This window comes from Nonomuraea sp. CA-218870 (genome assembly GCF_050936535.1).
In the GTDB taxonomy this organism is placed as follows: domain Bacteria; phylum Actinomycetota; class Actinomycetes; order Streptosporangiales; family Streptosporangiaceae; genus Nonomuraea; species Nonomuraea corallina.
The window spans coordinates 167,357-222,299 of record NZ_JBNJMN010000001.1; the positions used below are offsets into that span (position 1 = coordinate 167,357).

General features: G+C 72.6%; 51 protein-coding genes. 24 read left to right on the forward strand and 27 right to left on the reverse strand.

The window, feature by feature from the left end:
* Positions 1–65 precede the first annotated feature (65 nt).
* The 3 genes from ACQEUU_RS00820 to ACQEUU_RS00830 are packed head-to-tail and all read left to right on the forward strand — an operon-like array spanning position 66 to position 3,501.
* A complete protein-coding gene (locus ACQEUU_RS00820; protein ID WP_433058821.1) occupies positions 66–1,016 on the forward strand; it encodes a D-2-hydroxyacid dehydrogenase in 951 nt (316 codons plus the stop codon).
* A 2-nt stretch (positions 1,017–1,018) separates the two neighbouring features.
* Complete coding sequence (locus tag ACQEUU_RS00825; protein ID WP_433058824.1) at positions 1,019–2,002, forward strand: alpha/beta fold hydrolase; 984 nt, start codon at positions 1,019–1,021, stop codon at positions 2,000–2,002.
* Positions 1,999–3,501 carry a class I adenylate-forming enzyme family protein gene (locus tag ACQEUU_RS00830; RefSeq protein ID WP_433071689.1) on the forward strand — a complete coding sequence of 501 codons (1,503 nt, stop codon included), beginning with the start codon at positions 1,999–2,001 and terminating at the stop codon, positions 3,499–3,501. The genes ACQEUU_RS00825 and ACQEUU_RS00830 overlap by 4 nt, the downstream gene beginning before the upstream one ends.
* Before the next feature lie 40 nt (positions 3,502–3,541).
* Here ACQEUU_RS00830 and ACQEUU_RS00835 read toward each other — a convergent pair whose 3' ends face one another.
* The 8 genes from ACQEUU_RS00835 to ACQEUU_RS00870 form a co-directional block, all read right to left on the reverse strand.
* A complete protein-coding gene (locus tag ACQEUU_RS00835; RefSeq protein ID WP_433058826.1) occupies positions 3,542–4,762 on the reverse strand; it encodes an acetyl-CoA C-acetyltransferase in 1,221 nt (406 codons plus the stop codon).
* Complete coding sequence (locus ACQEUU_RS00840; protein ID WP_433058829.1) at positions 4,759–5,904, reverse strand: acyl-CoA dehydrogenase family protein; 1,146 nt, start codon at positions 5,902–5,904, stop codon at positions 4,759–4,761. The genes ACQEUU_RS00835 and ACQEUU_RS00840 overlap by 4 nt, the downstream gene beginning before the upstream one ends.
* Before the next feature lie 21 nt (positions 5,905–5,925).
* On the reverse strand, positions 5,926–6,645 hold the full coding sequence (locus ACQEUU_RS00845) for an ABC transporter ATP-binding protein (protein ID WP_433058832.1): 720 nt from the start codon (positions 6,643–6,645) through the stop codon (positions 5,926–5,928).
* On the reverse strand, positions 6,642–8,477 hold the full coding sequence (locus ACQEUU_RS00850) for a branched-chain amino acid ABC transporter ATP-binding protein/permease (protein ID WP_433071691.1): 1,836 nt from the start codon (positions 8,475–8,477) through the stop codon (positions 6,642–6,644). The genes ACQEUU_RS00845 and ACQEUU_RS00850 overlap by 4 nt, the downstream gene beginning before the upstream one ends.
* Positions 8,478–8,482: 5 nt before the next feature.
* Positions 8,483–9,340: a branched-chain amino acid ABC transporter permease gene (locus ACQEUU_RS00855; protein WP_433058835.1), complete on the reverse strand. Its 858-nt coding sequence runs from the start codon at positions 9,338–9,340 to the stop codon at positions 8,483–8,485.
* Positions 9,337–10,542 carry an ABC transporter substrate-binding protein gene (locus ACQEUU_RS00860; RefSeq protein ID WP_433058838.1) on the reverse strand — a complete coding sequence of 402 codons (1,206 nt, stop codon included), beginning with the start codon at positions 10,540–10,542 and terminating at the stop codon, positions 9,337–9,339. The genes ACQEUU_RS00855 and ACQEUU_RS00860 overlap by 4 nt, the downstream gene beginning before the upstream one ends.
* Before the next feature lie 109 nt (positions 10,543–10,651).
* A complete protein-coding gene (locus tag ACQEUU_RS00865; protein WP_433058841.1) occupies positions 10,652–12,229 on the reverse strand; it encodes a FadD3 family acyl-CoA ligase in 1,578 nt (525 codons plus the stop codon).
* Between the two features lie 20 nt (positions 12,230–12,249).
* Positions 12,250–13,062 (reverse strand): enoyl-CoA hydratase-related protein, encoded by an 813-nt coding sequence (locus tag ACQEUU_RS00870; RefSeq protein ID WP_433058843.1) that lies wholly within the window; start codon positions 13,060–13,062, stop codon positions 12,250–12,252.
* A gap of 94 nt (positions 13,063–13,156) precedes the next feature.
* Between ACQEUU_RS00870 and ACQEUU_RS00875 the strand changes: the two genes are divergently transcribed.
* A complete protein-coding gene (locus ACQEUU_RS00875; RefSeq protein WP_433058846.1) occupies positions 13,157–14,719 on the forward strand; it encodes a class I adenylate-forming enzyme family protein in 1,563 nt (520 codons plus the stop codon).
* A 102-nt stretch (positions 14,720–14,821) separates the two neighbouring features.
* The gene (locus ACQEUU_RS00880) at positions 14,822–15,610 is read left to right on the forward strand and encodes a FadR/GntR family transcriptional regulator (protein WP_433058849.1); all 789 of its coding nucleotides are present in this window, start codon (positions 14,822–14,824) and stop codon (positions 15,608–15,610) included.
* Between the two features lie 54 nt (positions 15,611–15,664).
* On the opposite strand, the gene ACQEUU_RS00885 is transcribed toward ACQEUU_RS00880, so the two are convergent.
* The 4 genes from ACQEUU_RS00885 to ACQEUU_RS00900 form a co-directional block, all read right to left on the reverse strand.
* The gene (locus ACQEUU_RS00885) at positions 15,665–16,708 is read right to left on the reverse strand and encodes an ABC transporter substrate-binding protein (RefSeq protein ID WP_433058852.1); all 1,044 of its coding nucleotides are present in this window, start codon (positions 16,706–16,708) and stop codon (positions 15,665–15,667) included.
* Between the two features lie 35 nt (positions 16,709–16,743).
* The gene (locus ACQEUU_RS00890) at positions 16,744–17,604 is read right to left on the reverse strand and encodes an ABC transporter permease (RefSeq protein WP_433058855.1); all 861 of its coding nucleotides are present in this window, start codon (positions 17,602–17,604) and stop codon (positions 16,744–16,746) included.
* Positions 17,601–18,380 (reverse strand): ABC transporter ATP-binding protein, encoded by a 780-nt coding sequence (locus ACQEUU_RS00895; RefSeq protein ID WP_433058858.1) that lies wholly within the window; start codon positions 18,378–18,380, stop codon positions 17,601–17,603. Before ACQEUU_RS00895 ends, ACQEUU_RS00890 begins: the two co-directional genes overlap by 4 nt.
* Positions 18,381–18,525: 145 nt before the next feature.
* Positions 18,526–19,242 carry an enoyl-CoA hydratase/isomerase family protein gene (locus ACQEUU_RS00900; protein WP_433058861.1) on the reverse strand — a complete coding sequence of 239 codons (717 nt, stop codon included), beginning with the start codon at positions 19,240–19,242 and terminating at the stop codon, positions 18,526–18,528.
* Between the two features lie 49 nt (positions 19,243–19,291).
* Here ACQEUU_RS00900 and ACQEUU_RS00905 point away from each other — a divergent pair, with 49 nt between their 5' ends.
* Positions 19,292–19,699 carry a nuclear transport factor 2 family protein gene (locus ACQEUU_RS00905; RefSeq protein WP_433058864.1) on the forward strand — a complete coding sequence of 136 codons (408 nt, stop codon included), beginning with the start codon at positions 19,292–19,294 and terminating at the stop codon, positions 19,697–19,699.
* Positions 19,700–19,751: 52 nt separating this feature from the next.
* Complete coding sequence (locus tag ACQEUU_RS00910; protein ID WP_433058867.1) at positions 19,752–21,284, forward strand: AMP-binding protein; 1,533 nt, start codon at positions 19,752–19,754, stop codon at positions 21,282–21,284.
* 65 nt (positions 21,285–21,349) lie between these two features.
* On the opposite strand, the gene ACQEUU_RS00915 is transcribed toward ACQEUU_RS00910, so the two are convergent.
* Positions 21,350–24,250 carry a hypothetical protein gene (locus ACQEUU_RS00915; protein WP_433058869.1) on the reverse strand — a complete coding sequence of 967 codons (2,901 nt, stop codon included), beginning with the start codon at positions 24,248–24,250 and terminating at the stop codon, positions 21,350–21,352.
* Between the two features lie 158 nt (positions 24,251–24,408).
* Positions 24,409–25,164 (reverse strand): enoyl-CoA hydratase-related protein, encoded by a 756-nt coding sequence (locus tag ACQEUU_RS00920; RefSeq protein WP_433058872.1) that lies wholly within the window; start codon positions 25,162–25,164, stop codon positions 24,409–24,411.
* Between the two features lie 93 nt (positions 25,165–25,257).
* Between ACQEUU_RS00920 and ACQEUU_RS00925 the strand changes: the two genes are divergently transcribed.
* From ACQEUU_RS00925 to ACQEUU_RS00935, 3 genes are read left to right on the forward strand one after another with little or no spacing between them, the layout of a single operon-like run.
* Complete coding sequence (locus tag ACQEUU_RS00925) at positions 25,258–26,280, forward strand: acyl-CoA dehydrogenase family protein (protein WP_433058875.1); 1,023 nt, start codon at positions 25,258–25,260, stop codon at positions 26,278–26,280.
* Positions 26,281–26,282: 2 nt separating this feature from the next.
* Positions 26,283–27,407 (forward strand): acyl-CoA dehydrogenase family protein, encoded by a 1,125-nt coding sequence (locus ACQEUU_RS00930; protein WP_433058877.1) that lies wholly within the window; start codon positions 26,283–26,285, stop codon positions 27,405–27,407.
* A gap of 46 nt (positions 27,408–27,453) precedes the next feature.
* Positions 27,454–28,191 (forward strand): VOC family protein, encoded by a 738-nt coding sequence (locus ACQEUU_RS00935; protein ID WP_433058880.1) that lies wholly within the window; start codon positions 27,454–27,456, stop codon positions 28,189–28,191.
* A gap of 17 nt (positions 28,192–28,208) precedes the next feature.
* On the opposite strand, the gene ACQEUU_RS00940 is transcribed toward ACQEUU_RS00935, so the two are convergent.
* Both ACQEUU_RS00940 and ACQEUU_RS00945 read right to left on the reverse strand, forming a co-directional pair.
* Complete coding sequence (locus ACQEUU_RS00940; protein WP_433058882.1) at positions 28,209–29,492, reverse strand: acyl-CoA dehydrogenase family protein; 1,284 nt, start codon at positions 29,490–29,492, stop codon at positions 28,209–28,211.
* Positions 29,489–30,277: an enoyl-CoA hydratase/isomerase family protein gene (locus ACQEUU_RS00945; RefSeq protein ID WP_433058885.1), complete on the reverse strand. Its 789-nt coding sequence runs from the start codon at positions 30,275–30,277 to the stop codon at positions 29,489–29,491. The genes ACQEUU_RS00940 and ACQEUU_RS00945 overlap by 4 nt, the downstream gene beginning before the upstream one ends.
* A 74-nt stretch (positions 30,278–30,351) precedes the next feature.
* Between ACQEUU_RS00945 and ACQEUU_RS00950 the strand changes: the two genes are divergently transcribed.
* The 6 genes from ACQEUU_RS00950 to ACQEUU_RS00975 are packed head-to-tail and all read left to right on the forward strand — an operon-like array spanning position 30,352 to position 36,131.
* Positions 30,352–31,626, forward strand: a complete 1,275-nt coding sequence (locus ACQEUU_RS00950) for a hypothetical protein (RefSeq protein WP_433058887.1) — start codon at positions 30,352–30,354, stop codon at positions 31,624–31,626.
* Complete coding sequence (locus ACQEUU_RS00955) at positions 31,623–32,861, forward strand: CaiB/BaiF CoA transferase family protein (protein WP_433058890.1); 1,239 nt, start codon at positions 31,623–31,625, stop codon at positions 32,859–32,861. The genes ACQEUU_RS00950 and ACQEUU_RS00955 overlap by 4 nt, the downstream gene beginning before the upstream one ends.
* Positions 32,858–34,063, forward strand: coding sequence for an acyl-CoA dehydrogenase family protein (locus ACQEUU_RS00960; RefSeq protein ID WP_433058893.1), 1,206 nt, complete (start codon positions 32,858–32,860; stop codon positions 34,061–34,063). Before ACQEUU_RS00955 ends, ACQEUU_RS00960 begins: the two co-directional genes overlap by 4 nt.
* 19 nt (positions 34,064–34,082) lie before the next feature.
* Positions 34,083–34,874, forward strand: coding sequence for an enoyl-CoA hydratase/isomerase family protein (locus ACQEUU_RS00965; RefSeq protein WP_433058896.1), 792 nt, complete (start codon positions 34,083–34,085; stop codon positions 34,872–34,874).
* A 43-nt stretch (positions 34,875–34,917) separates the two neighbouring features.
* The gene (gene fabG / locus ACQEUU_RS00970; RefSeq protein WP_433058899.1) at positions 34,918–35,673 is read left to right on the forward strand and encodes a 3-oxoacyl-ACP reductase FabG; all 756 of its coding nucleotides are present in this window, start codon (positions 34,918–34,920) and stop codon (positions 35,671–35,673) included.
* The gene (locus ACQEUU_RS00975) at positions 35,673–36,131 is read left to right on the forward strand and encodes a MaoC family dehydratase (RefSeq protein WP_433058906.1); all 459 of its coding nucleotides are present in this window, start codon (positions 35,673–35,675) and stop codon (positions 36,129–36,131) included. Before fabG ends, ACQEUU_RS00975 begins: the two co-directional genes overlap by 1 nt.
* A gap of 75 nt (positions 36,132–36,206) precedes the next feature.
* Here the strand turns inward: ACQEUU_RS00975 and ACQEUU_RS00980 are convergent, their stop codons facing one another.
* Positions 36,207–37,403: an acyl-CoA dehydrogenase family protein gene (locus tag ACQEUU_RS00980; protein WP_433058908.1), complete on the reverse strand. Its 1,197-nt coding sequence runs from the start codon at positions 37,401–37,403 to the stop codon at positions 36,207–36,209.
* A gap of 135 nt (positions 37,404–37,538) precedes the next feature.
* Between ACQEUU_RS00980 and ACQEUU_RS00985 the strand changes: the two genes are divergently transcribed.
* From ACQEUU_RS00985 to ACQEUU_RS00995, 3 genes are all read left to right on the forward strand, one after another.
* Positions 37,539–38,492 carry a MaoC family dehydratase gene (locus ACQEUU_RS00985; RefSeq protein ID WP_433058911.1) on the forward strand — a complete coding sequence of 318 codons (954 nt, stop codon included), beginning with the start codon at positions 37,539–37,541 and terminating at the stop codon, positions 38,490–38,492.
* Between the two features lie 37 nt (positions 38,493–38,529).
* On the forward strand, positions 38,530–39,276 hold the full coding sequence (locus ACQEUU_RS00990) for a GntR family transcriptional regulator (RefSeq protein WP_433058914.1): 747 nt from the start codon (positions 38,530–38,532) through the stop codon (positions 39,274–39,276).
* A gap of 110 nt (positions 39,277–39,386) precedes the next feature.
* A complete protein-coding gene (locus ACQEUU_RS00995) occupies positions 39,387–39,872 on the forward strand; it encodes a general stress protein (protein ID WP_433058917.1) in 486 nt (161 codons plus the stop codon).
* 101 nt (positions 39,873–39,973) lie between these two features.
* Here the strand turns inward: ACQEUU_RS00995 and ACQEUU_RS01000 are convergent, their stop codons facing one another.
* The 4 genes from ACQEUU_RS01000 to pflB form a co-directional block, all read right to left on the reverse strand.
* Positions 39,974–40,168 (reverse strand): CsbD family protein, encoded by a 195-nt coding sequence (locus tag ACQEUU_RS01000; protein ID WP_433058920.1) that lies wholly within the window; start codon positions 40,166–40,168, stop codon positions 39,974–39,976.
* Positions 40,169–40,305: 137 nt separating this feature from the next.
* On the reverse strand, positions 40,306–40,845 hold the full coding sequence (locus ACQEUU_RS01005) for a hypothetical protein (RefSeq protein WP_433058922.1): 540 nt from the start codon (positions 40,843–40,845) through the stop codon (positions 40,306–40,308).
* Positions 40,846–40,991: 146 nt separating this feature from the next.
* Positions 40,992–41,717 (reverse strand): pyruvate formate-lyase-activating protein, encoded by a 726-nt coding sequence (gene pflA, locus ACQEUU_RS01010; RefSeq protein WP_433058925.1) that lies wholly within the window; start codon positions 41,715–41,717, stop codon positions 40,992–40,994.
* Positions 41,717–43,954 (reverse strand): formate C-acetyltransferase, encoded by a 2,238-nt coding sequence (gene pflB / locus ACQEUU_RS01015; protein ID WP_433058928.1) that lies wholly within the window; start codon positions 43,952–43,954, stop codon positions 41,717–41,719. Before pflB ends, pflA begins: the two co-directional genes overlap by 1 nt.
* Positions 43,955–44,079: 125 nt before the next feature.
* Between pflB and ACQEUU_RS01020 the strand changes: the two genes are divergently transcribed.
* The 4 genes from ACQEUU_RS01020 (at position 44,080) to ACQEUU_RS01035 (ending at position 48,025) form a co-directional block, all read left to right on the forward strand.
* Complete coding sequence (locus ACQEUU_RS01020) at positions 44,080–44,433, forward strand: DUF488 domain-containing protein (protein WP_433058931.1); 354 nt, start codon at positions 44,080–44,082, stop codon at positions 44,431–44,433.
* 105 nt (positions 44,434–44,538) lie between these two features.
* A complete protein-coding gene (locus ACQEUU_RS01025; RefSeq protein WP_433058934.1) occupies positions 44,539–46,143 on the forward strand; it encodes a protein kinase domain-containing protein in 1,605 nt (534 codons plus the stop codon).
* A gap of 85 nt (positions 46,144–46,228) precedes the next feature.
* On the forward strand, positions 46,229–47,482 hold the full coding sequence (locus ACQEUU_RS01030) for a peptidase C39 family protein (protein WP_433058936.1): 1,254 nt from the start codon (positions 46,229–46,231) through the stop codon (positions 47,480–47,482).
* 282 nt (positions 47,483–47,764) lie between these two features.
* A complete protein-coding gene (locus ACQEUU_RS01035) occupies positions 47,765–48,025 on the forward strand; it encodes a hypothetical protein (protein WP_433058939.1) in 261 nt (86 codons plus the stop codon).
* Between the two features lie 54 nt (positions 48,026–48,079).
* Here the strand turns inward: ACQEUU_RS01035 and ACQEUU_RS01040 are convergent, their stop codons facing one another.
* From ACQEUU_RS01040 to ACQEUU_RS01060, 5 genes are all read right to left on the reverse strand, one after another.
* Positions 48,080–49,330: an NAD(P)/FAD-dependent oxidoreductase gene (locus tag ACQEUU_RS01040; RefSeq protein WP_433058942.1), complete on the reverse strand. Its 1,251-nt coding sequence runs from the start codon at positions 49,328–49,330 to the stop codon at positions 48,080–48,082.
* Positions 49,331–49,442: 112 nt separating this feature from the next.
* Complete coding sequence (locus ACQEUU_RS01045) at positions 49,443–50,966, reverse strand: PucR family transcriptional regulator (protein WP_433058945.1); 1,524 nt, start codon at positions 50,964–50,966, stop codon at positions 49,443–49,445.
* Between the two features lie 79 nt (positions 50,967–51,045).
* The gene (locus ACQEUU_RS01050) at positions 51,046–52,212 is read right to left on the reverse strand and encodes an AI-2E family transporter (protein WP_433058947.1); all 1,167 of its coding nucleotides are present in this window, start codon (positions 52,210–52,212) and stop codon (positions 51,046–51,048) included.
* Between the two features lie 147 nt (positions 52,213–52,359).
* Positions 52,360–52,515, reverse strand: coding sequence for a hypothetical protein (locus tag ACQEUU_RS01055; protein WP_433058950.1), 156 nt, complete (start codon positions 52,513–52,515; stop codon positions 52,360–52,362).
* A gap of 48 nt (positions 52,516–52,563) precedes the next feature.
* Positions 52,564–53,109 (reverse strand): hypothetical protein, encoded by a 546-nt coding sequence (locus tag ACQEUU_RS01060; RefSeq protein WP_433058952.1) that lies wholly within the window; start codon positions 53,107–53,109, stop codon positions 52,564–52,566.
* Positions 53,110–53,168: 59 nt separating this feature from the next.
* On the opposite strand from ACQEUU_RS01060, the gene ACQEUU_RS01065 reads away from it, so the two are divergent.
* The gene (locus ACQEUU_RS01065) at positions 53,169–54,125 is read left to right on the forward strand and encodes an NAD-dependent epimerase/dehydratase family protein (protein ID WP_433058955.1); all 957 of its coding nucleotides are present in this window, start codon (positions 53,169–53,171) and stop codon (positions 54,123–54,125) included.
* Here the strand turns inward: ACQEUU_RS01065 and ACQEUU_RS01070 are convergent.
* Complete coding sequence (locus ACQEUU_RS01070; RefSeq protein ID WP_270154369.1) at positions 54,112–54,912, reverse strand: IclR family transcriptional regulator domain-containing protein; 801 nt, start codon at positions 54,910–54,912, stop codon at positions 54,112–54,114. The genes ACQEUU_RS01065 and ACQEUU_RS01070 overlap by 14 nt on opposite strands.
* Positions 54,913–54,943 lie beyond the last annotated feature (31 nt).

Consider the following 54,943-nt stretch of genomic DNA (forward strand, 5'->3'; position numbering starts at 1 on the left):
CCGGCCCTCTTCCGAGGGTCGGGCCTTTTCTTTTATTATAGCTATGATTCAACTTTAGGAGCGGTATGGGCAGGATCGGCACGGTGCACTGTTACGGCGGGTTCGCCATCGACGCCGTGTCGCAGGCGGAGGCCGTGCTCGGGGACCGAGAGGTCGTGACCTGCCCGACGCCGGAGAGCTTCCTCGCCGAGCTGCACCGCGTGGAAGCCGTGCTGGGCCTCGGCATGCGGGTGCCCGACTGGTCCGCCGCCCCCCGGCTGCGGCTGATCCACCTCGTCGGCTCGGGCGCCGACAGCATCCTCCCCGCGCACGGGCTGTCGCCGGACGTGCGGGTGGCGGGCGCCCGCGGGCTGTCCGCGCCGGCCATGGCGGAGTTCGCCGTCGCCATGCTCCTCGCGCTGGCCAAGCGGCTGCCCGAGGTGCTGGCCAGCCAGCGGGCGCGGGTGTGGGAACGGCACCGTCCCGTCGTCCTGTCCGGGGGGACCCTCCTGGTGGCGGGGGCGGGGCCGGTCGGCCGAGAGATCGCCCGCCGCGCCGGGGCGCTGGGCATGACCGTGATCGGGGTGCGCGGCGACCCCGTGCCGGTGCCCGAGTTCGACGAGACGCATCCCGCCGCGCGCTTCGCCGAGCTGGCCGCGCGGGCCGACGCCATCGTGCTGGCGGTGCCCGCGACCCCGCGGACCCGCCACCTGCTGGACGGCGGGGTGCTGGACCGGTGCCGGCCGTCCTGCCTCATCGTCAACGTCTCGCGCGGCGAGGTGGTGGACGAGCACGCGCTGGCCGACCGGCTGCGGGCCGGCTCGATCGGCGGCGCCGCGCTCGACGTGTTCCAGAAGGAGCCGCTGCCCGAGGACAGCCCGCTGTGGGACGCGCCCGGCGCCATCCTCACCCCGCACGTGGCGTGGAGCTCGCCCGGCTACAGCAGGAAGGTGGTCGAGCTGTTCGCGCACAACCTGGAGCGGGTCGAGCGCGCCGAACCGGTGGTCAACCCGATCGACCTGACACGCGGCTACTGACCATGGTCCCCTCCTGGTTCAGCGACGCGCTCGCACGCCCCGCCGACACCGGCGAGGTGACCGTCGACGGGGTGCCGATCCGCTACCGCGCCTGGGGCCCCGCCGACCGGCCTGGCCTCGTCTTCGTGCACGGCGGCGCCGCCCACGGCCGGTGGTGGGACCACATCGCGCCGCACTACGCCGACCACCACCGGATCGTCGCCCCGGACCTGGCCGGACACGGCGACAGCGGCCACGCCCCGCGCTACGGCCACGCCTCCTGGGCCGGGCAGGTGCTCGCGGTCGCGGCCGACGCCGGTCTGGACGGGCCGCCGGTGCTGGTCGGGCACAGCATGGGCGGGCTGGTCTGCCTGCGCGCGGCTCTCTCGTACGGGGAGCGGCTGGCCGGGGTGGTGTGCGTCGACTCGATCCTGCGCGACGAGGCGGACACCCCGGCGCACGTGCGGCGGCGGCAGCGGGCGCTGAGCCGCCCGCGCCTCTACCCGACCAGGGAGGAGGCGGTGGCCCGCTTCCACCCGATCCCCGAGGTGGGGCGGGCGCACCGGTTCATCGTCGAGCATCTCGCCGAGACCTCGGTCCGGGCCGTCGAGGGCGGCTGGACCTGGAAGTTCGACCCTCTTCTGTTCGGCCAGGCGGAGCTGGCGATGGCCGACCTGGTCCCGCCCGCCTGCCCGGTCGCGCTCGTGCGGGCCCGTGACGGGCTGCCGCCGCCGGAGATGACGGCCGCCATGCACCGGCGGCTGGGCTCCTCGCTGCCCGTCGTCGAGATCGCCGACTGCGGCCACCACGTCATGCTCGACCAGCCGCTGGCGTTCATGGCCGCGCTGGACGGGGTGCTCGCCGAGTGGGGCCTGGCGCTGAGAGGACGGGCCGCGACACCAAGGACCACGACCTCAAGGACCACGGCCTCAAGGACCACGGCCTCAAGGACCACGGCCTCAAGGACCACGGCCTCAAGGACCACGACCTCAAGGACCACGACATGACGGATCTCGGCCTGCCGGAGCGGCTGCGTGCGGTCCTGGGCGTCGACCCAGCCGCGCGGGCGCTGGAACTGGACGGCCGGTGGTGCTCCTGGGGAGACCTGGCCGAGGGCGTCCGCGCGCTGGACGAGCGGCTGCGGGCCATCGGCGCGCCCGAGGGCGCGCGGGTGGGCGTGGTGATGCGCAACCGCCCGGGGGTCGTCGGCGCGGTGATCGGGGCGCTGGCCGGGCGGTACGGCATCGTGTCGCTCAGCCACCTGCGGCCGGCCGAGGCGCTGGCCCGGGACGTCCGCGAGCTGGATCTGGTCGCCGTGGTCGCCGACCCGGCCGACTGGGAGGCGGAGAGCCTGCGGGCGGCCGCCCGCTCGGCCGGCGTGCTCGGGCTGTCCGTCCCCGCGTACGAGCCGGCCGCGTACACCGTGGTCACCGCGTGCGCGCTGGACCCCGGCGTGGTCGCGGCGCGGGCGCAGCCGGGGGTGGCGGTGAGCATGCTGACGAGCGGCACCACCGGCCCGCCCAAGCGCGTCCCGATCGGCTACCGCAACCTGGCGGCCGGCTTCGCGGGCGCCGCCCACTACGAGTCGGGCGAGCCGTGGCGGCCCCGGCTCCGCTCCGGGGTGGCCGTCCTGGTCGCGCCCATCCTGCACACCAGCGGGCTGTTCCGCCTCCTGCTCAACCTGCTCGAAGGGCGGAGCGTGGCGATGCTGGAGCGGTTCACGGTGGACGGCCTGGTGCGGCTCGTCACCGCGTACGACGCGCGGGTGCTCGCGCTCACGCCCACCTCGCTGCGGATGGTGCTGGACGCCGGGGTGGACCCGGAGGTGTTCGCCGGGGTCCGCGCCGTCGTGTGCGGCACCGCGCCGCTCCGGCCGGAGCTGGCGCGCCGGTTCGAGGCCGCCTACGACGTCGCCGTCCTGGTCGTGTACGGGGCGACCGAGTTCGCCGGCGGGGTCGCCGGCTGGACCATGAAGGACTGGGAGCGTCACCGCGACGACAAGCCCGGCAGCGTGGGCCGGGTGCACCCCGGGGTGGAGGTGCGGGTGCGCGACCCCGAGACCGGCGAGCCGCTGCCGCCCGGCCAGGTCGGCCGGCTGGACGTGCGCACCCCGCAGTCGCCGGACCCCGGCCGCTGGCAGGAGACCACCGACCTGGCCCGGGTCGACGAGGACGGCTTCCTGTGGATCCTCGGCCGGACCGACGACGTGATCATCCGGGGCGGGTTCAAGGTGTCGACCGGCGCGGTGGCCGAGGTGCTGAAAGGCCACCCCTCGGTACGTGACGCCGCCGTGGTCGGCCTGCCCGACGTCCGCCTGGGCGAGGTGCCGGTCGCGGCCGTCGAGATGGCCGACGGCGCCGCCTTCGACCCGGCCGAACTGGAGCGGTGGGCGCGCGGCAGGCTCACGCCCTACCAGGTGCCGGTCCGGTTCACGGCGGTGGAGGCGCTGCCCCGTACGCCGTCGCTGAAGGTGAGCCAGGAACGGCTGAAGGCGATGCTCACGTGAGAAGCGGGGGCGGCCGGGAGGCCCCGGCCGCCCGCCCCGGTCAGGTGATCCGCTCGAAGACGGCGGCGATGCCCTGGCCGCCGCCGACGCACAGGGTGGCCAGGCCGTAGCGCTGTTCGCGGCGGTGCAGTTCGCGGGCGAGGGCGCCGACCATGCGGGTGCCGGTGGCGCCCACCGGGTGGCCGAGTGAGATGCCCGAGCCGCGCGGGTTCGTGCGCTCCAGGTCCTTCTCGCCGAACCGCCACTCGCGCATGACCGCGATCGCCTGGGCGGCGAACGCCTCGTTGAGCTCGATGAGGTCCAGGTCGGAAAATCGCAGCCCGGCCCGGTCGAGCGCGATCCTGGTGGCCGGGACCGGCCCGATGCCCATCCGGTGCGGCTCGACCGCGCCGATCCCCGACGACACCAGCCGCACCAGCGGCCGCAGGCCGAGCGCCTCGGCCCGCTCCGCGGTGGTGACGACGCAGAGCGCGGCGGCGTCGTTCTGGCCGCTGGCGTTGCCGGCGGTGACCGTCGCCTCCGGGTCCGCGGCGGCGCGGATGGGGCGCAGCCGGGCCAGCGACTCCAGCGTGGTGTCGGCGCGCGGGTGCTCGTCGCGGTCCACGGTCGCCTCGCCGCCCTTGACCGGGACGGTCACCGGGATGATCTCCTCGGCGCTGCGGCCGTCGCGCTGCGCCTCGACGGCCCGCTGGTGCGACAGCAGGGCGAGCGCGTCCTGCTCCTCGCGCGGGATCGCGTACTCGCGGCGCAGGTTCTCCGCCGTCTCCAGCATGCCGCCGGGGACCGGATGGTGGCGGCCGCCCGCGGTGACCCGGCCGCGTTCCAGGCTGTCGTGCAGTACGGCCCCGCCCTGCCGGGCGCCCCACCGCAGGTCGAAGGAGAAGTGGGCGGCGTTGCTCATGCTCTCGACGCCGCCGGCCACGACCACGTCGGCGTTGCCCGTGCCGACCTCCCTGGCCGCGTACAGGATCGCCTGCAGGCCCGAGCCGCAGCGCCGGTCGACGGTGAGGCCGGGCACGGTGACGGGCAGCCCGGCGTCCAGCGCGACCACCCGGCCGATGGCCGGGGCCTCGCTGGTCGGGTAGCAGTGGCCGAGCACGACGTCGTCGATCGCCTCGGGCTGGACGCCGGTGCGGGCGAGCAGCCCGCGCAGCGCCTGGGCGCCCAGCTCGGGGGCGGTGAGCGCCTTGAGCGAGCCGCCGTAGCGGCCGATCGGCGTGCGCACCGGCTCGCAGATCACGGCGTCACGGGAGCTCGTCATCGGGCCACCACCTCGCGCATCAGGTTCCTGGCAATGATCAGTTTCTGCACCTCGCTGGTCCCCTCGTAGATGCGGTAGAGCCGGGCGTCGCGATAGAAACGCTCGACCGGCACGCCGTGCATGTAACCGCTGCCGCCGTGGATCTGGACGGCGCGGTCGGCGACCCGGCCGGCCATCTCGCTGCAGAACAGCTTCGCACTGGACGGCCCGATCCGCCGGTCGGTGCCGTCGTCGTAGGCGCGGGCGGCCGAGAGCACGAGCGCGCGGCCCGCCATCAGCTCGGTCTGCGAATCCGCGATCATCGCCTGGACCTGCTGGAAGGTGCCGATGACGGTGCCGCCCTGCTTGGCCGAGGCGGCGTAACGGACGCTCTCGTCGACCAGCCGCTGCGCCAGGCCGACGCAGCAGGCGGCGATGTGCAGCCGGCCCTTGGCCAGCGAGCGCATGGCGGCGGCGAACCCCTCGTTCTCCACCTCGCCGATCAGCCGGGAGGCGGGCACCCGGACGCCGTCGAAGTGGATCTCGCTGGTGTGGGAGCCGCGCTGCCCCATCTTCTTGTCCCTCGGGCCAACGGTGACGCCCGGCGTGGCGGTGTCCACGGCGAAGACCGAGATGCCCTTCGGGCCGGCCTCGCCGGTACGGGCGAACACGATGAGCAGGTCCGACCGGTCCGCGTTGGTGATGAAGCGCTTGTGGCCGTCGATGACGTAGTCGTCCCCGTCGCGCACGGCGCGGGTGCGCAGGCCGCTCGGGTCGGACCCGGCCTCCGGCTCGGTCAGCGCGAACGACGCCACGCACTCCCCCGCCGCCATCCGGGGCAGGAACGCGGCCTTCTGCCGCTCGGTGCCGAAGTTGACCAGCACCTGGCCGGCGATGCCGTTGTTGGTGCCGAACATCGAGCGGAACGACGGGGTCGTGTAGCCCAGCTCCATGGCCAGGCGGGCGTCCTGCTCGGCGTCGCAGCCCAGGCCGCCGTACTCCTCCGGGATCGTGTAGCCGAACAGGCCCATCCCGGCGGCGGCCGAGCGGACCCTCTCGGGGATCTCGTCGGTCTCCTCGACGACCTCCTCCGCGGGCACCACGACGTCGCGGACGAAACTCCGTACGGTGCTCAGAACGGCGGCGAAGTCCCCGCTGTCCATGTGTCGACTTCCTCTCTCACGTCACCTGCCCATGCAGGCGTCCTTGATCCGTTCCAGGTCGTCGATCTCGGCCACCGGCGAGCTCACCACGACCTTGCCGACGTCGATCACCGTCACGTGGTCGGCGACCTCGACGGCGGCCTCGACCGCCTGCTCGACCAGCACGATCGCCAGGCCCGACGCCTTCAGCTCGGAAACCCTGGCCATCACCTCGCCCACCACCGACGGCGCCAGCCCGCCCGACGGCTCGTCGAGCATGAGCAGGCGCGGCCTGGCCATCAGGGCCTGCCCGATGGCCACCATCTGCTGCTGCCCGCCGGACAGCGAGCCCGCCGGGGAGTCGCGTTTGTCGCGCAGGATCGGGAAGAGCTCGTGGATCCGGGCCACCTCGCCCTCCAGCGCCCGGCGCCGCAGGCCGAGGCTGTAGCCGCCGAGGAGCAGGTTCTCCTGCACGGTCTGCTCCCGGAAGACCCGCTTGCCCTCCTGGACGTAGCTGATCCCGAGCTTGACCCGGGCGTGGGCGGAGATCCGGTCCAGCGGGCGGCCGTCGTAGACGAGTTCGCCCCCGTGCAGCGGGTTGAGCCCGGCCACGGCGCGCAGCGTGGTGGTCTTGCCGGAGCCGTTGCGGCCGAGCAGCGCGGTGACCTGTCCCGGCCTGGCCTCGAACGAGACGTCCCAGACCGCGCGCAGGTCGCCGTAGCCGGTGGCGAGGTTCGCCACGGTCAGCAGGGCGTCGCTCATACGCCTTCCTCCCTGGTCACCGCGCCGGCCTTGCCGCCGGTCGTGCCGGCTCCCGGCTCGTCGTTCACGCCGAGGTACTCGTCGCGGACCCGCGGGTCGGCCTCGATCTCGGCGGGGGTGCCGGAGGCGAGCACGGAGCCACGGGCCAGCACCACGATCTCGTCGGCCAGCGACAGCACCAGGCCGAAGTTGTGCTCGACCAGGATGACCGTGCAGCCGGCGTCGCGGATCCGGCGGATGAGCGCGGCGAGCGTCTCGACCTCGGTCTCGTCCAGTCCGGAGGCCACCTCGTCGAGCAGCAGCACCTTCGGCTCGGCGACCAGCGCCCGGGCGACCTCCAGCAGCCTGCGCATGCCGAGCGGCAGCGTGACCGCCTCGGTGTCGGCCAGGTGGGTCAGCCCGACGAGCGCGAGCGCCTCGGCGGCCCGGTCGCGGTCGCGCCGCTGGACGCGCCGGAAGCGCCGGCTGCGCAGGATCGCCCCGCCGAAGGAGGCGGGGTCGGCGGCGTAGCGGCCCGAGGCCACCACGTCCCTGACGGTGATGCCGGGCGGGATCAGCGGCGTCTGGAACGTCCGCGCCACGCCCAGCCGGGCGATGCGGTGCGTCGCGGCCTTGCCGATCTCCTTGCCGTCCAGCGTGATGGTGCCGGCGTCCCTGCGGTAGTAGCCGCAGACGAGGTTGAGCAGCGTGGTCTTGCCGGAGCCGTTGGGGCCGATCAGCGCGGTGACGCGGCCGGGCTCGGCGCGCAGCGCCGCGCCGGCGAGCGCCTGGTTGCCGCCGAAGGCCTTGGTCACGCCGCTGACCTCCAGCGTGCCCCCGGTGATGCGGCCGATCTCCGTCCGGGCCCCGGCGCCGTCCCCTCCTGTCACGCCGGCGGCCCGGTCGAGCCTGGCGACCAGCTTGCGGGCCGCGCCCGCCAGGCCGCCGCTCATCAGCACGCCGCCGATCAGCAGGAACAGGCCGAAGAAGACCAGCGAGTACTCCTGGAAGCTGGTCGACTGCGAGGTGCCGTACTCGACGACGCCCGCGCCGATCAGCGCCCCGTACACGCTGACCGAGCCGCCCAGGATGGAGGCGGCCAGGGCGCCGGTCGCGACGTGGAAGGTGAAGGCGTCCAGCGACACGAACAGGTCCAGGTTGGCGAAGAGCGCCCCCGCGAGGCCGGCCGGGATGGCGCCGATCGCGTACCCGGCGAGCTTGGTGCGGAAGACGGACATGCCGACCGAGGACGCCAGCACCGGGCTCTGCTTGAGCACCTGGAAGGCGATGCCGTGCCGGGACGCCACGATGTTGCGGAAGGCGGCGAACCACAGGATGGCGACCGCGACCACGCAGAAGTAGAAGTCCTCCGGCGCGAGCTGGTAGCCGAACAGCGTCGCGGCGGGGATGCCCGACAGGCCGTGCGCGCCACCGGTGTGCTCCTCCAGGATCGTCACCACGTCGGGGACGAGCAGCACCAGGAAGAACGACGTCATGGCCAGCGACCAGGAGCCCAGCCGCAGCCCGGGGATGCCGGTGAGGATGCCCACGACCAGCGCCGCCAGCCCGGCAGCGACCAGGTGGACCAGCAGGTCGGTGGTCCCGGCCTTGGACAGGATGGCCGCCGTGTAGGCGCCCGCGGCGTACATGGCCACCTGCCCGATGGCGAGCTGGCCCGCGTACCCGAGCGAGAGGTTCAGGCCGCTGACGATGAGCGCCATGATGAGCGTCAGCTCCACCTGCCGGGTCAGCCCGTAGCCCGCGCCCAGGAAGGGCAGCGCCAGCAGCAGGATCCCCAGCAGCGCCGGGTACGCCCACGACGGCACCGCCCGGAGGGCGGTCCACGCCTTCATCGTCGTCACACCATCCGTTCCTGGACCTTGCCGAACAGCCCGGTGGGCCGGATCATCAGCACCAGCAGGAGGATCGCGAAGACGCTCAGGTTGCTGAACTCCGAGCCGAGGTAGCGGGCCGCGTGCTCCTCCACCAGTCCGACGGTGAAGCCGCCGGCCAGGCCGCCGTAGAAGCTGCCGAAGCCGCCGATGGCCAGCGCCACGAAGCCCTTCAGCGCCAGCGCGGAGCCGAGCGTCGCGACCGCGAACGTCTTGGGGCCGATGAAGAAGCCCATCAGCCCGGCGAGCAGCCCGGTGACCGCGAACGCGGCGAAGGCGAGCATGCGCACGTTGACCCCGCGCAGCACCGCCGCCTCCGCGTCCTGCGACATGGCCACGACGGCCAGGCCGTTGAGCCGCCTGCGGGTGTAGAGGTGGATGCCGACCACGAGCAGCACGGCCATGACGATCAGGCCGATCTCGAAGGTGTAGACCCGGCCGCCGGCGAGGGTGATCGCCTCCTTGGAGCCGATGAACGGCACCTCCAGCGGCTGCGTGCCCCAGATGAGCTGGGCCAGGCCCGTCAGGACCGTGCCGAACCCGAGCGTGGTGATCAGCTGGGTCTGGTGGTCCGCGACGGGCCTGACCGCGACGCGCTCCTCGATCGCGGCGATGGCCATGACCACGACCATCGCCAGGACGATGACGGCGACCGCTGGGAGCCCGAACGTGACGTGGCCGGCGTAGGCGACGAAAGCGCCGATCATCATCAGCTGGGCCTGCGCGAAGTTGAACGACCGCGAGGCCACGAAGACGATGTTGTAACCGATGGCCACGAGCGCGTACACGGCTCCCAGCGACAGCCCTGCGTAGATCAGCGTCACTTGGACGCGCCCATCTGGCCGTTGACAATCGGGGCGGGCGGCACGAACGTGTGGGTGCCGCGCGGCAGCTTGGGCTCGTGCGAGTCCGCCGAGTACGGGTAGCTGCCGTAGACGGCGGTGCCCGCGTTGCCGTTGACCTTCGGGTCCTCCAGCGCCTTGGCGATGGCCGCGGCGTCGGTGCTGCCGGCGCTCTTGGCCCCGGCGGCGATGAGCAGGACTCCGTCGTAGCCCAGGACGTTGACCATCGCGCCCTTGATGCCGCCGAGCGCCTTCATCTTCTCGACCGCCTTGTTCGTGGCCTCCGCCGCCGGGTCGTAGACCGTGGCCGCGTTCACCTCGATCCTGAGGTTCTTGACCTCGGGCAGGCCGAGCAGGCCGTCCGGCGGCTCCTGGGTGACCAGGGGGGTGGAGGCGACCGACGTCTCGCCCAGCATCGGGACGTCCCAGCCCAGCTTGGTCATGCCCTTGAGCACGTAGCCGGTGGGGGCGCCGTAGGCGTTGAAGACGACCACGTCGGGGTCGGCGTCGCGGAGCGCGGAGATCTGGGCGGTCATGTCGAGCGCGGCGGAGTCGTACTCGACGTTGCCCGCGACCTCGTAGCCGTTCTCCTTGAACACGGTCTCGGCCAGCTCACCGAACGTCTTGGCGTACGGGGAGTTGCCGTGCAGGATGCCGATCTTCTTGTAGCCCTCGGCCTCGAACACGGGCAGGTAGTCCTCGACGACCACGCGGGGGGAGGCGGCCAGGTTGAAGGCCAGCGGGTGCTGCTTGGGGTCGGCCGTCTCGTCGAGGTTGGCGGAGTTCATGAACAGGATCTTGTTCTGGTTCAGGATCGGCGCGACCGCCGAGCTGACCTGGGTGCCCGCCGTGACGATGTAGGCGTCCGGCTTCTCCTTGGCGAGCTGGGCCCGCAGGCCGGACACCGCCTTGGTCGGGTTGGCGTTGTCCGGCGACTCGATCAGCTTGATCTGCCGCCCGTTGACCCCGCCGGCCTCGTTGACCGTCTCGACCCCGGCCTTGACCGAGTTCACGCCGGTGATGAGCTGGTCGGTGACCGGGCCGGCGTCGCTGCCGGCGCTCACCATGATCACGTACGGGGCGTCAGCCGCCCCTGCTGTCCCGGCGTCCTCGGCGGCGCCACACGCCGGGAGCGCGAGCAGGGCGACCGCCAGCGCCGCCCACCTCGCCCGTCGGCCTTTCATTGCATCAATCCAATCTTATCTATGATTGAATCCTAGTAAGAGAAGGCTGGCACAAGGGTCTCTCCTTGGCAATGGGCAACGGGAAATCGTGAGGTCACGTTGACCAAGGTCAGAGCGCGGCGCGCAGGTCACGCCTGAGCACCTTGCCGCTGGCGTTGCGGGGCAGCTCGTCGACGAACTCGACCGTACGGGGGACCTTGAAGTTGGCCAGCCGCTCCCGCACCCACGCGATGATCTCCTCGCCGGTGGCCTCGGCGCCGTGGCGGCGCACCACATACGCTCTGGCCACCTCGCCGAGCCGGACGTCCGGCACGCCGATCACCGCCACCTCCGAGACGGCCGGATGGCGGGCGAGCGCCTGCTCGACCTCGGCGGGCGAGACGTTGAACCCGCCGACGAAGAAGAGGTCCTTGATCCGGTCGGTGATCTTGAGGTTGCCGTCGGCGTCCAGCGTGCCGACGTCGCCCGAGTGCAGCCAGCCGCCGGGGTCGATCGCCTGCGCCGTGGCGTCCGGGTCCTCCCAGTAGCCCGGCGTGACATTGGCGCCGCGGATCAGCACCTCGCCTGGCTCGCCCGGCGGCAGGTCACGCCCCTCCGCGTCCACGACCCGCAGCTCGATGCCGGGCAGCGCGCGTCCGTTGGTGCGGGCGATCACGCCGGCGGAGTCGCCCTGACGGCACATGGTCGCGGTGCCGAAGCACTCGGTCATCCCGTAGGCGGTGATGAAGTGCTCGAACGGCAGCTCGGAACGGGCCCGCTCGACCAGCGCCACCGGCACCACCGCCGCGCCCGTGGCGGCCACGCGCAGCGACCCGAGATCGCGCGAAGCACGCTCCGGGCTCTCCAGCAGCGCGTAGTAGACGGTGGGCGGCCCGTTCATGACCGAGACGCGGACGGACTCGATGATCCGCAGCACCTCCGCCGGGTCGAACACGGGCAGCGGCACGATCGTCAGCCCGTTCATCAGGCTCGTGATCATGCCGGCCTTGTTGCCGCCGGTGTGGAAGAACGGCAGCGACACCAGGTAGCGGTCGCCGGGCCGCAGCCCCCAGATCCGGCCGTACGACGCGTACAGGTCCAGGCAGGCGCCGTGCGGGATGGTCACGCCCTTGGCCCGCCCGGTGGTGCCGGAGGTGAAGATGATCTCGCTCAGGTCGTCCGGGTCCACCGCCAGCGCGGTCTTCCTGGCGGTCTCTTCGCTCACCGCCGCGCCCCCGGCCAGGAAGTCCGCCCAGCCCAGCCCGTCGCCGCCGTCCAGCATGTCGACGACCGCGAGGCCGTCGAGCGCGGGCTCGTCCTCGTCGCGCTCTCGTAGCGCTGCCGCGTAGTCGTAGCCGAGGAAGCCGTTGTCCAGGAAGACGGCCGTGGCCCTGACCCGGCCCAGGATCTCGCGGGCCTCCCGGCCGCGGTAGCGGGTGTTGAGCGGGACCACGGTGGCGCCGGCGCAGTGCAGGCCCAGCGAGGCGACCACCCAGCGGTGGGTGTTGGGCGCCCAGATGCCCACCCGGTCGCCGGGCCTGACGCCGAGCGCGATGGCGCCGCGCGCCACCTCCAGCGCTCTGGCGAGCAGCTCCCGGTACGTCAGCTCGGTCCCGCCGTCGACCACCGCCTGCCGGTCGGCGAACCTCTCGGCCCCGGCCATCAGCATGCGCGGCACGGTACGCTCCATCGACCCCTCGGTCTTCATCGACCCCTCCTCCACGGCGGTCACCTCCCGGTGAACTTCGGCTCGCGCTTGTCCACGAAGGCGCCCAGGCCCTCGCGGAAGTCCTGGCTGCGGGAGGAGATCTCCAGCGCGAACGCCTCGGCGGGCAGCTGCTCGGCCAGCGCGGCGTCGGCGGCCTGGTTGATCAGGGCCTTGGTCAGGCCCAGCGCCACCGTCGGCCCCGCCGCCAGCCGCGCGGCGAGCTCACCCGCCACCTCGCCCGCCAGGCCCGGCTCGACGACCTCGTGCACGATCCCCCACGCGCTCGCCGTCGCGGCGTCGAGCCGCTCGCCGAGCATGAGCAGGCGGCGGGCGCGCAGCGGGCCGACCGCGCGGGCGGTCAGCCAGGTGGCGCCGCTGTCGGGCGTCATCCCCCGGGTGATGAACGGCTGCCAGAAGGTGGCCGTGGTGTCGGCGACCACGAAGTCGGCGGCCAGCGCGAGCTGGAACCCGATCCCGACCGCGTACCCGGTGACCGCGCACACCACCGGCACCTGCAGCCCGCACAGCTGCGGGATCAGCCGGTGCGCCTGGGACGGCAGCCGCCGCTGGATCGCGCCGGGGCGCGGCCTGCCGCCGGAGCCCGCGTTGCGCGCCACGATGTCGAAGCCGCTGCAGAAGTCGCGGCCCTCGCCCGACAGGAGGACGGCGCGTACCCGCTCGTCGTTCTGGGCCAGCTCCAGGGCGTCGATGACGCCGCGCATGGAGCGGTCGTTGAGCGCGTTGCGCCGGCGCGGATCGTCCAGGCGCAGGGAGAGCACACCCTCCGACAGTCCCGTGACCAGGCCTTCGACGGCCGGATACTCGCTATGCATACAAGCATTATAAAGATGCACTCTTAGGCCCCGTCAGCCCTACCTGTAGATGTTACTATCTTTGTAATGATTGCGTTTCATGGAGAGGACGCAGATGAGCACGAGCGTTCCACGGGGGGACGGGCAGGCCGCCGGGCCGGCCGGGCGATCGCTGACGGAGCTCCTCGATGAGCTGCCCGCGCTCGACGAGGCCACCGTCGTGCATTCGACCAGCAGCACCATGACCCTGGCCGAGCTGCGCGCCGCCGTGTCCCGGGTCGCCGACGAGCTGGTACGCGCCGGCGTGCGGCCCGGCCATCCGGTCGGGGCGCTCGTCGGGTCGGGCGCCTCGGGCGTGGTCGCGATGTTCGCGGCCTGGCGGGCCGGGGCCGTCTACATGCCGGTCAACCACCGCATGACGGGCCACGAGGTGACGGCCCTCATCGACGACACCCCCGTCTGCCTGATCCTGGGCACCGCCGCCGACCTCGACGGGCGCGACGGCGGCATCGGCGTCGTGGAGTTCGACGAGACCACCTGGAACGCCCGCACCCGCAGGCCCGTGGCGGCCGACGCGACCACCTACGACGGCGACATCGCCCTGGTGCTGCGCACGTCGGGCACGACGGGCAAGCCCAAGGCGGTCCTGCTGCGCCACGACGGCACGCTGGACGCGCTCGACGCGAGCCTGCGCAAGCTGCGCCGGCGCGACAGCGGGCCCCGCGAGCCGCGGGCGAGGCTCCGGGTCAACCTGATCCCGCTCTCCCTGGCGCTGTGGGCCGGGATCTTCAACACGCTCTTCTCGTTCCGCGCCGGGTTCGGCGTGGTGCTGCTCGACCGGTTCACGCCGGAGGAGTTCGCCCGCGCGGTGCGCGAGCACGGGCTGACGTCCACGGTGCTCGCCCCCGCCATGATCACGATGCTGACCGACGACGACGGGCTCGACAGCCTGGAGCCGCTGCAGATCGTGCGCTCCATCACCGCGCCGCTCTCCCCGGCCGTCGCCCAGCGCTTCCACGACCGCTACGGCGTCCTCGTGCTGAACTCGTACGGGCAGACCGAGCTGGGCGGCGAGGTCGTCGGCTGGACGATCGAGGACATCCGGAACTACGGCACCGAGAAGCTCGGCGCGGCCGGCCGCCCCTACGACGACGTGGACGTGCGCATCCTCGACGAGCACGACCGCGACCTGCCCCCGGGCGAGCCGGGCCACATCCACATCCGCTCGCCGTACCGCATGCGCGGGTACGCGGTGGCGGGCGACGAGGACGCCGACCGGATGCTCGACGGCTTCCTGCGCACCGGCGACGTGGGCCGGCTCGACGCCGACGGGTTCCTGTGGATCGAGGGCCGGGTCAGCGACATGATCAACCGGGGCGGCCTCAAGATCTTCCCCGACGAGGTGGAGGAGGTGCTGCGTCGCCATCCGGGGGTGCGCGACGCGGCCGTCGCGGGCGTGCCCGACCGACGCCTCGGCGAGGTGCCCTGCGCGTGGATCGTCCCCGCCGACGGCACGATGGACGCCGAGGCGCTGGCCGCCTGGTGCCGCGAGCATCTGGCCCCGTACAAGGTGCCGGTGTCGTTCGTCGCCATCGAGGCCATGCCGCGCAACGACGTGGGCAAGGTGCTGCGCCGTGAGTTGCGGGTCGGGACGCCGCCTCGGGAAGTTATGCTGTGATCCCAATGATTGTATGATTGACAACGGCGTGTCACGCGGCGTTGCGAGCGCCGGTCCGGCGCTCGGTCCGTTCCCTGTAACCATAGGAGAGAAGAGGCACGCGTGCGACAGCTACGACAGCCGCGTCTCGCCGAGATCGTCGCCGCGAAGCTGCGCGACGACATCCTCTCGGGCCGGCTCACCGAGGGGGACAGCCTGCCGAGGCAGGAGCACCTCTTCACGGAGTTCCGCGTGAGCCTGCCGGCCGTGCGCGAGGCGATGCGCATCCTGGAGACCGAGGGCCTGGTGTCCGTGCGCCGCGGCAACGTCGGCGGCGCGGTCGTCCACCTGCCCACGCCGCAGCGCATCGCCCGCACGATCAGCATGGTGCTCCAGACCCGCCGCACCACCCTGTCCGACGTGAGCGGCGCGCTGCTCAGCCTGGAACCGACCTGCGTGGCGCTCTGCGCCGCGCGCCCCGACCGGGCCGAGACCACCGTGCCCGAGCTGCGCAAGGTCCTGGCCGAGCAGCATGAGGCGTTCGACGACCCGGAGCAGTTCCCCCGGCTGGCCCGTCGCTTCCACGAGAAGATCGTCGAGACCTGCGGCAACGAGACCATGATCGTCATCATCGGCTCGCTGGAGCTGATCTGGACCGCTCACGAGTCCACGGTCTGGGGCGACGTCCAGATGGGCGACGACACCGACTCCCCGATGGCGCGCAAGTCGCTCCGGGCGGCCCTGCGCGACCACGAGAGGATCGTCGACGCCATCGAGGCGGGCGACGGGGCGCGCGCCGTCAAGCTGGCGACCGCCCACCTCGACGCCACCCGCAGCTCCAGCCTCGGCGCCGCGCAGAACGACCTGGTCAACACCGACCTGCTCGACAACATCGACTACGGCACGCGCTGACCTCACACGAGAACGGCCGCCGGTCCTCCCGGCGGCCGTTCTCGCGTTCGCGCCTCAGCCCTGACCGAGCGCCTCCACCCGGAGCGTGTCGTCCACGAGCTCGGCCGGCGGGATGACCTCGGTGTAGGTGAGCGTCCCCTTCACCTTCATGAACATGTTCTGCATCTCCGTCAGCGTCTGCTCGTTGATGGCGAGGGTGCTGTCGAAGGCGTACAGGCCGCCGCCGCTGATCGTGTTCTCCGGCACCTTCATGAAGTCGGCCAGCATCTTGACGATCTCGGCGTCCTTGCGCCAGTCACCCTCGAACCGCTTGACCGCGCAGGCGTTCGCCTTGAGGAAGCTCACTCCCGCCTCCCGGTCGGCCTTGAGCAGCTTCGGGCCGTACATGATGCCGGCCGTGGTGCTGCTCCCGTACGCCTTCTTCGAGTCGACCAGCGGGTGGGCCACGTCCTGGTCGACGGCCTTCTGCGTCTCGGGCGCGAACAGCAGCGCGGCCTCCACGCCGCCGTTCTTGAGCGCGGGCACCATGTCGGAGCCGCCGAGCGGGACCAGCTCCACGTCGGAGAAGGTCAGCCCACCGGCCTCCAGCGACTTGCCCAGCAGGTAGGAGGTCGCCGAGCCGACGGTGCCGAGCAGGGCCACCCGCTTGCCCTTCAGCTCCTCCACCGACTTGATCGACTTGGTGGCGAACAGGCCGCTCGGCGCGGCCTCGCCCTCCGGCGTGTTCACCGAGCCCAGCGAGGCCACCATCTTGAGCTCGGCGCCCTTGGCCACCTGGTTGAACATGCCGGCCGACGGCGAGCCGACGTAGACGTCGAGCTTGTCGGTGGCCAGGAAGGCGATGGCGTCGGCCGGGTTCTTGATGGGCTCGAACTCGATCGTCAGGCCCGCGTCGCGGTAACACCCGAGGGCGTCGGCGACGAACGCCGGGCCGAGTGAGGTGCCGGAGATGTAGCCGACTTTGAGCGTGCGGGTGGTGTCAGTGGCGGACGTGCCGCTCTCCTCCTCCTCGGCGCCGCAGGCGGTCAGCGCGAGGGCGAGGACGGGGAGGGCGAGCGCGGCCATGACGCGCCTGCTCAACGAGAGCCGTGCGGTCACGGGTCGTTCCTTTCGATCGGCCGGTGCGGGGGAGATCACCGGTTCCAGGGGGTGAGCAGCCATTCGACGCCCCGCAGCACCAGGCCGAAGACCACGCCGATCAGCGAGATCGACACGATGCCCACGTACATGTGCTCAGGGACGCCGAGGTTCCACGAGTTCCACACGAGGAAACCCAGGCCCGCGTCGGCGGCGACGAACTCGGCGCCGACGATGACGATGACGGCCAGGCCGGACGCGATCCGCATCCCGGTGAGGGTCTGCGGCAGCGCGGCCGGCAACGTGATGTGGCGGAGGGTGGCCCAGCGCGAGGCGCCGGCCGAGCGGCCCACGTCGTGGTAGCGGGACGAGACCCCGCCGACCGCGTCGATGGTGTTGATCAGTACGACGAAGAAGCAGGTCAGCGCGACCAGCAGGATCTTGCTCGTCTCGCCGAGGCCGAAGATGAGCAGCAGCAGCGGCAGGATCGCCAGCTTCGGCACCGTGTAGAGCGCGGAGATCGTGGGTTCGAGCGCCACCCGGACCAGCCGGATCGAGCCGATCACCATGCCGAGCGCGACCGCGCTGAGCGTGCCGAGAAGGTAGCCCGAGACGATGCGGCCCAGGCTGGCCAGCACCGACTCCTGGTAGACGCCGTTGGCCACGAGGTCGGCCCAGGAGGCGGCGATCTCGGTGGGCGGGGGGAAGTAGTTGCTCTCCAGCACCCCGGCGCCGGCCAGGATCTGCCACAGCCCGAGGAGCGCGACCGGCACCAGGACCGCCAGGCCGCGCTCGAGGAGAGTGCGGCGCCGGGCGTACCCGCGGGGGTCGAGCTCGGCCGGCCCGGGGGCGATCGTCCGCCAGTCGCCGGCGTCCTGCGCGGCGGCGGAATCGTGTTCGCGGGTGACGGGGCTCATGCGGGCTGGAGTTCCCTTCGCAGTCGGTGCCAGATCTCGTCGCGCAGAAGGGCGAAGTCGGGCGAGGCGCGGATCTCGTCGGGGTCGCGCGGCCGGGCGAAGGGCACGTCGATCACCGTGGCGATGCGGCCGGGCCGCGCGCTCATCACCGCGATCCGGTCGCCGAGCAGCAGCGCCTCGTCGATCGAGTGGGTGACGAAGACGACCGTGTTCTGGTTCGCCTGCCACAGCTCCAGCAGCTTCTCCTGCAACAGCAGGCGGAGCTGCGCGTCGAGCGCGGCCAGCGGCTCGTCCATGAGCAGCGTCTCGGGCTCCACGGCGAGGGCCCTGGCGATGGCGACGCGCTGCTTCATGCCGCCGGAGACGGTGTCCGGGTAGGCGTTCTCGAAGCCGGACAGGTCGAGCTGGGCGAGCCAGTGATCGGCGATCTCCTTGGCCCGGGCCCGCCGGACCCCCGCCTGCAGCAGCGGGAAGATGACGTTCTCCCTGATCGTCTTCCACGGGAAGACGGAGTAGTCCTGGAAGACCACCGCCGACAGCGACCGCGACGGGTCGTCGTGCCGTATTTTGATCGTGCCGCTGGACGGCCGCTCCAGCCCCGCCATCACCCGCAGCAGGGTCGTCTTGCCGCATCCCGAAGGGCCGAGCAGGCACAGGAACTCGCCGTCGTGCACGTCCAGCTCGATCTCGTCGAGGGCGCGGACGGAACCGGAGGCACCGGAGAAGACCTTGCCGAGCTGCCGCACGGCGATCTTCACGGGCTGTGGAGGCGGCATGGTGAACGCCTTTCCCGAGCACTGCGTCGTAGCTGATCTAAAGATCAATCATTAATAAGATACGGAACGAGACAGGAAGCGACAAGGCCGTTGCCGCAGTTAAGGCCAAGCCGTAATCTTCCGGGCTCACGGGCGACGCGGGGCCTCATCCGTTCAGGACCTCGTCCGACACCTTCGACTCGATCCCGTACGCGTCCGCGAGCGTGCCGCGCACGCCCGCGCCCACGGCGCGCTTAATCCCGCGCACCGCGACCGCCGGGTGGCCGGCGATGAGCTCGGCCAGGTCGAGCGTCCGGTCCAGCGCGGCCCCCTCGGGCACCACCTCGCCGACGAACCCCCACTCCCGCATCCGATCCGCGCCGAACCGCTCGCCGGTGAGCATCACCTGCATCGCCGCCGGATAGCCGATCTGCCGGGGCAGCCTGGCCACCGACCCGCCGCTCGCGATGAACCCGTGCCGGACCTCCGGCAGCGCGAACAGCGCCGACTCCCCGGCGATCCGGATGTCCGCGGCGCCGGCCAGCTCCATCCCGGCGCCGAAGCAGACGCCCTCGATCGCGGCCAGCACCGGGACCTCCAGCACCACGTCCCGCAGCAGCGCGTGGTGCACGTCGGCCCACACGTCAGCGGCCGGCTCTCCCCCGCGGATCGCGGCGGCCACGTCACCGGAGAACGTCGCCAGGTCGGCGCCGGAGGAGAAGTCGCTCCCCCCGGTCACCACGACGGCCCCGGTCCCGGCGGGCACCGACCGCCACGCGGCGGCCAGCGCGCGGAAGCCCGCGAGGTCCAGCGCGTTGCGGCGGGCGGGGCGGTCGAGCGTGACGAGGCGGACGCGCGGCCGGGGCTCGGACACGTGGATCATGGACACTCTCCTCTTATGATTTACATCATTGAAATGATAAGGTTCGGCAATGGTCGACACCAGCCACGCCGAGGACGAGGTCCTCATCCGCTCCCTCATCGGGCTCGCCGCCCACCTCGCCGACGAGGGCGAGCCGGACGACTACCGCGTGCTCTACACCGCCGACGCCACCTGGAGCTTCGGCGGCAGCACCCAGCACGGCGCGGACGAGATCGTCGCCGCCACCCGGCAGCGCCGCGCCGAAGGCGTCAGCGGGCCCGGCACGGCCACCCGCCACCTGGTGGTCCCGCTGCACGTGACCGTCACCGGCGACACCGCCAACGCCGTCTCCTACTTCCTGTTCTTCGGCGACACCACCGGCACCCCGGTCGTCCGGGTCTTCGGCGTCTACACCGACGAGCTCGTCCGGACCCCCGAAGGCTGGCGGATCCGCAGCCGGACCAGCCGAGCGGGATGACCTTTGTGGGGGTTTCGGTAATGATGTCCTCTACGCGAGAGGACCGCTCAGCATGACCACGACGATCGAGACGCTGCTGGCAGCCGCGGCCGAGGACGCCGCGCACGTTCCCGCGCTGCTGTGTGAGGGCGAGTCGGTGACCTACGCCGAGCTGCACGCGCGCGTGCGCGAGGGCGCCGCCGCCTGGCGGGCCCACGGCCTGCGCCCCGGCGACCGGGTCGCCTGCTGGGCCGCGAACACGATCGACTGCACCGTCGCCATGCTCTCCGCCATCGTGGCCGGAGGCGTCCTGGTCCCGCTCAACCCGCGCTACACGGTCTCCGAGGTGGCCGCGATCCTGCCCCGGGTCTCCCCCCGCTTCCTGGTCGCCCCCGGCCTGCTCGCGGGACGGCGGCTGGCCGCCGAGGCGCTGCCGGTCGCGGGCGACGCCCGGGTGGTCGCCCTCGGCCCCGAGGCGCCCGGCGGCGCGGTGAGCTGGGACGAGTTCCTGGCCGGCGCCGCCCAGGAGCAGGACGGGACGCCGGGGGAGATCATCGCCATCCAGTTCACCTCCGGCACCACCGGGAAGCCCAAGGGCGCGGTGCTCCGGCAGGCGCCGATGCTCACCACCGCCCGCACCTGGGCCGAGGTCGTGGGACTCGGCCGCGGCGACGTCTACCCGGTGACCTATCCGCTCGCCCACATCGGCGGGTTCAAGACCGGCCTCCTGTCCCCCTTCCAGGCGCGGGCCACCGCGGCGCTGATCCCCGTGGTGTCGGCCGAGTCCATCGCCGAGATCGTCCGCACGCTGCCGGTCGCCGTGCTCAACGCCCCGCCCGCCGCGCAGCAGTACGTCGTCGCGGCCCGCCGCAACGGCGGGATCCCCGGCGAGCTGTCCATCCGCGTGGCGGTCATCGGGTCCGCGATCGTCCCGCCCGCTCTCGTACGGGACCTCAAACAGGAGCTCGGGGTCGGCGACGTCGTCATCGGCTACGGGCTGACCGAGGCGACAGGCGTCTGCACCATGACCCGCCGCGGCGACCCGCTCGACCTGGTGTGCGACACGATCGGCCGGCCCATCGACGGCGTCCGGGCGCGGATCTGGGCGCCCGGCGCGACCGGCGCGCCGGTGGTGGGCGAGATCGAGGTGACCGGCTCCAACGTCATGGCCGGCTACCTCGACGACCCCGAGGCCACGGCCGAGGTGATGCGCGACGGCTGGCTCCGTACGGGCGACCTGGGCTGGATCGGCGACGACGGCTACGTGCGGATCGCCGGCCGGGCCAGGGACATGGTCATCGTGGGCGGGTTCAACGTCTACCCGGCGGAGGTCGAGCACGTCCTCGCCGACCATCCCGCGGTCGCGGACGCGGCGGTGGTCGGCGTGCCGGACGACCGGCTCGGCGAGGTGACCGCGGCCTTCGTGGTCGCCTCGGGAGAGCTGGACGAGAGCGAGCTCCTCACCTGGTGCCGGGAGCGGCTGGCCAACTTCAAGGTGCCCAGGCGCGTCTGGATCCTCGACGAGCTGCCGCGCGGCGCGGTCGGCAAGATAGCCAAACCGCGCCTCCAGGAGCTCGCCGTGGACCTGCTCCGCGAGCCGGGCTGACCGGGTACGTCGACGTCCGGGCCGGGCGATCACCCCGGCCTGGACGCGACCCGGTCACTGATCGGCTACGACGGCTGACCCTGGACCTGGGCCTTCTCGACGAGGGCCCTCAGGCGCGCCGCCTCGTCGGAGTCGCCGATCCGGCCCAGCTCGAACCCCTTGGCGAGCGACGTGAGGCGCCAGGCGGGAAGCACCGCCGCCGCACGGCACAGCCCTCCGACCGTGGTGCGGTCCACGCTGAGGACTTTCTTCCCTGACCCCGCCGGCGGAGGCGGCATGGCCGGGCCCTTGTCGAGGGCCACGTCGAGGGTCCTTCCCTTGAGCAGCGAGAACAGCTCGCCGGCGAGATAGCGCTGGGTCTCGATCGTGACGCCGCCCGTCCGCTTCGCGAAGAACTCGCCGAGCAGCGGCACCAGGCCGTCTTTGTGGAAACCCACGTTCTGGACCGCGAACACGCAGTACGAGGCCGCGATGTTGGTGCGGTACCGGTTGACGCCCGCGTCACTTCTGACCCCGTCCAGAGCCGTCAGATGCTCCCGCACCGCCTCCAGCGTCAGCCGGTCGAGATCGACCGGCCTCTGACTCGGCTTGTCCGCGCCGGGAGGCGTGCTGGTGGCCAGGTGGCCGAACGCGTAGAAGCACTCGACCATCGTCTCCTTGGGCTCGTGGCCGGGGTTGATGCGGACGTACCACGCCTCCTGCTGCTTCTCCGGAGGCGCCCCCCACGGCCCCGGGATCCTGCCGACGTACGACGTCCGCAGGAACGAGAAGCTGTCGCGCCAGTCGATCAGGGCGAGCTTGCCGAAGAGGGTGTCGACCTTGCCGGTGGACGTCGCGCGCAGGAGCAGGGGGATCCCTTCCACGTAGGTGGTCCCCTGACTCTGGTCCATCCGGTCGATCGGCCAGCAGAACTCGTCCACGAACTTCGCGTTCCCGGCGGCGCTCTCCACCAGTGCCAGCTCGTCACGGTGCCCGTGCCTGAGCATGTGGATCACGAGCTGTCCCTCGTCGTGCCTGGCGAGATCGAGTGCGATGCCCTGCAGCAGCGCCTCGGCCCGCGCGTACACGGATTCGAGGTTGCCCTGCTTCGACAGCAGCGTGAGATCACCGGCGGCCACCTTGCCGGTGCCGAACGAGGCGTACTTCTGGTAGCTCTTGCACAGGAAGACCTCCAGCCTGCCGGCGGCGATGTCCTCCTTCAGTCCGTCGAGGATGACGTCGAGCCGGCCCCTGCCGCCGGTCGACCTGGGCGCGAGCTGGATGGTGGTGTCGATGATCAGCACGCACGGCTTCGCGTCCCCCTTCCGCGCCGTCAGGGCCTCGCGCACCGCGGCCACGAGCACGTCCGGCGACGGCGCGGAGTACGGCGCGCTCGGGTTCAGCGTCGCGACCAGGACGTCCTGGTGCGGCGTCAGCGTGTCGCCCACTCTGAGTCTTCTGAGGAGTTCGCCGGTCTCGAAGTAGTCGATCTGCTCGGTGGAGCGCGAGACCTGCTCGTGCCCCCGCCAGGACAGCGCGATCCACAGCGCCGTCCCGAGCGCTTCCATGCCGCTGGTCGTGAGGTAGCTGGTCAGCTGGACCTGCCCCTGCTCGACCGGCGTCGCGATGCTCGGCGCGCGTTCCAGCAGGACCTGCCGCACCACGTGCCGGTAGTCGGGCTCATAGTAGTTCTGGGCCACGGCGACCACGATGGCGATCTCGTCCATCATGAGGTCGACCGCGCGCAGCGCCACCGTGGGGTTGTGCTGGTTCGCCACGAGGATGTCGAGGAGCCGGCCCAGCGAGCGCAGCGCGTTGGCGGTCAGCGCGTCGGCGCGCTTCGGGCCGAACTCGTCGGTCAGGCCCAGGACGAGGTGCTCGACCATGGCGCACACCGGAGCCGGCTCGGTCTTCTGGCGCGCCATCTCCTGTAGGCGGGCGAACGGGCTGCCGGTGATGAGTGCCACGAGATCGGCCCAGGTGTCGACGGTGGGGTCGGCCGGGGGATCCTGCTTGCCCGTGTCCATGAGCTCGTAGAGCTGGTAGGCCGACGGCGTCGCGCCGAGCTCCTGGAGGATCGACTTCCAGGCGATGTCCGCGAAGGCGGAGGTGCCGCTCAGCACGCTGACGCCCGTCCGTCCTGCGACCGGTTTGATCCTGAGCCCGGCCACCACCTTCGGGTCCACCATCATCGCCAGCTTCTCCAGCACGCGCGGGCTGTTGACGAGGATGCCGTCCGGGTCCGGCAGGACGTTGCCCAGTCGGGTCAGGAACTTCTGCAGGGTGTCGACGTAGTTCGTGCGCCAGTAACTGGCCGCGAGCTCGTTCTGGGCCGACAGGCCCTGCTCCTTGTCGCGCTGGGTCTTCGCCGCCCGGAAGCCGATCTGCTCGACGAGGTGCTCCTGCTTCGTGCCCTTCACCGTCGGTGCGAGCTCGGCGCGGCGCTCCTGTGAGTACGTCGTCGGCCTGCCGTTGATGGAGTCGACGAGCTCCGCCGCCTTCCGGAGATGGCCCATCGATGAGGCGTCGTGCTCGTCGGCGATGCGATCCGCGAGCCTGGCCAGGTCGGCATCGGCGAGGTCGAGCGCCTCCAGCGTCAGCGGGTCGTGGCCCCCCGGGGTCGTCTCGGGGAGCGCGTCGAGCTCCTTCGGCCGCAGGACGTCGAGGTAGTGCGCCACGTCCTCGTGCTGCGGGGCCGGCTTCTGCGCGGGTGTGCGCACCGTCGGGTGGGCCAGGCGGGTCGCCGCGGTCGCCTTCATGAAGCCGTGGGCGACCTCGCCCATCAGTTGGGCCGCGATGAGCCGGGACTTCTCGCTGCGTTCGGCCGCCGAGCGCTCGGCCAGCTTCTCGGCGATGAGCTTCACGGATCCGAGCGCCGCGGGCGCCTTCATCCCCGCCAGCGCCTTCGCCACCGCCTTGGCCGTGGTCTGGTCGGGCTTCGCGACGAACTCCTGCCAACCCGCGGGCAGCACAGGCTCGCTCGACATTACCGACATGCTTCCTCCCCTTGTCCCATGCGCTGGGACGGACAGATGACGGTGGGCCCCCACCCGATGCTCGATGCCAGGCCGACCCGCGTCAATCCGTTCGGCCACAGATTGTGGAACGTGACAACGCCTGTCCGCCCTTCGCCCGCGGCCCGGGGTCAGCGGCGGCGGACCCGGTCGCGGAGAGCCTCGACGGCCGCGGTGAACGCCGGTTGGCGCATGGACCAGTCCTGGGCGAGCTGTTCGACGTCGGCGGCCATCCGGGGGTCGGTCAGCGAGCGGCTGAGGCGCATGGTGGCCTTCGCGCGGCGCACCGCGTCCGGGGAGCGCCCCGCCACCCGGGCCGCCATGCGGCGCGCCACGTCCATCAGCTCGCCGTCCTCGACGCAGCGCCAGATCAGGCCGCGCCGTTCCGCCTCCTCAGCCGTCAGCGCGTCGCCGAAGAGCACCATCGCCGCCGCGCCCTGCCGCCCGACGCGCTGCTCCATCCGCCACAGGTGGCCGCCGCCCGGGTGGATGGCCAGGTCGAGGAAGCGCGGGTCGAACGTGGCGCTCCTGGCCGCCACCACCACGTCGCACGCCAGCGCGAAGCTCACGCCCGCTCCGATCATCGGGGCGTGCACCGCGGCCAGCACGGGCATCGGCAGCGCGGCCAGCGCGTCGAACCCGCGGTAGACGGCGGTCGGGTCGTCCGCGGGCGTGAGGAGCGCGTCCATGTCGCCGCCCGAGGAGAAGACCGGCCCGTTGGCCCGGAGCACGACGGCCCGCACGTCCCCGCCGAGCCCCGCGCACGCCTCGGCGAGCTGCCGGACCAGCACCGGGTTCAGGCTGTTGCGCCGCCGGACGTCGTCCAGGGTGATCCACGCGACGTGGTCCTCCACCTCGACGACCACGGCACTCCGGTCATCTGCCATCGCTTCCTCCTTCGTTCGTTGCCGCACGGGCGGCCGGGTCCTATAATGACCTCTATCCTTTATAAGATAAAAAAGATAGACCCTCGGAGTGGCATGGAGATCGAGCTCACCGCCGAGCAGCGGGCCTTCCGCGAGTCCTGCGGCAAGCTGGCCGCCGACCTGGCGTCCCGCTGGCACCGCGGCCGCGGCCCGCACGACGTCGGCCCGTCCGCGCCCGACGAGACCTCCTGGTCCCGCGTCGCCGAGGCCGGCTGGCTCGCCATGCGGCTGCGCGAGGAGAACGGCGGGGCCGAGGCTGGCGCCGTCGACATGATGATCCTGGCCGAGCAGCTCGGCTACCACGCTGTCGCCGCGCCCGTCCTGGGCACCGTCATCGCGGCCGAACAGCTCCAGTCCTGGGGCGCGCCGTCCGCGCTGCTGGAGGAGATCGCCGAAGGCGCCCGCCGCCTCGCCCCCGCACTCACCCCTGATCTGACGACCCTCGCGGCCGGCCCCGCCGGGGCTCTCGCGTGGGATGCCGCCGGGGCCGAGTTCGCGGTGGTTCCGGCCGAGGGGATGGCGTACGCGCTCGGGGAGCCCGTACCGTTCGCTGATCAGACGCGCGCCGTACGCCCTCTGGGTGAGCCCGCGCGGACCCTGCCCGAGCTGACGCCGCCGGACGGCGAGACGGCCGCGCGGACCTCCGCGTTCACGCTCAGCCTGCTGGTGGCCGACCTGCTCGGCACCATGCGGGCCGCGCTCGACGCGGCGCTCGACCACGCGCGGACCCGCGTGCAGTTCGGCGCGCCCGTCGGCTCGTTCCAGGCCGTGCAGCAGATCCTCGCCGACAGCCACGTGCTCACCGAGGCGTCCATGAGCGCGTGCTGGTACGCCGCCTGGGCCGTCGACGCGCTGCCCGGCGAGGAGGCGCTGCGCGCCGCCCGGGTCGCCAAGGCGTACGCCTCCCGCTCGGCCGTCGAGGTGTGCGAGAACGCCATCCAGGTCTTCGGCGGCATCGGCATGACCTGGGAGGCCCCCGCGCACATCTGGCTGCGCCGCGCCCACGGCGCCCGCGCCGCGTTCGGCGACGAGCACCACCACGAAGCCGTCATCGCCACCGAGTTCTCCGGGAGCTGACCGTGGACTACTCCGACGACCCCGAGGTGGCCGCGTTCCGCGCCGGTCTGCGCGCCTGGCTCCGCGACCACCTCGACGAGCACCGCGACGCCACCGGCTACGAGTCGGCCGAATCCGTCGAAAGCACCCTGCGCTGGCACCGCGCCCTGGCCGCCGCCGGCTACGTGGGCCTGTCCCTGCCCGCCGCCTACGGCGGTCACGGGCTGCCCGACCTGTACGAGGCGGTGCTCAACGACGAACTGGCCACGGCCGGCGCGCCCCCGCCCCCGCCCATCGGCCACATCGCGCACGCCGTCGCCGACTTCGCGAGCGAGGAGCTGAAATCCCGGGTCCTGCCCGGCCTGCTCGGCTGCACCGAAGTCTGGTGCCAGGGCTTCAGCGAGCCCGGCGCCGGCTCCGACCTCGCCTCGCTGACCACAGCCGCCGTCCCCGGCGACGACAGGTTCGTCGTCGACGGCCAGAAGATCTGGACCAGCGGGGCCATGTGGTCACGCTGGTGCCTGCTGCTCGCCCGTACCGAACGCGACCAGCCCCGCCACCGCGGCCTGTCCATGCTCGTCGTCGACATGGAGTCGCCCGGCGTCGACCGGCGCGAGATCGTCCTGGCCAGCGGCAGCCGCGAGTTCGCCGAGGTGTTCTTCGACGGCGTCGAGGTGCCCGCGGCCAACCTGGTCGGCGAGCGCGGCCAGGGCTGGCGGATCGCCATGCACATGCTCTCGTACGAGCGAGGCCCCGCCGACATGGGCTGGGTCGGGCGGCTCGGCCGGGTGCTGGCCGCCGCCCGCGACGACGTCCGCTCCGGCCGCGTCCCCGCCGACGAGCCGCTGCGCCGCCGTCTCGCCGCCGCGTCGGTCGACCTCCAGGTCATGCAGTGGCACGTGGCCCGCTCCCTGGCGAACCGCGACCCCGGCGGATCGGCGGGCTCGGTGGACAAGCTGCTGACCATCCGCGTCGAGCAGAACCTCCACCACGTGGTGGGCGACCTGGCCGGCCCGTCGTTCGTCCTCGGCGACCCCGCCCCGTACGGCGACTACCTGTGGTCCCGCGCCCAGTCGATCTACGGCGGCACCCAGCAGATCCAGCGTCAGATCGTCGCCCAGCGCGTCCTCGGCCTCCCGCGAGGCTGAGAAGCCGGGCTCGGCTCACCCCCCGGGCCGCCCTATGATCGACGGCATGGCGCTGAGACCCGTGCAGGCGAACATCAAGGCTCAGGACGACTCGGCGCTCGGACGGTTCTGGGCGCGGGCGCTCGGCTGGGACGTCTCCAGCGAGGCGCCCGGCGTGACCAACCTCGAACCCCCGGGTTTCCGCCGGCCGGACGCCGCCGCCTTCTCCATCGACCTCGTCGGCGTCCCGGACCCCGAAACGGTGAAGTACCGCGTGCACCTCGACCTCGCCACCACCTCCGCCGCCCATCAGGCGGAGCTGGTCGCGCGGCTGAAGGAGCTCGGCGCGACGCCCGCCGACGTGGGCCAGGGCGACGTCCCGTGGACGGTCCTGGCCGACCCGGAGGGCAACGTGTTCTGCGTGCTGGAGCCCAGGGAGATCTACCGCGACACCGGGCAGATAGCCGCGGTGGTCGTCGACTGCGACGATCCCCGCGTCATGGCCCGGTTCTGGGACGAGGCGCTGGACTGGACCCTGCTCGAGGTCACCGACGACCATGCGCGGCTGCGTTCCGCAGAGGGCGCAGGCCCGTATCTGGAGTTCCTGCGCACGCCCGGCGAGAGGACCTGGTGGAACCGCGTCCATCTGGACCTGCTGCCGATCCCCGTCGAAGATCAGGAGGCGGAGGTGGCCCGGCTGCGGACCCTGGGGGCCACCGCCGCCGATGTCGGGCAGGGCGACGTCCCCTGGAAGGTCCTGGCCGACCCGGAGGGCAACGAGTTCTGCGTCCTCGGGCGAGGCTGAGCCGCCGTGCGGTCGAGTCAGCTGCGCGGCAGGTCGCGCCAGGGCTTGCCGCGGTAAGGGTCGAAGTCCTTGGGCAGGCCGAGGACGCGTTCGGCGATGACGTTCTTGTTGACCTCGGTGGTGCCGCCCTCGATGGTGTTGGCGCGGCTGCGGAGCATGCCGCGGGTCTCGGCGGGCATGGACGCCCAGTACTCGGCCGGGGACGAGACGGTCCCGGACCAGGCGATCGAGGACTCGCCGGAGAGGGTGGCGGCCATCTCCTGGATGCGCTGGTTGAGGTCGGTGCCGTGGACCTTGCCGATGGAGCTCTCGGGTCCCGGGGGCAGGTTGCCCGCCTGGCGGGCACGGACGCGGCGGTTGGTCCAGGTGCGGACCTGTTCCTCGCACCACAGTTCGACGATGCGGGCGCGGGTGAGCGGGTCGTCCCAGCCGCCCGGCAGGCCGGCCTCGGTGCGACGGCGGGCCAGGCGGACGAGGTGGGAGGCGCTGACGCCGCCGATGCGGTCGACGCCGACGGAACCGCCGCCCGACACCATCTGGCGCTCGCCGGCGAGCGTGGCCTGGGCGACCCGCCAGCCGTTGCCGGGGTCGCCGAGCCGGTGCGCGTCGGGGACGCGGGCACCGTCGAAGAACACCTCGAAGAACTCCGCCTCGCCGCCGATGTGCGGCAGCGGCCTGACCTCGACGCCGGGCTGGCGCATGGAGATGAGGAAGTACGTGATGCCCTGGTGCTTGGGCGCGTCCGGGTCGGTACGGGCGAGCAGCACGGCGTAATCGGCCTGGTCGGCCCAGGTGGTCCAGACTTTCTGGCCGTTGACGATCCAGGTGTCGCCGTCTAGTTCGGCCCGGGTGGACAGGGAGGCGAGGTCGCTGCCGGAGCCGGGCTCGCTGAAGAGCTGGCACCAGATCTCCTCGGCCCTGATGATGGGTTTGAGGAAGCGCAGGCGCTGGTCCTCCGTGCCGTGGGCGAAGAGGGCGGGGGCGGCCAGGTTGAGGCCGAGCGGGTTGAGCCGGGGCAGGTGGTAGGGGCGCAGCGCCTCGTCGGCGGCCACGGCGGCCTTGCGCGACCAGCCGAGCCCGCCGTACTCGACCTCCCAGGTGGCGGCGACCAGGCCGGAGGCGCCGAACTCGGGGTACCAGGCGCGGTACTCCTCGCGGGTGCGGACGGTGCGGACTGCGCGCGGGCCGCCGCGCTCGCCGGCTTCGCGCCAGGCGGCGGGCAGGTGGGCGGCGATCCAGGCGCGGGCGGCTTCGACGGCTTCGCCGGGGGTGACGTCCGGGCCGGTGGGCAGTGTGGTCATGGGTGGACCTCCCCGTCGGGGTGATGACTTGCGTCCTGGCTGTGGCCGGCGTCGAAAGGCCCTGCTTCGAAAGGCCCGGCGCTCTGACGGGCCGCCTCCGAGGCCGCCGTGCGGCCGAGTTCCTGGGCGCGCCAGAGGGCCTGCTTGAGCGCACGGGCGTGTGCGGGGTCGGCGCGGGCGACGGTCTCGGCCACCCGCTGGGCCGCGTCGCGCAGCGCGTCGGGCTCGACGACCTCGCTGACCAGCCCGAGCTGGTGCGCCCGCGCCGCGCCGAGCCGTTCGTGGGCACCGATCAGCGCGAGCCGGGCGGCGGCGGTGGCCGGTATGCGGCGCACCAGGCCGATCGCCTCCCAGGCGCTCACCTGGCCGACGCTGACGTGCGGGTCGAGGAAGGTGGCGGTGGAGGCGGCGAGCACGATGTCGGCGTCGACCACGAAGTGCAGCCCGCCGCCGGCGCAGACGCCGTTGACCGCGGCCACGACGGGGGTCCTGACGCCGAGGTGCCAGCCGGTCAGCTGCAGGTCGCCGGCGCGGGTGCGGCGGCTGGACTCGCGCAGGCTGGCGGGGTCGCGGGCGAGCGCGGCCATGTCGAGCCCGGTCTGGAAGGCCCGGCCGCGGCCGGTGACGACGATGCAGCGCACGTCGTCGTCGGCGTCCAGCTCGCGCCAGGCGCGCGGCAGCTCGGCCATCATCGCGGCGTCCATGGCGTTGCCGGCGCGCGGCCGGTCGAACTCCAGCCATCCGACCGGGCCGCGGCGCTCGACCGCCAGCGTCTCGTACGCCATCCGACCCCCTGTTCCCTCTGCCATAGTTATATATAAGATAGCAAAGAAAAGGCGAGAGAAGGCGGACAGGTTACATGGCTCCGACGGAAGAGAAGACCCGCCCCCGGATCACGGACGAGGGGGTGGAGGCGCTCCGGGCACGCATCGGCATCCCCCAGCCCAACCCCGTCCCGCCCCACTACCTCAGTCCCGGCACCGACGCGTTCCGGATCGTGGCTCGCTCGTACGGCGACGACAACCCGTTGTGGTGCGACCCCGGCCACGCCGCCCGCTCCCGCTGGGGGCAGCCGATCGCCCCGCCGCCGCTGGTCGGCGGCGACAGCCTGATCGGCGAGGACGTGCTCACCGAGGCCGACCTGGCCCGGCAGGACGAGGTCAGGGGCGACCCGCTGCGCGGCGTGCACGCCTTCTACTCGGCCTGCGAGCGCGAATGGTGGAACCCGCTCCACGCGGGCCGGACGGTGCACCGGCGCAACGCGCTGGTGGGCGTGCTCGACAAGCCCAGCGAGTTCAGCGGCCGGGCCGTGCACGAGTGGAACGCCAACGTCTTCGCCACCGCCGACGGCCTCCCGCTGGCCGGCCAGTACCGGCTGATGATCCGTACCGAGCGTGACGAGGCGCGCAAGCGCAAGAAGTACGACGACGTCGCGATCGAGCCGTGGACCGAGGAGAAGATCGCCGAGATCGACGCCCAGTACGCCGCCGAGCGGGCGCGCGGCGCCGAGCCGCGCTGGTTCGAGGACGTCGAGGAGGGCGAGGCGATCACCCCCCTGGTCAAGGGGCCGCTGACGGTGACCGACATGGTGTGCTGGCACACCGGCATGGGGATGGGCGTGTACGGGGTCGCGCCGCTGCGGCTGGGCCACCGCAACCGGCAGCGCATCCCCCGCTTCTACCACCGCGACGACCTGGGCGTGTGGGACGCGATGCAGCGGGTCCACTGGGATCCCGAGTTCGCCCGGCGCTCCGGCAACCCGACCACGTTCGACTACGGGCGGATGCGCGAGACGTGGATGATCCACGCCTGCACCGACTGGATGGGTGACGACGCCTGGCTGTGGCGGATCCGGGTGGAGTTCCGCAAGTTCAACTACGTCGGCGACGCCCAGTGGATCACCGGCACGGTGGTGCGCAAGCACCTCATGGAGGACGGCAACGGCGTCCACCCGGCGGTGGACCTGGAGCTGGCCGCCACGAACCAGCGCGGCGAGGTCACCGCGCCGGCCACGGCCACCATCCTGCTGCCGAGCCGCGAGCACGGCCCCGTCACCCTGCCCGCGCCGATGGGCGGGGCGACCACGCTCGACGAGTCGCTGCAGGCCGCGATCCGGCACTTCTCCCGCACATGACCAGGCCGCTCGACGGCCTGCTGGTCGTCTCGATGGAGCAGGCCGTCTCCGCCCCGTACGCCACCCGGCAGCTCGCCGACCTCGGCGCCCGGGTGATCAAGGTGGAGCGGCCCGACGGCGGCGACTTCGCCCGCGCCTTCGACACCCACGCCAACGGCACCGGGGCGCACTTCGCGTGGGCCAACCGGAACAAGGAGTCGCTGGCCGTCGACGTCAAGAAGCCCGGCGGCCGGCGAGTCGTCGGCGAGCTGCTGGCCAGGGCCGACGTGTTCACGCACAACCTGGTCCCGGGCGCCGCCGCCCGGCTGGGCCTGGACGGCGCCTCGCTGCGCGCCCTCCACCCGCGCCTCGTGGTCTGCGAGATCTCCGGCTACGGCACCGGCGGGCCCTACGACGGGCGCAAGGCGTACGACCTGCTCGTCCAGGCGGAGTCCGGGCTGACGGCGATCACCGGCAGCCCGGAGGAGCCGGTCAAGCCGGGCATCTCGGTGGCCGACATCGCGGCGGGCATGTTCGCCTTCTCCAGCGTGCTGGCGGCGCTGCTGCGGCGGGCGAGCACCGGCGAGGGGTGCGTGCTGGAGGTGTCCATGCTGGACGCGATGGCCGACTGGATGGGCTACCCGCTGGTGGTGCGCAGGCACGGCACCCAGCCCGCGCTCGCGCCGGGGATGAGCCATCCGGCGATCGCGCCGTACGACGCCTACCGGGCGGCCGACGGGCGGCTGGTGACGGTGAGCGTGCAGAACGACCGCGAGTGGGCCAAGCTGGCCACGACGGTGCTGGGGCGGCCGGAGCTGGCCGGCGATCCCCGGTACGCGACCAACCAGGCCCGCGTGGCGCACCGCGACGCGATCGACGCCCTGGTGGCCGGCGCGATCGGGGCGATGGACGCCGACCGCGCCGTGGCGGCCCTGCACGCCGCCGGGATCGGCTGCGGGCTCGTCAACGACCTGGCCGCGGTCGTCGAGCATCCCCAGCTCGTGGCCCGCGACCGCTGGCTGACGGTGGACGCGCCGGCCGGGCCGGTCGCCGCCCCGCTCCCGCCGCCGGTGACCGCCGCCTGGCAGCCGCCCGCCGGCGCGGTGCCGGGGCTGGGCGAGCACACCGAGGCGGTGCTGCGGGAGCTGGGGTACGAAGCGCCGGCCATCGCGAAGCTGCGCGACGAGGGCGCCGTACGGATGAGTGAGGACGTGCGGACGAGCGAGGACGTGCGGACGAGTGAGGAGAGGCCGTGACCGTTACCTCCGAAGAGGACCTCGAAGAGTTCCGCGAGAGCGTGCGGGGCGCGCTGTCGCAGGTCAGCACCTCGGCCCGGGTCCGGGCGGCGATGTTGACCGCGAGCGGGCACGACGAGCCCACCTGGCGCGCCCTGGTCCAGCTCGACCTGCCCGGCCTGATGCTGCCGGAGCGGTGCGGCGGGAGCGGGCTCGGCGCGGCGGAGTTCGCCGTGGCCGCCGAGGAGTGCGGGGCCTGGCTGGCCTGCTCGCCGCTGTTCGGCACCGCGACGCTGGCCGTGCCGCTGCTGCTCGCGCTGGGCGACGAGGCCGCGCTCGGCGCGTACGGGCCGCGCATCGCCAGCGGCGAGCTGACCGCCACCGTGGCGCTGGCGGAGGCCGGCGCGCGCTGGGACGTCGCGGCGGTCCGCGCCACCGCCCGCCGTGACGGCGACGGCTGGCGGCTGCACGGCGTCAAGACCCACGTCGTGGACGGCGCCACGGCCGGCCTGCTCCTGGTCGTGGCGAACACGCCCGACGGTCCCGGCGTGTTCGCGGTCGAGCGCGGCGCGGCTCCGGCCGGGGGCACGGACGGGCACGGCGCGGGCCCCGGCGCGGACGGGGAGGGCGACGCGCGTCCTGGCGGGTCCGCGGGTTCGCGAGACGTGCCAGGGATGGTCGTGGAGCCGCTCGTCACGCTGGACCTGACCAGGAAGATGGCGCGGATCTCGTTCGACGGCACGCCGGCCGTGCTCGTCGGGCCGGTCGGCTGCGCGGACGCGACGGCCGCGGCCGCCGACGTGTCGCGCGCGCTGCTCGCCGCCGAGCAGACCGGGGTCGCGCAGCGCTGCCTGGACCTGACGGTCGAGTACGCGAAGACGCGCATCCAGTTCGCCCGCCCGATCGGCTCTTTCCAGGTGGTCAAGGAGCGGCTCGCCGACGCGCTGATCAAGGTCGAGTCGGCGCGCTCCGCCGTCTACACCGCCACCCGCTCGGACGGCCGGGCGCTCGCCCGCGACTCGCGGGTCGCCGCGCTCATGGCGGGCAGGGCCGCGTCCTGGGTCACCGCCCAGACGATCCAGCTCCACGGCGGCGTCGGCTTCACCTGGGAGCACGACGCCCACCTGTACTTCAAGCGGGCGCGTACGAGCGCTCACCTGCTCGGGGAGGCGGGCGAGCACGTGGCCGCGCTCGCCGGGGCGCTCGAGCGCGAGATCGTCTGAACACGAGAGGGACATCGGCATGACGTACGAGACCATCAAGGTGGAGCGGCACGGCCGCGTCGGCTGGCTGATCAACGCCCGCCCCGCGGTGCTGAACGCGATGAACAACGCGATGCGCGACGAGCTGGCCGAGGCGTGGCTGGAGCTGGACCGCGACCCGTCGGTCCGGGTGATCGTGCACACCGGTGAGGGCCGCGCCTTCCAGACGGGGGCCGACCTGTCGGAGGTGGCGAACGACGGCGTGGGCATGCAGCGGTACCAGGACAGCCTGATGAACTTCGACCTGCACTTCACCTCCTGGCACCAGAACGTCACCAAGCCGGTCATCGCCGCCGTGAACGGGATCTGCGCGGGCGGGGGGCTGCACTTCGTGGCCGACGCCGACATCGTGATCGCCGCCTCGGACGCCACGTTCTTCGACCCGCACGTCAGCGTCGGCCAGGTGACCGCGATCGAGATGATCGGGCTGGCGAAGAAGATCCCGTTCGAGGCGGTGATGCGGATGGCGCTGGTCGGCTCGTACGAGCGGATGTCCGCCCGGCGGGCGCACGAGCTGGGCCTGGTCAGCCAGGTCGTGGACCCGCCGGAGCGGCTGCGCGAGTCCGCGCAGGAGCTGGCCGAGAAGATCGCCCGCAACTCCCCCGCCGCGATGGCCGCCACCAAGAAGGCCCTGTGGGCGGCGCTGGAGCTGGGGCTGACGGACGCCTGCAAGGTGGGCACCCAGCACCTGGTGGGCATGTGGGGGCATCATGACCAGAGCGAGGGCCCCCTCGCCTTCGTCGAGAAGCGCGAACCCCGCTGGGCCGAGTGAGGCGCGAGCACTGTTGACGCGCCGGGCTGAGAGAGAGATGAGGATGGGTATGGAGATGAACCTGCTCGACGGCCGCGCGGCCGTGGTCACCGGGTCGGCGCAGGGCATCGGCCTGGCGATCGCGACGGTCCTGGCCCGCCACGGGGCGTCGGTGGTGGTCAGCGACGTCAACGCGGAGGGTGCCGAGCAGGCGGCCGCCGACCTGGAGGCGCAGGGTCTCAAGGCCGTGGCGGTGCCGTGCGACGTGACCGACGAGGCGGCCGTCGAGGCGCTGGCCGACGCGTGCAAGAGCGCCTTCGGTTCGCTGGACGTCCTGGTCAACAATGCCGGCATCACCCGTGACGCCACGATGCCGAAGATGACGCTGGAGGACTTCAAGAAGGTGCTGGACGTCCACCTGACCGGGGCCTGGCTGGGCACCCGGGCGGCGGCGCGGATCATGCGGGAGCAGCGCCGGGGCGCCATCGTCAACATCTCCTCCATTTCCGGAAAAGCCGGAAACTTCGGGCAGACGAACTACAGCTCCGCCAAAGCCGGAATGATCGGCCTCACCAAGGCCTCCGCCCGCGAGCTGGCCCGCCACCAGATCCGGGTCAACGCCATCCAGCCCGGCCCGATCCGCACCGCCATGACCGCCGCCATGCCCGCCGAGGCGCTGCAGAAGATGCTCGACAACATCCCGCTGGGCCGCATCGGCGAGCCGGAGGACATCGCCAACGCCGCCCTCTTCCTCGCCTCCGACCTGTCGTCCTTCATCACCGGCATCACGGTGGAGGTCGCCGGCGGGAGGCACATGTGATGCGCGTCTTCACGAGTCTCGACGAGTTCGCCGCGCAGGCCGGGCAGACGCTCGGCACCAGTGACTGGCTGGAGATCGGCCAGGAGCGGGTCGGCACGTTCGCCGACGCCACCGGCGACCACCAGTGGATCCACGTCGACCCGGTACGGGCCGCCGACGGGCCGTTCGGCGCCACGATCGCGCACGGCTACCTGTCGCTGTCGCTGCTGCCGGTCCTGGTGGGCACGATCTACCGCGTCGAGGGCCTGCGGATGGCCGTCAACTACGGGCTGAACAAGGTCCGCTTCCCCAGCCCGGTTCCGGTCGGCTCGCGCGTCCGGGTCACCACGGAGCTGCGGGAGGCGCGGGAGGCTTCCGGCGGCGTCATGGCCGTGCTGGGCTCGACGATGGAGATCGAGGGCGGGAAGAAGCCGGCCGTGGTGGCCGAGACGATCACGCTCTACTACCCGCAGGACTGAATGGGGCCCGCCCCCTCCGCAGCGCAGTGGACGGAGGGGGCGGGCGGCGGGCTACCAGCTCTTGAGCGCACGGCGTCACGAGGGCAGGCCGTACTCCTCCAGCAGCCGGCGGCCGATGATCATGCGCTGGATGTCGGCCGTGCCCTCGCCGATGAGCAGCATCGGGGCCTCCCGGTAGAGGCGCTCGATCTCGTACTCGGTGGAGTAGGCGTAGCCGCCGTGGATGCGGAAGGCGTCCTCCACCACCTCCTTGCAGTACTCGGAGGCGAGATACTTGGCCATCCCCGCCTCCAGGTCGTTGCGCTGCCCGGAGTCCTTCTTGCGCGCGGCCATGACCATCATCTGGTGCGCGGCCTCGACCTTGGCGGCCATGTCGGCGAGCCTGAACTGCACGGCCTGGTGCTCGGCGATCCGCTTGCCGAACGTCCTGCGCTCCTGCGCGTAGCGGACCGCCAGCTCGAAGGCGCGCAGCGCGACCCCGCAGCCGCGGGCTGCGACGTTCACCCGGCCCACCTCGACGCCGTCCATCATCTGGTAGAAGCCGCGCCCCGGAGCGCCGCCCAGCACCTGCCCGGCGCTCGCGCGGTGGCCGTCGAAGACCAGCTCGGTGGTGTCGACGCCCTTGTAGCCGAGCTTCGAGATCTTGCCGGGGACGGTGAGCCCCGGCCGCACCTCGCCGTAGCCGGGCTCCTTCTCGACCAGGAACGTGGTCATGTTCCGGTAGACGGAGTCCGCGCCCTCGTCGGTCTTCACCAGCACCGCGACCAGGTTGGCCGTGCCGCCGTTGGTGAGCCACATCTTCTGCCCGTCGATCACGTACCCGTCGCCGTCGCGGGCCGCCCTCGTGGTGATCGCCGAGACGTCCGACCCACAGCCCGGCTCCGACATGGAGAACGCGCCGCGCACCTCGCCGGTCGCCATCCGCGGCAGGTAGTGCCGCTTCTGCTCCTCGGTGCCGTGCTTCATGATCATGTACGCGACGATGAAGTGGGTGTTGACGATGCCCGACACGCTCATCCAGCCCCGGGCGAGCTCCTCCACGGCCAGCGCGTAGGTCAGCAGCGACTCGCCGAGCCCGCCGTACTCCTCCGGGATCGTCAGCCCGAACAGCCCCATCTCCCGCATCCCGCCGACGATCTCCTCCGGGTACGCGTCCTCGCGCTCCAGCCGCTGCGCCACGGGCAGGATCTCCCTGTCCACGAACTCCCGCACGGTGCGGAGAATCTCCTGCTGCACGTCGGTGAGCCCGTCGGTCTGCGCGAGCCGCCCCATGGCGTACCTCCTCGTCGATTTGTACGGCCATTTATGCCACATGCGCCGTACGGGTCACAAGTGTGCTTGACAACCACGACGTCAGCGCGTTTTGATTTGGCCGTATATTTCAGCACCCACGGCAGGAGGCGGCCGGTGACGCTCGTGGACGGCCCGTACTTCGAGGACCTGCGTCCCGGGACGCGGTTCGACGGCGCCCCGGCCGTCACCCTCACCGAAGGGCTGGCGGCGGCCCACCAGGCGATCGTCGGCTGCCGGCTGCCGCTGGCGCTCGACCACGGCCTGTCGCGCCGGGTCACCGGAGGGGTGGTCGCCGCGCCGCACCTGGTCTGGGACGTCGCCATCGGCCAGTCGACGGTGGCCACCCACACCGTGGTGGCCAACCTGTTCTACCGGGGCGTGGTGTTCCGGCGGGCGCCCGCCCTCGGCGACACGCTCACGACGGTCACCGAGGTCGCCGGCCTCCGGCAGAACGCCCGCCGCCCCGGCCGCGCGCCGACCGGCCTCGCGGCGCTCCGGATCAGCACGACCGACCAGGAAGGCCGCCCAGTCCTGGACTTCTGGCGGTGCGCGATGCTCCCGCTGCGCGACGGCGACCTGGACACCGGCCGCGCCGACGACCTGTCCGCCGTCGGCGCGGCGCCGTCCCCCGACGAGCTGGCCGCGGTGACGGCCGGCTGGAACCTGGCCGCCCACCCCCGGGGCGCGGCGGTCCAGGCCGGGGACGTGTTCGAGGTGGCGGGCGGCGACGTGGTCTCCTCGGCGCCCGAGCTGGCCCGCCTCACGCTCAACGTCGCCAAGGTGCACCACGACGCGGCGGCGGGCGAGCGCCTGGTGTACGGCGGGCACACCATCGGGATCGCGCTCCACCAGGCCGTGCGGGCGCTGCCGTCGCTCGTCACCGTCGTCGGCTGGCACGGCTGCGACCACCTCGGCCCGGTGCGCGAGAACGACACGCTCACCAGCACCGTCGAGGTCGAGCGGCTGGACCCGCTGCCGTCCGGCACCCTCGCCCACCTGCGCTCGCGGGTGCGCGCCAACCGCGCGACCGACGTCCTCGACTGGCGTTTCGCGGCGGTGCTGGCGTAGACCGGTAGGCTGCCGCGGGGCACACGGGAGGTCGGCGATGGCGAGCACCGGGCGGCGGGAGAGCAGCTACAGCGCGCTCGCCCGGCAGGTCCGCGGCGACATCCTGGCGGGCCGCTACGCGGGCGGCCGGCGGCTGCCCACCGAGGCCGAGCTCGCCGAACGTCACGGGGTGAGCAGGCAGACGGTGCGCCGCGCGTTCCAGGACCTGGTGGCCGAGGGGATGGTCTACCGGGTGCCGGGGCGCGGCACGTTCGCCAGCCCGCGCCAGGGCACCTACCTGCGCCAGTTCGGCTCCGTCGAGGACCTCATGGCGCTGTCGGTGGACACGCGGATGGACATCACCGTGCCGCTGCACCGGCGGGTGGACCTGGCCGCGGCCGGCCGGCTCCGGCTGTCCAGCGACGCCGTCAGCAGCCTGGCGTTCCGGCGGCTGCACGACGCCGTGCCGTTCTGCCTCACGACCGTCTACCTGCCGCCGTACGTGGGCGGGCTGCTGCGGGACGTGCCCGAGCTGGCCGCCGAGGGCGCGACCAGCGCGGTCACCGTCATCGGGCTGCTCGACACCCGGCTCGGCGCGCCCATCGCGGAGGCCGACCAGAGCATCACGGTCGCCGCGGCCGACCCGGCGACGGCCCGCCACCTCGGCTGCGCCCCCGGCCACCCGCTGCTCCGCATCGACCGGCTCTACTACGACACCGAGGGCACCCCGGTCGAGCTGGCCATCAGCCACTTCCTGCCGGAGCACTACTCCTACCGCACCCACCTCCGCCGCAGCCTCACCTGAGCCCTGCAAACCTGTAACTCCAACTGTAGATTTTTTGACAGTGGCGCTATAATTCGACTGAGCCACGGAGGATCACAGGAGGTCACCGCCTGCGAGAAGGGGGACATGCCATGCTCACCGACACCGCCGAGCACCGCACGGTCGTCGGCACCTACCCGACTCACGAACAGGCGCAGGACGCGGTCGCGTTCCTCGCCGACAACGGCTTCCCGGTGCAGCGGGCCGGCATCGTCGGCTCCGACCTGCGCCTGGTCGAGACCATCGTGGGGCGCTTCAGCCGGGCCCGGTCGGCCGCCGCGGGAGCGGGCACCGGGGCCTGGTTCGGCCTCATGGTCGGCATGCTGATGGGGCTGTTCTCGCCCGAGAGCGGACCGCTCCTCGGCGTCGCACTCGGCGGTCTCGTCTACGGCTCGCTCTTCGGCGCCGTCTTCGGGCTGATCTCGTACGCCCTCACGCCGGGCCGCCGCCGCCGCTTCGTCGCGCGCAGCGCCGTCGTCGCGGACCGGTACGAGGTCCTGGCCGACCACGCGGTGGCCGACGACGCGCGCAACCTGCTGATCAAGCACGGCTGGCGCGCCGGCTCCACCCTCACGTAGCGGCCTGGCGACGGACCCAGGTGAGCATCTCCGCGGACCGGGAACACGTCAGGGCCGCCGCCGGACTGTCCGGCGGCGGCCCTGACGCGCCGTGAGCACGGTCAGCGCTTGAAGGCGTCCTTGACGTGCTTGGCGGCGTCCTTGGCCTTCTCTCCGGCCTGCTTGACCTTGCTCTCCGACTGCTCGGCGCGGCCCTCAGCCTCGAGGCGCTCGTCGTCGGTGGCGCGGCCGACACCTTCCTTCGCCCGGCCCTTGAACTCTTCGGCCTTGTTCTGCATCTTGTCGTCGGCACCCATGGGCGGCCCCCTTGCCTGCTCGGTGGATGTACGCCGGTCCTCTATCCGAGCCGGACCCCCGCAAACGTCCGCCGTTCACGGCCTGGGAACGCGGAAAGCCCGGCCCCTGTGCGGGGGCCGGGCGTCTTCCGCGCCGGTCACTTGAGGATCGGGTAGCGCTGGACGATCGCCAGCTTGCCGAGTCCGAGGGTGGCGCCGGCGTTGGCCAGGGCCAGGCCGATCAGCACGATCGTGTAGATGATGTGGTCGTCCATGAACGGGTTGGTGTCCAGGGGCAGCGCCGCCGCCCACATCATCATCAGCATCAGGCCGCCGGCGACGGCCGCGACGCGGGTGCCGACCCCGAGCATGAGCGCGAGCCCGACGCCCAGGAGGCCCATCATGAACATCCAGTCGACCCAGGCCTGTCCGGCGAGGGCGGTGAAGAACCCGCCGAGCGCGTTCTCCTCGGTGCCCTTGAGGAAGCCGGTGGTGGGGCTGCCGCCCGCCAGCCAGGCCTTCTCGGCCGGGGTGGCGAAGCCGAGTCCGAAGGTCTTGTCGACGAAGGCCCACAGGAAGGTCCAGCCCAGGGCGATCCGGGCGATGGCCCACACGTAGTCGACGGGGCGACGGTTCTGCGTCGCGGGGGTGTGCACCGGGATTCTGCGCGCCGTGGGGCGCTCGTACGTGGTGGCCATGGCTCCTGTTCCTTTCACGGGTGCCGTTCGGTGGTTACAGTTCATCGGATCCGCGCCCGGGCCAGCAGAGCCCTACGACCTCGCCCGATGGGACCTTCGGCACCCCCTCGCCGGCCATCCGTCCCGCCAGAGGTCCGCGTGCCTGGTCACACGCTCACGAGCCCGTGCGCGCGGAACTGTCCGTGCACCCGGTCCAGCAGCTCGGGGCCGGGCGCGGGCGTCCGCGCGAGCGGGAAGTCCAGGCCGAGCCGCTGATACTTCTCCGTGGCCATGCGGTGGAACGGCAGCACGTCCACCCGCTCCACGTTGCCGAGCCCGGCCACGAACCGGGCCAGCCCGTCCACGTTCTCCGGCGCGTCGGTGAGCCCCGGCACCAGCACGAACCGCACCCACACCGGCCGTCCCAGGTCGGCGAGCCTGCGCGCGAAGCGCAACGTGGGCTCCAGCGGCCCGCCGGTGACCTTCCGGTACGTGGCCGGCAGCGACGACTTGATGTCCAGCAGCACCAGGTCGGTGTCGGCCAGCAGGGCGTCGCCGGCGCGGTGGCCGAGCAGGCCCGAGGTGTCGAGCGCGGTGTGCAGGCCGGCCTCGTGGCAGCGGGCCAGCAGTTCGCCGGTGAAGCGGGGCTGCAGCAGCGGCTCGCCGCCGCTGATGGTGACCCCGCCGCCCGCCACCTCGATGAACCGCCGGTACTTCGCGATCTCCGCCATGACCTCGTCGGCGGTCACCCGCCGCCCGTCGCGCATCCGCCACGTCTCCGGGTTCTGGCAGTAGAGGCAGCGCAGCGGGCAGCCGCAGGTGAACACCACGAACCGGGTCCCGGGACCGTCCACTCCGGTGGACAGGTCCCAGGAGCTGATCGTGCCGTCCATCAGAGGGACCCGTGGAAGGTGCGGCCCACCACGTCACGCTGCTGCTCAGGCGTCAGGCGGACGAAGTTGACCGCGTACCCGGAGACCCGGATGGTGAGCTGCGGGTAGCGCTCCGGGTGCTCCATCGCGTCCAGCAGCACGGCCCGGTCGAGGACGTTGACGTTCATGTGGAAGCCGTCGGCGTCGAAGTAGCCGTCGAGCACGCCGACCAGGTTGGTCACCCGCTCCTGCGGGGTGCGGCCGAGACCGCCGGGGGTGACGGTGTTGGTCAGCGAGATCCCGTCCTGCGCGTGCTCGAACGGCAGCTTGGCCACCGACAGCGCCGCGGCGACCATGCCGTGCCGGTCGCGGCCGTTCATCGGGTTGGCGCCCGGGGCGAACGGCTCGCCGGACCGGCGGCCGTCCGGCGTGTTGCCGGTGTGCTTGCCGTACACCACGTTGGAGGTGATGGTGAGCACCGACTGGGTGTGCTCGGCGTCCCGGTAGGCGGGGTGGCGGCGCACCTTGGCCATGAACGAGCGCACCAGGTCGACGGCGATGGAGTCGGCTCGCTCGTCGTTGTTGCCGTAGGCGGGGTAGTCGCCTTCGACCTCGTAGTCGACGGCGAGCCCGGTCTTGTCGCGGATCACCTTCACCCGCGCGTGCCTGATCGCCGAGAGGCTGTCGGCGGCCACGGACAGCCCGGCGATGCCGCAGGCCAGCGTGCGCTTGACCGGGTAGTCGTGCAGGGCCATCTCGACCCGCTCGTAGGCGTACTTGTCGTGCATGTAGTGGATGACGTTGAGCGCGTCCACGTACGTGGCGGCCAGCCAGTCGAGCATCCGGTCGTAGGCGGCGGCCACCTCCTCGTAGTCGAGGTGGTCGCCGGTGAGCGGCGGGTGCGCGGGGCCGACCTGGGCGCCGGTCATCTCGTCCCGGCCGCCGTTGATCGCGTAGAGCAGGGTCTTGGCCAGGTTGACCCGGGCGCCGAAGAACTGCATCTGCCTGCCCACCGGGGCCGCCGACACGCAGCAGGCGATGGCCGTGTCGTCGCCGAAACGGGGCCGCATCAGCTCGTCGCTCTCGTACTGCAGGGAGCTGGTCTCGATGGACAGCTCGGCGCAGAACCGCTTGAACGGCGCGGGCAGCCGCGGCGACCAGAGGACGGTCAGGTTCGGCTCCGGCGCCGGGCCGAGGTTGCGCAGCGTCTGCAGGTAGCGGTAACTGGTACGGGTGACCAGGGTGCGGCCGTCCTCGCCCATGCCGCCGATCGACTCGGTGACCCAGGTGGGGTCGCCGGAGAACAGCTGGTCGTACTCGGGGGTGCGCAGGAAGCGCACGATCCGCAGTTTGATCACGAAGTCGTCGACCAGCTCCTGCGCCTCCTGCTCGGAGATGCGGCCCTCGGCCAGGTCGCGCTCCAGGTAGACGTCGAGGAACGTGGCGGTGCGGCCGAGCGACATGGCGGCGCCGTTCTGCTCCTTGATCGCGGCCAGGTAGCCGAAGTACAGCCACTGGATCGCCTCGCGGGCGGTCGCGGCAGGGCGGGAGACGTCGTGGCCGTAGCCGGCGGCCATCTCCTTCAGCTCGCCCAGCGCCCTGATCTGCTCGGACAGCTCCTCCCGGTCCCGGATCACGTCCGCGGTGGACGGGACGGCGTCCAGGGTGTGCAGCTCGTCCCGCTTGGCGGCGATCAGCCGGTTCACGCCGTACAGCGCGACGCGGCGGTAGTCGCCGATGATGCGGCCTCGCCCGTACGCGTCCGGCAGGCCGGTGATCACGCCGGACCGGCGGGCCGCGCGGATCTCCGGCGTGTACGCGTCGAACACGCCGTCGTTGTGCGTCTTGCGGTACTTGGTGAAGATCTCCTTGACCAGCGGGTCCAGCTTGTAGCCGTAGGCGGCCAGGCCGTTCTCGACCATGCGCAGGCCGCCGTTCGGCATGATGGCCCGCCTGAGCGGCGCGTCGGTCTGCAGGCCGACGATCAGCTCGCGGTCGCGGTCGATGTAGCCGGGCGGGTGCGCCGTGATGGACGAGGGGGTGGAGGCGTCCACGTCGAGGACGCCGCGCCGGCGCTCCTCGGGGAACAGCGAGGACACCGCGCCCCACACTTCACGCGTGCGCGCGGTCGGCCCCGTCAGGAAGCCGGCGTCTCCCTCGTACGGCGTGTAGTTGTCCTGGATGAACGCGCGCACGTCCACCGCGGACCGCCAGTCCGCCCCCCGAAAGGCCCGCCACGCGGCCGGTTCCGTCGCCATGGTGGTCATCTGACAGCCCCCTGTCTTCCGTCCTCATTCCATGCAACGCCGATCGGCGGCCGGGATCCGGCGGCGTAGGTCACCGGGTCATGGGACCAACGTCACCTTCTGGGTAGGCACGAGATGTGGGACCCATCACCATCCAGCGCGTCTACGACCACCAGCCGGCCGAGGGGGCGGTCTTCCTGGTCGACCGGATGTGGCCGCGCGGCGTGCGCAAGGACGACCTGCGGCTCGACGGCTGGCTGCGGGACGCCGCCCCGTCGAAGGAGCTGCGCCAGTGGTTCGGGCACCGGGCCGAGCGGTTCGCCGAGTTCGCCGACCGCTACCGGGCCGAGCTCGACGCCGGGCGGGAGGCGCTGCGCCCGCTGCTCGACGCCGCCACCGAGGGGCCGGTGACCCTGCTCTACTCGGCGAAGGACACCGAGCACAACCAGGCCGTGGTGCTCCGCGACTACCTGCTGGACCGATCCGGCTAGCCGGATCGGACCCGGACGGACGCGGGCCGCGGACATGACAACGATATCCAAACAGAGTGCGGAAAGCGCGTTGTGAAGGAAGGCCAGTCGCGCAAGGCTGCTGCCATGCGCGAGCCACGATTACTCAGCGGACGCTACCGCCTACGGTCCGAGCTCGGCCGCGGCGGCATGGGCACGGTCTGGGAAGCCTACGACGAGCTGCTCGACCGCGAGGTGGCCGTCAAGGAGCTGACCGTCCCCTTCGCGCCGCCGGAGCACCGCGAGGTGCTGATCGAGCGCGCCATGCGGGAGGCCCGCATCGCCGCCCGGCTCCACCACCCCAACATCGCCACCGTCCACGACGTGGTGCTGGCCGACGAGCGGCCGTGGATCGTCATGCAGCTCGTCCGGTCCCACAGCCTGTCCGGGGAGATCTACGACCGGGGCGCGCTGGCGGCGCCGGTCGTCGCCGGGATCGGGCTGGACGTGCTGGCCGCGCTGCGCGCCGCGCACGCCGCCGGGGTGCTCCACCGCGACGTCAAGCCGGCCAACATCCTGCTCACCGCCGACGGTCACGCCGTGCTCACCGACTTCGGGCTGGCCATCGCGCTCGACGACTCGCACGACGACGGCGCCACGCTCACCCAGCGGGGCGTGGTGATGGGCACGCCCGCCTACGTCGCGCCCGAGCGCGCGGCGGGCGGGCGGGCCACCGAGCTGTCCGACATCTGGTCCCTGGGCGCGACCCTCTACACCGCTGTGGAGGGGCGGGCGCCGTTCCCCCAGGGCGGCAGCCGGCTCGACACGCTGAACGCCGTGCTCACCCGCGACCCCGCGCCCTTCGAGCGGGCGGGCGAGCTGGCGCCGGTCCTCGCGGCCATGCTGACCAAGGACCCCGCCGAGCGGCCCGGCCTGGACCGGGTACGGGAACTGCTGCAACAGGCGCAGACCCGATCGAGACACCGGCCCGGCCCGCTCCCCTCTGGTCCGGACCACTCCCAGCCGACCTCCGCCCGACGCCGGAAACCCGGCCGGCTGACGCCCGCCCCAGGACCGGCCCCAGCCCTGTCTCAGGACGCCGGCCAGCCGACCCCCACCCCATCGTGGAACGCCGACCGGATGGCCCCCGTCCTACGACCGGCCCCAGCACCATCACGGGCGGGCGGCACCCCGCAGCGGGTGGCAGGGGGGCCGTGGTGGGCTTCCGGCCGATGCCGGGGGGTCGTCGCGGGGGCGGCGCTGATCGCCGCCGTCGTCACCGCCGTCTCCCTGCCGTCGTCGCCGTCGCGGTGGCACGCCGACCCGATCCCGCAGCCGACCGCCGACACCCCCGCCGAGGTGCCGCGGGGCGAGCCCTCCTCGCGCCCGAGTGGCGGAGCCGCCCGGGAGGAGCGCGTCCGCGCCGAACCCCGGGTGAAGACCTCCTCCGGCGCCCGCCCGACCGGCTCGGCCCGTCCGAGCGGCTCGGCCCGTCCCACCGCTTCGGCCCGTCCGACCGGCTCGGCCCGTCCGACCGCCTCCCCCGGTCCGACCGCGGCGTCCCGCCCGTCCGCCTCCGCCAGCCCGTCCGCCTCCGCCCGGCGGTCCGCCGACGGCAACGGACGGTCCGCCGACGACATCGGGCAGTCTTCCGACAGCACCGGGTGGTCCGCCGACGGCAACGGGCGGGGCCGCACCGGTCCGGTCGGCGAGTCCCAGCCGCGCGGCCAGGGCAAGGGCAAGGACAGGTAGCCGGCGTACGTAGATTCGCCGATGCGCGACCGGCGAGGCGCGCCTACTGTCGGCGGACCAGGCCGCGTCCGACGAAGGTGGGTCCATGCGCACGCTGACCGCGTTCCTCTCCACCGTCCTGCTGGCGACCGCCCTGACGGCGCCGGCGGAGGCCGTTCCGAAGAAGCCCGGCGCGGACGCCGCCGACGTGGTGTTCGACCGGGCCGACTTCGCCGCCGGCACGCCGGAGGGCACCGCCGCGGGCGGCGGGCTCGTGTTCGCCGAGGCCGCGGGCACCGCCTCCTACACCGACGCGCTGGGCACCAGGACCTGGGAGTACGCCCGCTGGACCGGCCCCGAGCGGCCGCTGGGGTTCGCCGCCACCGAGCTGATCGCGTCCTGGACGGCCGACGTCCCGGCGGGCAGCTGGGTGCAGATCGAGGCGCGGGCCCGCAACGTCTCTGGGCTGACGACGTGGTACGTGCTCGGCCGCTGGGCCTACGGCGAGGACGACATCAGGCGCACGTCGGTCGCCGGCCAGGGCGACGACGACGCCCGGGTGGCCGTCGACACGCTGGTCGCGGCCGAGGGCCGGCAGATCTCCGCCTACCAGCTGCGCGTCACCCTCTACCGGGCGCCCGGCTCCTCGGTGGCGCCGCGGGTGCGCACGCTCGGCGCGATGGCCTCGAACGTGCCGGAGCGCAAGACCGTGCCGGTGAGCCCCGGCGGCGGCGCGTGGGGCACCGAGCTGGCGGTGCCGCGCCGGTCGCAGAGCATCCACTCCGGCCACTACCCGGAGTGGGACGGCGGCGGCCAGGCCTGGTGCAGCCCCACCTCGACCACCATGGTGCTGGGCTACTGGGGCCGCTGGCCGAGCGCGGAGGAGACGTCCTGGGTGGATCCGTCCGATCCCGACCCGGAGGTCGACCACGCCGCCCGCCACACCTACGACCACGCCTACGAGGGCGCGGGCAACTGGCCGTTCAACACCGCCTACGCGGGCCGCTACGGCATGGACGGCTTCGTCACCCGTCTGCGCACGCTCACCGAGCTGGAGCGGCTGATCAGCGCGGGCGTCCCGGTGATCACCTCGCAGTCGTTCAAGAAGAACGAGCTGCCCGGCGCCGGGTACGGCACGAACGGCCACATCATGGTGGTCGTCGGCTTCACCGCCGACGGCGACGTCATCGCCAACGACCCGGCCTCGCCCACCAACGCCGCCGTCCGCCGGGTCTACGACCGGGCCGCCTTCGAGAACGTCTGGCTGCGCAGCTCCAGCAGCGGAGGCGTCGTCTACGTCATCCACCCGCCGGGCCACGACCTGCCGCCCACCACGCCGGGCCTGCCCGCCAACTGGTGAGGGAGGCCGCCTCAACAGCGGGTGAATCATGGGCTTCAGGCTTGCTTTGGAGTGTCTTCCCGTTAAACGAGGTTTCCGGGGTTATGACCGTGAAGCGGCCTGTACCTGCTCGAAATTTTACCTTCTTCAGCCCTGCCATTCCCTCATTGTGCGCGCTCAGGAGACCAGCATGGCAACGCGGCGTGAACGCGCCGTCACGAAAGGTGCGATGCCGACCGGTGTCGCCTCGTTCAGGAGGTTTTCATGCTCAAGCGGACCCTCATTTCGCTTGCTGTTCCTGCCATGCTCGCGACCGGCCTCATGGCCATGGGCGGCAGCGCCAGCGCCGCCGCTCCGACCGAGCGGTTCGAGTGCTCGCTCCGCACGATCAACAACGGCACCGCCTCGCTGGCCAGCTGCCGCTACCGGGACGACTACCGCCACTGGATCCGCTGCGAGAACGGCGACAGGTCCGTGGAGGTCACCGAGGAGTTCAACGGGCGCCGCAACGTGCTCGACTGCCCGAACGGTTACCGGCTGAGGAACCAGGCCATCGGCATCTGATCCGAAGCGCGACCGGGCCACCGCCTCACCATGGCGGTGGCCCGTCTCGTCGTCTCAGCGGACGGGGTCGAACTCGCGCAGGATCGTGGAGGTCTTGCCCGTGGTGATCTGCTCGGCGAGCATGCGGCCGGTGGCGGGGCCGTGCGTGACGCCCCACATGCCGTGCCCGCCCGCCACGTAGACGCCCGGCACGTTCGTCCGGCCGACCAGCGGCTTGCCGTCAGGGGTGACGGGACGCGGGCCCACCCACGTGTCGGTGCGCTCCTCCCAGTGGACGCCGGTCATCAGCGGCCGGGCCGACCGGATGATCGCCTCGACCCGCCGCTCGAACAGCGGCGCGTCCGGGTCGCGGAACTCCATCGTGCCCGCCACCCGCAGCTTGCCCTGGTACGGGGTGCAGGCGACGCGCACGGCCGGCAGGTAGAGGGGGCTCGGCACCGGCTCGTCGGTCGGCACCGTGAACGAGTAGCCGCGCCCGGCCTTGACGGGCGTCCGCACGCCCCAGTCCTTGCCGAGCTGGTTCAGCCAGGCGCCGGTGGCGAGCACCACGGCGTCGGCCTTGACCGCGTCGCCGCCGCCGGAGCGGACCACGAGCCCGCCGGCCTCCGTCGTCACGCCGGTGACCCGGAAGCCGGACCGGATCTCGGCGCCGCGCGCGGTGACGGCGTCGGCCAGGGCGTGCGTGAACGCGCCGGGGTCGATGTAGCGCTGGCCGTCGAGCCGGACGCCCGCGGTGGCGTTCGCCGAGAGCTGCGGCATCTGCGCGCGCAGTTCGTCGCCCTCGAACGCGGCGTAGCGGATCTCCAGCCCGGAGTCGTTGATGCGCCGCAGCTCGTGCAGCAGGGCGACCGCCTGCTTCGGCGTCCCGAACGCCGCCATGATCGGCGCCTCGATGGTCGGGGCCTCGACGCCGTTGCCGGTGAGCACGTCGAAGGCTTCCAGGCACTCCTCGTTGAACGGGAGGTTGGCCTGCACCGCGCGGCCCCACGAACGCCAGTTGCAGTGCAGCGCGAACCTGGTCAGGAACGACCAGAGCCCGACGTCCGGGGTGGCCGGGACGTGCAGCGGGGCGTCCTTGTCGAGCAGCGAGCGCAGCCCGTAGCGGAGCACGCCGGGCTCGTTGAGCGGGATGGCCAGTCCCGGGGACAGCCATCCGGCGTTGCCCCAGGACGCGCCCGCGGCGACCCCGTCGCGGTCGACCACGGTCACCTCCACGCCGCGCTCCTGCAGGAACCAGGCGGTGGACAGGCCCACCACACCGGCGCCGATCACCACTGCCGTACGCGGCCCACCGTCGATACCCATTACTGCCGTCTCCTTCCTCGGTTATGAGGAAGGATCGCCGGTACGAAGCCAAAAGGCGCTGTAGTGCTAGAACAACCCATCCGTGCCTATTTGTCCGCCCGGAACAAAGACGTCACCCCTGGTGGGCGGCGAGCGCGATGATCATGGCCAGCCGCTTCTCCGGCCGGTCCAGCTCCAGATGGGTGAGCGCGGTCATCTTCCGCAGCCGGTAGCGCACCGTGTTGGGGTGCACGCCGAGCCGGGCGGCCACGGCCGCGAGGTCGCCCTGCGCGTCCAGCCAGGCCCGCAGGGTCTCCACGTAGCGGGTGCCGTACTCGGCGTCGTGGCGGCTCAGGTCGGCGACCGGGCCGCGGGCCGGGGCCCGGCCCGCGGAGGCGGCGGCGCGCAGCCGCTGGAGCAGGATCCGGTCCCACGACTCGTCGTACACCACCGGCTCGCCCGGACCGGCCGCGCGCAGGGCGAGACTCTCGTCCGCCTCCTGCCTGCTCGCGGGGAGCTGGGCCGGCTCAGCCGGGCCGCCCACCCCGGCGGGCGCGGTGACGCCTGGAGGCAGCGCGGAGACGATCGCGCGCACCCAGTCGCGGGCCGGGGCGGCGTCGTGGCCGCAGGGCAGCACCGTGTAGAGCGTGTTGCCGAACAGCGCGCTGCGGCCCGGCCGCGACCAGCCGAAGCCGGTGGTCGCCCGCTCGAAGGCCGTGAGCACGGCCGCGTTCCGCTCCTCGCCGACGTGCGCCTGCAGCGCGATCACCCGGAACTGGCCGCCGGGCAGGCCGAGCCTGCTGATCAGCGCCGGAGCGTCGGCGGTGCCCTCCAGGAGCTGGATCACCAGGTCGGACTCGACCTGCCGCTCCAGGTCGGCGCTCACCCGGGAGCGCAGCAGGTGGAGCGCCACGGCGCGGGCCCCGTCGGCCAGCGTCTCGCGCTGCCGCCCGGCCAGCGGGCTCTGGCACTCCACCCAGATGGACCCGAGCAGCTCGCGCCCGGCGCGCACGGCCACCACCATGCGGCCGCGCAGCCCGTGGTCCGGCGACGGCGCCACGAACAGCGGCTCGTCGGAGACGGCCAAGTGGGCGAAGACGCCCTGGCGCGCCAGCAGCCCGCGCATCGCCTCGGGCACCCGGCGCCCGAGTATGGTCTCCAGCCGTACGGGGTCGGCGGTCTGCTGCGAGCCGGAGTAGGCCAGCACCCGCGACATCTGGTCCTCCACGGTGACCGGGTAGCCCAGCTCCCCGGCGAGCGTGTCGGCGAACGCGAACAGGTCGGTCGGGCCGCGCCCCGCCTCGGTCTCACGCCCTTCGAGCACCAGGCCGTACACGACCCCGAGCAGCTGGCTCCAGGAGACGGCGGGGTCGACCAGCAGCACCGCGATCCCGGCGGCGCGGACCTCACCGGCGGCGTCGTCGCCGGCCTCGTCGCGCACCAGCACCACGACGGCCCGCGCGGCCGTCCCCAGCCGGACCGCCTCGCCCGCCGACCCGACCCCGACGGCCAGGAACACGTCTCCGGTGGCGGCCCGCGGATCGGTCGGGTCGTGCACCACCACGCTGCGCAGCGGCACGTCCCTGGAGGCGGGGGCGCACGCCAGCCGCGCCCCGTAGCCCCCGAGAACGTTCACCAACCGATCGAGCTTCAGCATCTCCGCCGAAGCGTACCCGCCGGCCCGGCCGCGACGACCCCGGCCCGTCCACAGCCTGTGCACGGCGTGTGACGAGCGGTCAGCTCCCCTTCTCGGCGACCGGTTTCTCGGCCGGTTTCTCGGCCGGTTTCTCGGCGTCGGCGGGCGTCACCCGGGGTTCGAGCTTGTGGCGGGTGCCGAACGTCTCCAGCAGCGACAGGAGCATCGCCACCGTCGGGATCGCCAGCAGCGCCCCGGTCAGGCCGAACAGCAGCGCGCCCATGATCGCGGCCGAGAACGAGACCCCCGGATGGACGTCGACCCCCCACCCGCTGATCCTGGGCTCCAGGGTGAGGTTCTCCACCTGCTGGTAGAGGATGCCCCACGCCAGCGCGGCCAGCCCGATCCACGGCCGGTCGGAGACCAGCCCGACCACGACGGGCAGCGCGATCGCGATGTACGTGCCGATGGTCGGCACGAACTGGGCCACCACCCCGGTCCACACGCCCAGCGCGAGCCACGACGGCATGCCGAGCAGCAGGAAGACGATCGTCGAGGCGATGCCGTTGATCAGGGAGAGGATCAGCCGGGCCGCCACGTAACCGCCGGTCTTGGTCAGCGAGATGTCCCAGACGCTGACGAAGATCTGCTGGGTGCGGCCGGAGAGCTGCCGGGCCAGCCACTGCCGGGCGCGCGGCCCGTCGGCCGACAGGTAGAAGGTCAGCAGCATGAGCGCGAAGGCGTTGAACACCGCTCCGGCCACGGTGCCCAGCACGCCGAGCACCCCCGCCAGCACCCCCTGGGCGTACCCGGCGGCCTGCTGCGGCGTCAGCTTGATCGACGCGAGGATGTCGGAGACGTTGTAGTTCGTCCCGAAGCGCGCGTTGATCCACTCGGTCGCCGCGGTGAGCACGTCGGGCAGGCCCTTGACCAGCAGCGCCACCTGCTCCACGAAGAGCTGGCCGAACAGCACCAGGAAAAGCGCGCCGGCCAGCGCGAGCCCGGCCATCACCAGCCCGGCCGCGGCACCGCGCCGCATGTGCCGCGAGAGCCTGCTCACCGCCGGCTCCATGGCCAGCGACAGGAACCAGGCCAGCACGACGAGGAAGAGGAACGACCCCGCGTCGATCAGCACGAACCGCAGGAACATCGCCAGCGCCAGGACGCCGATGACGACGAGCCCGGCGCGCCAGACGTTCCCCGGCGATAACAGCACCTGGATCGTCGCCGCCGGAGCGGGCTCCGCCTTCTTCTCCGTCGCCGCCATGCCAGCCTCCCAAGATGCCTATGAACTGCCAGGCACATGCCGTTTCAGACGGCTTTCACACCTGGCAGCATCCGTGATCGTCCGTCTTCGCAGGCAGCATGGCAAGAAACGGCCGGCGGGGGCGTCCCCGCCGGCCGTGTCCGGTCTTCACTCGAAGTCGTCCGGGTTCAGCTCGGTGAGCCGGCGCAGCTCGTGCTCGTCGATGCTGTCCTCGACCCCGGGAGTGGCACCGGGCGGGCGGGGCACGACCTCCTGCGCCGCGCCGATGTCGCGTTCGGACTCGAATCCTGGCTGCTCACTCATGGTTCCCCCTCATCTCGCCCCAGGTCCCCCTGACCAGGTCAGGGCGCCTCAAACAGGCTGGAACGGCGCCTGGGCCCGCTCCTCCCCCGCCTCCGTGCGGGCGTTCCTGATCCGCCGGGCCATCGCCTCGCCGGCCAGCGCCGCGCAGGCGCCCACGGCCGTGCCGGCCAGCGCCACGCCGGTCCCCTTGGCGAACTTCGCGCCGGCGACGGTGGCGGTGGACGGCTCGGAGACGCGCCGCCACGCGTACAGCCAGCCGGCCTGGGCCGCGGCGTCGACCAGGTAGGTGGCCGGCACCCGGCCGGCGAGGACGTTGACGACGTCCAGGCGGAGCTGGGTCAGGGCCACCGAGGTGCCGATGCGCCGGGCGTACGGCAGCCCTTCCGGGCGGGCGGCGGCCCGCAGCTGGTTGAGCCCGAACCCGACGAGCAGACTCCCGATCGCACGGACCAGGAAGCGGTCGGTCTTGGTCCCGTACACCTTCTCGTAGCTGGACATGGAGAGCGAGGGCCAGAGCCCTGTCGCCACGGTGAACACTCCTTGCGCGCGCGCCAGCCGGGCGGCGTTGACGCGGCGGCTGCTGCTGTCGGCCATGCTCCGGCGGCTGCCCCGGGCGGGTACCGGCAAACCGGACAGCCGCCTAAGCTTGGGCCATGCGCGTAGTGGTGATCGGCGGCAGCGGACATATCGGCACCTATCTGATTCCCCGGCTCGTCGAGGCCGGCCACGACGTGGTCGCGGTGAGCCGGGGCGCGCGCCGGCCCTACACCCCGCACGGCGCCTGGCAGCGGGTCACCACGGTGACCGCCGACCGCGACGCGGAAGAGGCGGCCGGCACGTTCGGCGACCGCATCGCGCTGCTGGAGCCCGACGCGGTCATCGACCTCATCTGCTTCGAGGAGTCCAGCGCCCGGCAGCTGGCCGACGCGCTGGCGGGCAAGGTCCGCCACTTCCTCCACTGCGGCACGATCTGGGTCCACGGCCCCAGCGTCCAGGTGCCCACCAGGGAGGACGCGCCGCGGCGCCCGTTCGGCGGCTACGGCGTCAAGAAGGCCGCGATCGAGTCCTACCTGCTCGACCGCGCGCAGCGGGACGGCTTCCCCGCCACGCTGATCCACCCCGGCCACATCGTCGGCCCCGGCTGGGTGCCGGTCACCCCGCAGGGCAACGTCAACCCGGCCGCGTTCCAGACCCTCGCCGACGGCGGCGAGCTGGCGCTGCCCAACCTGGGCCTGGAGACCGTCCAGCACGTCCACGCCGACGACGTGGCCCGGCTGTTCATGGCCGCGCTGGCCAACCGGTCGGTGTCGGTCGGCGAGGCGTTCCACTGCGTCGCGGACTCGGCGGTCACGCTGCGCGGCTACGCCGAGACGGCGGCGGGCTGGTTCGGCCAGGAGGCGCGGCTGTCGTTCCTGCCGTGGGAGCGGTGGAAGGAGACCGTCTCGCCCGAGGACGCCGACGTCACCTGGGACCACATCCTGCACAGCCCTCACTGCGACATGGAGAAGGCCGAGCGGCTGCTCGGGTTCCGGCCGCGGTTCACGCCCTTCGAGGCGATCCGCGAGTCGGTGGAGTGGCTGGTCGGGGAGGGCGTCGTCAAGACGCGGTGACCTGCGGCACGGCGGCGTACTGCGCCCAGTCGGCGCTGATCGCGCCCGCGGTCGTCAGCAGCAGCGGCAGGTGCTCCTCGGTGAGCTTCCGCAGCGGGGTCTCGGCGGCGTGCGCGTTGACGTTGACGGCGGCGATCACGTTGCCCAGGCCGTCGCGCAGCGGGGCGGCCACCGACCTGATGCCGGGCGCCAGCTCCTCGTCGGTGAGCGCCCAGCCCTTGGCCCTGACCGCGCGCAGCGCGCTCTCGCGCTCCTCGCGGCCGGGCTGCCGGCGCGGCGTGATGCCCGACCGGCTCGGCTCGGCCAGCACCCGCTCCACCTCGGCGGGCGGCAGCGCGGCCAGCAGCACCTTGCCCAGCGAGGTCTGCAGCGCCGGGAACCGGGTGCCGATCTGCACCGACAGGGTGACGATCTTGGGGACCGCCACCCGCGCCACGTAGACGATGTCGGACCCGTCGAGCTGCGCGATGGACGACGACTCGTGGGTCTGGGCCACCAGCCGCTCCAGATGGGGCCTGGCGACCTCCCAGAGCCCCATCGAGCGGACGTACGAGACGCCGAGCTCCAGCACGCGTGGCGTGAGCGCGAACCCGCCCCGCTCGGCCCGCGCGTAGCCGAGCTCGGTCAGCGTCAGCAGGATGCGGCGGGCCGTGGGCCGGGCCAGCCCGGTCGCGGTCGCCACCTCGGTCAGCGTCATCACGGGCCGGCCGGGCTGGAAAGCCTTGATCACGTCGAGGCCGCGGGCCAGCGCCTCGATGAAATCGGGTCCGGTGTCAGCGCGTGCCATCGACGCCTCGCTCAGCAGGTCTCACGGGTAG

What these genes read in the sequence shown, in the direction of transcription:
- ACQEUU_RS01050 (WP_433058947.1), bottom strand. Translation starts at nt 52,212, where the DNA reads ATGGCGGCGACGGAGAAGAAGGCGGAGCCCGCTCCGGCGGCGACGATC.
- ACQEUU_RS01065 (WP_433058955.1), top strand. Translation starts at nt 53,169, where the DNA reads ATGCGCGTAGTGGTGATCGGCGGCAGCGGACATATCGGCACCTATCTG.
- ACQEUU_RS01000 (WP_433058920.1), bottom strand. Translation starts at nt 40,168, where the DNA reads ATGGGTGCCGACGACAAGATGCAGAACAAGGCCGAAGAGTTCAAGGGC.
- ACQEUU_RS00910 (WP_433058867.1), top strand. Translation starts at nt 19,752, where the DNA reads ATGACCACGACGATCGAGACGCTGCTGGCAGCCGCGGCCGAGGACGCC.
- pflA (WP_433058925.1), bottom strand. Translation starts at nt 41,717, where the DNA reads ATGGACGGCACGATCAGCTCCTGGGACCTGTCCACCGGAGTGGACGGT.
- ACQEUU_RS01045 (WP_433058945.1), bottom strand. Translation starts at nt 50,966, where the DNA reads ATGCTGAAGCTCGATCGGTTGGTGAACGTTCTCGGGGGCTACGGGGCG.
- ACQEUU_RS00835 (WP_433058826.1), bottom strand. Translation starts at nt 4,762, where the DNA reads ATGACGAGCTCCCGTGACGCCGTGATCTGCGAGCCGGTGCGCACGCCG.
- ACQEUU_RS00915 (WP_433058869.1), bottom strand. Translation starts at nt 24,250, where the DNA reads ATGTCGAGCGAGCCTGTGCTGCCCGCGGGTTGGCAGGAGTTCGTCGCG.
- ACQEUU_RS00905 (WP_433058864.1), top strand. Translation starts at nt 19,292, where the DNA reads ATGGTCGACACCAGCCACGCCGAGGACGAGGTCCTCATCCGCTCCCTC.
- ACQEUU_RS00940 (WP_433058882.1), bottom strand. Translation starts at nt 29,492, where the DNA reads ATGACCACACTGCCCACCGGCCCGGACGTCACCCCCGGCGAAGCCGTC.
- ACQEUU_RS00935 (WP_433058880.1), top strand. Translation starts at nt 27,454, where the DNA reads ATGGCGCTGAGACCCGTGCAGGCGAACATCAAGGCTCAGGACGACTCG.
- ACQEUU_RS01055 (WP_433058950.1), bottom strand. Translation starts at nt 52,515, where the DNA reads ATGAGTGAGCAGCCAGGATTCGAGTCCGAACGCGACATCGGCGCGGCG.
- ACQEUU_RS00850 (WP_433071691.1), bottom strand. Translation starts at nt 8,477, where the DNA reads ATGAAGGCGTGGACCGCCCTCCGGGCGGTGCCGTCGTGGGCGTACCCG.
- ACQEUU_RS01005 (WP_433058922.1), bottom strand. Translation starts at nt 40,845, where the DNA reads ATGGCCACCACGTACGAGCGCCCCACGGCGCGCAGAATCCCGGTGCAC.
- ACQEUU_RS00830 (WP_433071689.1), top strand. Translation starts at nt 1,999, where the DNA reads ATGACGGATCTCGGCCTGCCGGAGCGGCTGCGTGCGGTCCTGGGCGTC.
- ACQEUU_RS00980 (WP_433058908.1), bottom strand. Translation starts at nt 37,403, where the DNA reads ATGGGGCGGCTCGCGCAGACCGACGGGCTCACCGACGTGCAGCAGGAG.
- ACQEUU_RS00965 (WP_433058896.1), top strand. Translation starts at nt 34,083, where the DNA reads ATGACGTACGAGACCATCAAGGTGGAGCGGCACGGCCGCGTCGGCTGG.
- ACQEUU_RS00845 (WP_433058832.1), bottom strand. Translation starts at nt 6,645, where the DNA reads ATGAGCGACGCCCTGCTGACCGTGGCGAACCTCGCCACCGGCTACGGC.
- ACQEUU_RS00860 (WP_433058838.1), bottom strand. Translation starts at nt 10,542, where the DNA reads ATGAAAGGCCGACGGGCGAGGTGGGCGGCGCTGGCGGTCGCCCTGCTC.
- ACQEUU_RS01025 (WP_433058934.1), top strand. Translation starts at nt 44,539, where the DNA reads ATGCGCGAGCCACGATTACTCAGCGGACGCTACCGCCTACGGTCCGAG.
- ACQEUU_RS00975 (WP_433058906.1), top strand. Translation starts at nt 35,673, where the DNA reads ATGCGCGTCTTCACGAGTCTCGACGAGTTCGCCGCGCAGGCCGGGCAG.
- pflB (WP_433058928.1), bottom strand. Translation starts at nt 43,954, where the DNA reads ATGGCGACGGAACCGGCCGCGTGGCGGGCCTTTCGGGGGGCGGACTGG.
- ACQEUU_RS00820 (WP_433058821.1), top strand. Translation starts at nt 66, where the DNA reads ATGGGCAGGATCGGCACGGTGCACTGTTACGGCGGGTTCGCCATCGAC.
- ACQEUU_RS00875 (WP_433058846.1), top strand. Translation starts at nt 13,157, where the DNA reads ATGAGCACGAGCGTTCCACGGGGGGACGGGCAGGCCGCCGGGCCGGCC.
- ACQEUU_RS00895 (WP_433058858.1), bottom strand. Translation starts at nt 18,380, where the DNA reads ATGCCGCCTCCACAGCCCGTGAAGATCGCCGTGCGGCAGCTCGGCAAG.
- ACQEUU_RS00955 (WP_433058890.1), top strand. Translation starts at nt 31,623, where the DNA reads ATGACCAGGCCGCTCGACGGCCTGCTGGTCGTCTCGATGGAGCAGGCC.
- ACQEUU_RS00890 (WP_433058855.1), bottom strand. Translation starts at nt 17,604, where the DNA reads ATGAGCCCCGTCACCCGCGAACACGATTCCGCCGCCGCGCAGGACGCC.
- ACQEUU_RS00995 (WP_433058917.1), top strand. Translation starts at nt 39,387, where the DNA reads ATGCTCACCGACACCGCCGAGCACCGCACGGTCGTCGGCACCTACCCG.
- ACQEUU_RS01070 (WP_270154369.1), bottom strand. Translation starts at nt 54,912, where the DNA reads ATGGCACGCGCTGACACCGGACCCGATTTCATCGAGGCGCTGGCCCGC.
- ACQEUU_RS01030 (WP_433058936.1), top strand. Translation starts at nt 46,229, where the DNA reads ATGCGCACGCTGACCGCGTTCCTCTCCACCGTCCTGCTGGCGACCGCC.
- ACQEUU_RS00945 (WP_433058885.1), bottom strand. Translation starts at nt 30,277, where the DNA reads ATGGCGTACGAGACGCTGGCGGTCGAGCGCCGCGGCCCGGTCGGATGG.
- ACQEUU_RS00950 (WP_433058887.1), top strand. Translation starts at nt 30,352, where the DNA reads ATGGCTCCGACGGAAGAGAAGACCCGCCCCCGGATCACGGACGAGGGG.
- ACQEUU_RS00990 (WP_433058914.1), top strand. Translation starts at nt 38,530, where the DNA reads ATGGCGAGCACCGGGCGGCGGGAGAGCAGCTACAGCGCGCTCGCCCGG.
- ACQEUU_RS00925 (WP_433058875.1), top strand. Translation starts at nt 25,258, where the DNA reads ATGGAGATCGAGCTCACCGCCGAGCAGCGGGCCTTCCGCGAGTCCTGC.
- ACQEUU_RS01060 (WP_433058952.1), bottom strand. Translation starts at nt 53,109, where the DNA reads ATGGCCGACAGCAGCAGCCGCCGCGTCAACGCCGCCCGGCTGGCGCGC.
- ACQEUU_RS00900 (WP_433058861.1), bottom strand. Translation starts at nt 19,242, where the DNA reads ATGATCCACGTGTCCGAGCCCCGGCCGCGCGTCCGCCTCGTCACGCTC.
- fabG (WP_433058899.1), top strand. Translation starts at nt 34,918, where the DNA reads ATGGGTATGGAGATGAACCTGCTCGACGGCCGCGCGGCCGTGGTCACC.
- ACQEUU_RS00870 (WP_433058843.1), bottom strand. Translation starts at nt 13,062, where the DNA reads ATGCATAGCGAGTATCCGGCCGTCGAAGGCCTGGTCACGGGACTGTCG.
- ACQEUU_RS01035 (WP_433058939.1), top strand. Translation starts at nt 47,765, where the DNA reads ATGCTCGCGACCGGCCTCATGGCCATGGGCGGCAGCGCCAGCGCCGCC.
- ACQEUU_RS00825 (WP_433058824.1), top strand. Translation starts at nt 1,019, where the DNA reads ATGGTCCCCTCCTGGTTCAGCGACGCGCTCGCACGCCCCGCCGACACC.
- ACQEUU_RS00920 (WP_433058872.1), bottom strand. Translation starts at nt 25,164, where the DNA reads ATGGCAGATGACCGGAGTGCCGTGGTCGTCGAGGTGGAGGACCACGTC.
- ACQEUU_RS00840 (WP_433058829.1), bottom strand. Translation starts at nt 5,904, where the DNA reads ATGGACAGCGGGGACTTCGCCGCCGTTCTGAGCACCGTACGGAGTTTC.
- ACQEUU_RS00865 (WP_433058841.1), bottom strand. Translation starts at nt 12,229, where the DNA reads ATGAAGACCGAGGGGTCGATGGAGCGTACCGTGCCGCGCATGCTGATG.
- ACQEUU_RS01040 (WP_433058942.1), bottom strand. Translation starts at nt 49,330, where the DNA reads ATGGGTATCGACGGTGGGCCGCGTACGGCAGTGGTGATCGGCGCCGGT.